Genomic DNA, 53,932 nt, shown 5'->3' on the forward strand with positions numbered 1-53,932 from the left:
TCACCGGGTTCTCAGGCCGGTTCAAAACGTCCTCGCTGTTCTATCCAACCGCCGAGGGATGGGAAAAAATTCCGCGCAGCTGGATGATGGCGTCGCTGCTGGTGGGGGTCGCCATGATGACCTCTGTCATGGTGGAGTTGATCGGGCGGCAGATCGCCGTCATGGCCGGGCGGCGCGACGATTTGATGGAAATCCCCGAAACGTCCACCGTGGGAGCCGAATAGATGCCTTTGCCGCAATGCTAGTCTGGTTCCTGCCGCTTTTCCTTGTCTTGTTGATGATCGGCCTGCCGGTGTTCTTCGCCCTGCTGGCGGCCCCTGGTTTCCTGTTGTGGGCCAACGGGCAGGAGAAGGACCTCGTCTTGCTCTATCGCAACACTTACAACGGGATGGACAGTTTTCCGCTGATGGCGATCCCGTTCTTCATGCTGGCCGGAGAGATGATGAATCGCGGCGGCATCACTATGCGGCTGGTCGAATTCAGTCAGGCACTCGTCGGGCACTTCCGGGCCGGGTTGGCCCAGGTCAACATCCTGTCGTCGATGCTGTTCGCCGGGCTGTCGGGGTCGGCCGTCGCCGACACCTCGGCGTTGGGGTCGATGCTGATCCCGGCGATGGAGAAGGAAGGCTACACCCGCAAGTTCGCCGCCGCCGTCACCGCCGCATCGAGTGTGATCGGGCCGATCATTCCGCCGTCGGGCATCATGATCATCTATGCCTATGTGATGGAGCAGTCGGTCGCCGCATTGTTCCTGGCGGGGATCGTGCCAGGCGTTCTGGTGGGCGCGGGGCTGATGACTGTGACGAATGTCATGGCGCGGCGCAATCCGGACGGCTTTCCGGGCCTGAAGCGGCGCGCGACATGGCCCGAAAAGGGGCGGGCATCGCTCAAGGCGTTTTTCCCGCTGCTCACGCCGGTCATCATTTTGGGCGGGATCCTGGGCGGGGTGTTCACCCCGACGGAAGCCAGCGCCGTGGCGGTGGCCTATGCCGCCGTCGTGTCGTTGTTCATTCTGCGGGAAATGTCGTGGCGCGACCTGCCGGACGTTCTGGGCAAGGCGGCGCTCATCTCCTCGGTCGTTCTGTTACTGGTGGGGGCGGCGCTGGCGTTCAAGACGGTCGTCGCCCTGTCCCACGCGCCCGAGGCGCTGGCAGAGCTGATCCTGTCGCTGTCGGCCAATCCGCTGGTGCTGCTGTTGCTGATCAACCTGTTGCTGTTCATCGTGGGCATGTTTCTGGACGCGGGCCCTGCGATCATCATTCTGGGTCCGATCCTGGGGCCGATCTTCACCTCGCTCGGTGTCGATCCGGTGCATTTCGCGATCATCATGTCCGTCAACCTGACCGTCGGGCTGGCGACGCCGCCCATGGGGCTTGTGCTGTTCGTGGCGTCGTCCGTTTCGGGCGAGCGGGTGGAGACGATCGCGCGTGCGATCCTGCCGTTCCTGGCGGTCGAAGTCTTCGTCATCGGCCTGATCACCTACATCCCGGCCATTTCGCTGGCCGTGCCGCGCTTCTTCGGCTTTTTATGATTTACCGGTCCAACAGGGAGAGAGACCAAATGAAACTGAGCAACATCCTCAAGGCGGGCGCATTGGCCGCGGTCACCGCGCTGCCGTCCATGGCAATGGCCGACGCCCATGCCATGAACATCCGCGCCACCGCCAATTCCAACGAAAACGATGAGGACTACGACGGTCTGGTCGTCTTCAAGAACTACGTCGAAGCCGCCAGCAACGGCGCGATCACGGTCGAGCTTTTCATCGGAACGCAGCTGTGCGGCGCGCCGGACGAATGTATTCAGGGGGTCGCCGACGGCACGATCGACGTTTATATTTCGACGTCTTCGGGTTTGGCGAACATCGTCCCGTCCGTCCAGATTTTCGATCTGCCCTATTTGATGTCCGATGACCGGATCGCGGAAGAAGTGTTGACCTCGACCGATCTGACCCAGGATCTGCGCAGCAAGATTCTTGCCGATACCGGGGACACGGTGCGTCTGATGACGATCGGCAACACCGGTGGCTGGCGGAACTTTGCCAACACGCAACGCCGCATCGCCGAGCCGGGCGACATGGAGGGCCTGAAGATCCGCACGGTGGTCGCCGACCTGCCCCAGGAACTGGTCCGCGCGCTGGGCGCGTCGCCGACGCCGATCCCGTGGCCCGAATTGTTCACCTCGCTCCAGACTGGCGTGGTCGAAGGGTCGAAGAACGGCATCACCGATATCATGGGCATGAAGTTCCCCGACGCGGGCCTGCAGTATATGACGCTGGATGGGCACGCCTATATGGCGGCGCTCTGGATCATGAACAACGAGAAGTTTCAGTCGATGGACGATGACATGAAACGCGTCATCGTGGACGGTTTTGCGGCGCTGCAGCAGGCGACCTTCGCCAGCCCCAAGCGCAAGTCCATCGCCGCCTACGAGGAATTCGTGTCCGGCGGCGGCGACCTTTACGTGCCCACGCCCGAGCAGAAGACGGCGTTCCAGGAAGCGGCGGCCCCAGTCTACGACTGGTTCGCGTCGAACGTGGACGGCGGTGAGGAAATGCTCGCCAATTTCCGCGCCGCCATTGCCTCGGCCGAGGAATCGGTGGGCGCGCGCCGCGACGCCGACCTGAACTGATGACAGGCGGGGGCATCCGATCGGGCGTCCCCGCCCTTACGACACCGGCAGCGTGGTTTCGTCCGTATCGGGCGGTCCGATGAAGCGCGCCGCCAGCAGCCAGGCCAGCGTGAGCGGGCCGATCCGACCGAGAAACATGAGCAAACACAGTATCGCCCGTTCCGTGCCCGACGCCGCCTGCGTGACCCCGGACGTCAGACCGACGGTGCCAAAGGCGGAGGATGCCTCGAACAGGGTGTCGGCAAAGGTATGATCGCCCAATCCCCAGATCACCAGTGTGGCCACGAAGACCAGGACCAGTGCCACGCCGACCAACTGCGCGATGCGCAGCAGGCTTTGTGCGGGAATGCGCCATTTGCCCGCGTGCAGCGGCCCGCCGCGCCGCGCCGAGATGCCGATTGCCACGATCAGCAGCAGGACGGTCCCGACCTTGAGCCCGCCCCCCGTGGACGTGGCCCCGGCCCCGATCAGCATCAGGACAATGGTCAGCGCCTGTCCGCCCCCGGTCAGCCCATCGACGCCGACACCGTCGAACCCGGCGGTGCGCGGCGTCAGCGCCTGGAACAAAGGCAGCCCTGCTCGCGCGCCCTCGCGGTGGGTGCCCAGCGTGCGGGGGTTGGACCACTCGATCAGGGCGAAGCCTGCCCAGCCCAGCACGATAAGCAGGGCCGTGCCGACCAGGACCACGCGGGTGTGAAGGTGCAGTGCATCGCGCCCCAGGATGCGGCCACGCAGGTTGGAAATCGCCGCAAAGCACAGGCCGCCGACCACGAACAGAGCCGCCGTGACGACAAGCAGCGCCGCCGGGGCCCCCGCGACACCGCCGATGATTGTAAAACCCGCATTGTTGAAGGCGGAACCGGACTGGAAAACCGCGTGCCACAGCCCGGCCCAGCCGCTGTCGCGCATCAGCCCCGGAGCGAGGGCCAGAACGCCGAGCGCCTGCACCGATCCGGCGAATGCCAAAACGCGCAGCGCGAGCGACAATGGCGTGTTGCCGGCCAAAACCGGCAGGTCGGCGCGAAACAAGCTGCTGTTTGCGCCGCCGTTGAGAAGGCCGAGCGCCAGAACACCGAAGGTGATCAAGCCCAGGTCATCCTAGCGGAATGGATACATCCAGACGCGGTAGTCGGCGATCAACTCGTGCGCCTTGGCGATCTGGTCGGACGACATCTTGCGGATCACCTCCTCCTGGCTGATCGCGGCGTCCGGGTCGCCGCCGATCGCGCTAAGCGCGTACCACATATAGGCGCGGATCAGGTCCGGGGCGGGCATGCCCAGGCCGACTTCGTAGTACCAGCCGACGCCGGACTGCGCGCCGGGGTGCCCCTTCATCGCGCTGCGCAGGTACCAGTCGAAGGCGCGCACGGGGTCACGCTCGACCCCCAGGCCAAGGGCGTACATCACACCGATCAATTCCTCGGCCTCGGCGTTGCCGGAGCGGGCGGCGGGGGCAAGGGCGGCGCGCGCGGCGACGTAATCGCCGGCGTCCATCAGGTCGCGCGCCTTTTCCAGATCGGCCGCGGCGGGCGTTGCAAGGCACAGCAGCAGGGCAAGGGTCTTCATCGCATTCTCCTTGCCGCCACCTTGGCCGTGGCGGCGGGTGCTGCCAAGGCACAAGAGGTGCCGTTCCACCCCTACGAGGAGGCCCGTGCAGCAGTTGGCCAACTGCTGTTCTATGACCCGATCCTGTCGGGCAACCGCAACATCAGCTGCGCGACCTGTCACCACCACGACACCTTTTCCGCCGATGGTGTGTCGCTGGGCATCGGCGAGGGGGGCGTGGGCATCGGGCCGAAACGGCGCGTGGTCGAGGGGGGCATCGTCAAGCGCGTGCCGCGCAACGCACAGGGTCTGTGGAATGTGGGGGCGGTCGAATTCACGACGTTCTTTCACGACGGGCGGGTGTCGTTGTCCGACGACTACGGCACCGGCTACGACAGTCCGGCGGAAGAATGGCTGCCAAAAGATCTGCCCAATCTGCTGGCGGTGCAGGCCCTTTTCCCGCTGACCGCGCAGTTCGAAATGGCGGGCAACGTGGGCGAGAACGAGGTCATTGGCGCGGTCAGCGACCGCATCGACCGGGGCTGGCCGATCCTGGCCAAACGGGTGCGGGGGGTGCCGGCCTATGCCGAGGCTTTGACGGCGGCCTTTGGATTGGAACATTCGGAAGACATCGGCATCGCGCATATTGCTATCGCGCTGGCCGATTTCATGAACTCCGAATGGCGCAGTCTGGATGCGCCCTACGACGCGTGGCGCGCCGGGACGGGCGATCTGACGCCTGCGCAACACCGTGGGCGCGACCTGTTCTTTGGCAAGGGCGATTGCGCCTCGTGCCATGCCGGCCCGCTGTTCACCGACCACGATTTCCATGCCATCGCCCTGCCGCCCTTCGGGCCGGGCCGCACCCGGCGGTGGGACCCTGTGCCGCGTGACGTGGGCCGCATGGCGGAAACGGACGATCTGGCCGATGCCTACCGCTTTCGTACGCCGTCTTTGCGCAATGTGACGCTGACCGCGCCCTACGGTCATAACGGGGCCTATCCCACGCTGGCGGGCATCATTCGGCACCACGCTGACCCGGCGCGCGGGTTGCGGGACTGGCAGCCGACCCTTGCGAACCTGCCCCACGCGCCCTGGCTGTCCGAGATCGACTTCGTGATCCGGTCGGACGCGCGGGAGATGGCGCGGGTTGCGATGCATTCGGACATTCAGCCCGTTGATCTTTCGGAAACGGAGATCGCCGATCTGGTCGCCTTTCTCGGGGCGTTGGAGGGGACGAAAAGCAAATACGGCCGTCTTGGCGTGCCGGATGCCGTTCCGTCGGGTTTGGCGGTAGATCGATGACGCGCCTTCTGGTCTGTGGCATCGCCGTGATGGATTACGTCCACCGGGTCGACGTGCTGCCGATGACCGAAGGGAAACACCGCAGTACATCGTTCGACCGGATCGGCGGCGGCTGCGCTGCGAATGCCGCCGTCGGGGCCGCGCGGCTGGGGGCGCATGTCACCCTGATGGCGCGTCTGGGGATGGATACGACGGGGGACGAACTGGCCGCGATGTTGGCCGGTCGAGGCATCGAGACCGCTCTGACGCGGGGCGGCCGCACGCCGTTGTCGTCGATTCTGATCGATGGACGCGGAGAGCGGATGATCGTCAATTTCCCCGGTGCGAACCTGCCGACCGATCCGCCGCCCGTGCCGAATACCGACGTCGTCCTGTCCGATTGTCGTTGGCCCGAAGCCGCCGAGGCCGTGCTGCATGCGGCCAAGACCAACGGCATCCCCAGCGTTCTGGACGGCGAGAAATACACGCCGGCCCCCCTTGCCGCGCTGGCCGATCACGTGGTGTTCAGCGCACCCGGTCTGCGCGATTTCTCCGGCATAGACCAGCTGGACAAGGCGCTGGCCGATGCGTCCGTCCGCTTGCCTGGCCATGTGGCCGTGACCGACGGGCCGGACGGGGTGCGTTGGGGCGACGGGCTGCACGTGCCGGCCCCGCGCATCACGCCGGTGGACACGCTGGGGGCCGGTGACCTGTGGCACGGGGCCTTCGCCCTTGCGCTGGGGCAGGGTCGCGACCGGGTCGCCGCAAGCCGGTTCGCCAACGCCGCCGCCGCGTTGAAATGCACGCGCGCGGGCGGCTGGGATCATTATCCGACACTTCACGAACTGGAAACCGCATGACGATCACCCTCACCCCCGGCAAACAGATGGGCTTTCGCCGCATGTCCGACGCCGCCGGGCGTTTCAAGATGACGGCCGTCGATCAACGTCCCCCCATCAAGACGGCGGTCGAGGCGCATCGCGGCGGTCCACATTGGGAAGATGTGGCGCGGGTGAAGACCGAATTGCTGCGCGCGTTGCAGCCGTCGTCCACGGCCATGCTGATGGATCCGCACTATGCCATCCCCCATGGCTGGCAGGTATTCGACCCCGCGAAAGGCCTGATCGTGACGCTGGAGGATTCGCAGTTTCGCGACACCGGGCAGGGTCGGTTCAGCGCGGAAATCGACGATTGGTCGGTGGGAAAGATCAAGCGGATGGGCGGCGATGCGGTCAAGGTGCTGGCCTGGTACCGGCCCGACATTTCGGACGAAGTGCGCGCGGCGCAGCATGATTTCGTCAAGCGCACCGGAGAGGCCTGCGCGCGCTTCGACATCCCGTTCTTGTTCGAGCTGCTGGTCCATCCGATCGAGAGCGACGCCGAGCAGACCAGCGAATACACCGAGATGGCGACCAAACACGCCGATCACGTTCTGCAATCCGTCGATGCGTTTGCCGGCGCGGATTACGGTGTGGATGTCTTCAAACTGGAAAGCCCGGTTCCGGCCAAGGGCATCACAGGGGGCGATGCGCAGGTGCAGGCCTTGTTCGACGAGATAGGCAAACTGGCGGCGCGGCCGTGGGTGATGCTGTCGGCGGGCGCGGGCAAGCCGGACTTCAAGACGGTCCTGGAATACGCCTATGCCGCTGGGGCGTCGGGGTATCTGGCGGGCCGCGCGATCTGGCTGGATGCCTTTGCCGCCTATCCGGACTGGGAGGCTATGGCGGCAGGCCTGAGGCGCGACTCGGTGCCCTACATGGAGGATCTGAACGCCCTGACCGATGCCCATGCGACGCCGTGGCACGAGCATGCCTGCTATGGCGGCAGGGGGCTCGATTTCATCGATCCGACCGCCGGCTTCCGGCAGGGTTACGGAGACATCTGATGCGGATCGGGATTCTACCGCTGGGGCGACCCACGTTCGATGTGCCGTTTGCCGAAGAGAAGCTGGCGGCGATGTTGGCCGTGCTGGATGCGTCGGACCATGAGATCGTCGGGCCGCGAACCTTGCTCATGGAGGCCGATGCCGCCGCGCAGGAGGCGACGCGCGATGTGGACGTCCTGTTGATATTGCAGGTGACCTTCACCGACGCCGCCTTCGCCACACGCGCCGCCGTCGCCCATCGGGGTCGCGTCGCGATCTGGGCCGTGCCGGAACCGCGGGTGGGCGGTCGGCTGCGGCTCAATGCGTTCTGCGGGCTGAACCTTCTGTCGCATGCGTTGGGTTTGAACGATCGTCGCTTCACTTGGGCGTACGGCGATCGGATCGACATCGACGCGCTGCTGACCGGGCCGGAGCTTACGCCCAAACGCGGCGCGCCGACCGACGCCGCGCCCCGAGCCATCAACCGCGATCTGAAGATCGGGCGCATCGGCGCGCACCCTGTGGGTTTCGACACCTGCGCTTATGACAAGGTCGACCTTGCGAGGCTGACCGGCGCGCAGGTGACCGAGCTGGAGCTGCCGGACCTGTTCGACCGCGCGCGCAGCTTGTCAGCCGAGGCCGTCGAACCCTATGCCGCCAAGGCTGCCGACCTGGGCGGGCTGGACACGCTCGACAAGGGGGAGTTGGACCGGTCCCTTCGATTGGCGGGCGCGCTGGATCAGTTGAAGTCCGAGTATCATTTCGATGCCATGGCAATCCGCTGCTGGCCCGAGACCTTCACCGAATACGGCGGCGCGGTCTGCGGACCCGTATCGATGCTGGGCGAGGCGCGCACCCCCTGCGCCTGCGAGGCGGATGTCTACGGCGCGGTGACCCAGGCGATCCTGCAGGATGTGACCGACGCGCCCGTTTTTCTGGCCGATCTGGTGGACATGGACGCACAGACGGGGGTCGTCTGGCACTGCGGTCAGGCCCCGGTGTCGATGGCGGCACGCGCGCCCGACGCGACCGTGCACACCAACCGCAAACAGGCTCTGTTGCTGGAATTTCCCCTAAAGGGAGGGCGTGTAACGCTGTTCCGGCTGAGCCAGGCCTACGGCGCGCCACAGGTCGTGATCGCGACCGGGCAGGTCATCGACGCGCCCATGGCCTACACCGGAACCAGCGGGACGGTGCGCTTCGACCGTGGTGCCGATGCCGTCTGCGCCGACGTGATGGCGTCGGGGTTGGAGCATCATATGGCGCTGGCCTACGGCGACCACGCCGATGCGCTGCGCGGCGTGGCCGCGGGCCTGGGCGTGCCGGTGCTGGAGCTGGGGGCATGATCCGTTACGGCCTGATCGGGGCGGGCATGATGGGGCAGGAGCATATCCGCAACATCGCCCTTCTGGACGGGGCGATGGTCGCCGCCGTGGCCGACCCGGACGAAGCTATGCGCGCATCGGCCATGGCGGTGTCCGGCGGGCAGGGTTTCGCGGATGCCGAGGCGCTGATCGCCGCGAACGTCGCGGATGTCTTCCTGATCGCGTCGCCCAACGACATGCACGCCGGCATGGTTCAGCGTCTGTTGGCGACGGACAAACCCATCCTGGTGGAGAAGCCGCTGGCGACGACGACCGCCGATTGCCGCGATCTGCTGACCCAAGCGCGGGGACGGGTGGCACCGGTCTGGGTGGCGATGGAATACCGGTACATGCCGCCCGTCCAACGGCTTATGCAGATGATAGATCAGGGCGCGGTGGGAACACCGCGCATGGTATCGATCCGGGAACACCGCTTTCCGTTCCTGCAGAAGGTCGACGATTGGAACCGGTTCAACGCGCGCACGGGCGGCACGCTGGTCGAGAAATGCTGCCATTTCTGGGATCTAATGCGCCTTATGCTGCGGGCCGATCCGGTGCGGGTCTATGCAAGCGCGGGGGTGGATGTGAACCACCGCGACGAACGCTATGCCGGGGGCATTCCGGACATCGTCGACAATGCCTATGTGGTCGTCGATTTCGCCAACGGAACCAGAGGAATGCTGGATCTGTGCATGTTTGGCGAAGGGTCGCATTGGCAGGAATCGATTGCCGTCACGGGCCCCCAAGCCCGGGTGGAGGCGTTCATTCCCGGTCCGGCCCGATTTGCGCCCGACGGCAAGCCGCGCGAGGCGGAAGTCGTCAGCAGCATCAGGGCATCGAAGGAGGAGGTGAGGGAGGTGGTGCACACACCGCCCGAACTTCTGATTGCCGGCGACCACCACGGCTCCACCTTCTATCAGCACCAGCGATTCACCAATCTGGTGCGCGCCGGAACAGGGGTGCCCGAAGTATCGCTTGAAGATGGCTATTGGTCCGTCCTTGTGGGCGAGGCGGCGGAGGAATCCGCGCGGTCAGGCCATGCGATCGACCTGACGGGACGGGGGGCCTAGGGGCTTCTTCTGGTGAAAAATACCTCGGGAGTGTGAGGGCGGTGCCCTCATGCCTGAATGGAGACGAGATGATACTGATAACCGAATTCATGGACGAGGCGTGGGTCGACTGGCTGCGGGACCGTTGCGAAATAGACTACCAACCCGACCTGCCCGACTTCCCCGAGGAGCTGGCCGAGAAGGCGCAGATGGCGCAGGCCCTGATCGTGCGCAACCGGACGCAGGTGCGCGGTGATCTGCTCTATGCCGGGTTTTCCTGTGTCGGACGGCTGGGTGTCGGCCTCGACAATATCGATATGGAGGGATGCGCGGAACGGGATATCGCGGTCTTTCCGGCCACGGGCGCGAACACGCTGTCGGTGGCGGAATACGTGGTGACGACGGCGGCGATGCTGTTGCGCGGCGCGTACGCGATGCGCCCGGCGATGGAGGCTGGCGACTGGCCCCGTGGACCGGCCGGACAGGGGCGGGAGATCGCGGGCAAGACGCTGGGTTTGATCGGATACGGTGAAATCGCGCGGGACGCGGCGCGGCTGGGCACGGCGCTGGGCATGAAGGTTCTCGCCTCTGACCCCTATGCCGACGACTTTCCCGGCGCGATGGAGGGGACCGAAGAAGAGGTGCTGACCACCGCGGACGTCATATCGCTTCATGTGCCGTTGACGGACGAAACGCGGGGCATGATCGACGCGGATGTCATCGCCGCCATGAAACCCGGTGCAGTGGTCATCAATGCGGCACGGGGCGGTGTGGTAGACGAGGCGGCGCTGTGCGACGCGCTGACGTCCGGCCATCTGGGCGGGGCCGCGCTGGATACTTTCGCGTCCGAGCCGCTGGGCACCGATCATCCGTTCGCGGGCGTGCCCAACCTGATCCTGACGCCGCATATCGGCGGCGTGACGGCGGAGGCGAATGCCCGCGTGTCGGAAATGACGGCACGCAAGGTGGCTGCGCACCTGGGACTGGCCTAGGTGCCGGGGTCGAGGATGCCATGGACCTGAACCGCTATATCATCACAGGGAATGGCCTGACGGCGACCTTCACCGAATGGGGGGCCGCGCTGGTCGATTTGCGTCTGGACGGGGTGGATCATCCGCTGGTCCTGGGCCTAGCCGATCTGGCCGATTATGCGGCCGGGCACTCGAACTACATGGGGGCGACAGCGGGGCGGTTTGCCAACCGGATCGGGGACGCGCGGTTCACGCTGGACGGGGTCGAGCATCGGCTGGATGCGAATTTCCAGGATCGCCACACGCTGCACGGCGGATCGAAGGGGACGGGCAAGCGCGTGTGGGACGTCGTGGACCACGGGGCGGATACCATCGCTTTCGCCATCGACCTGGCGGACGGCGAGATGGGGTTCCCCGGCGCGATGCGGATCGAGGCGCGGTTCACCTGTGCGCCGGGACCCTGCCTTCGGATCGCGTATTCCGCCACCTGCGCGGCCCCCACCATCGTCAATCTGGCGCATCACACCTATTGGAACCTGGACGGCAGCGACGATGTGTCGGGCCACGCCTTGACGGTGCAGGCGGATCGATACCTGCCACTGGACGACGGGATGATCCCGACCGGCGTGGCGGAGGTTGCGGGCACAGAATTCGATTTCCGGGCCGGGCGGATATTGCCCGGCGGCGACCTGCTGGACCATAACCTTTGCCTGTCGGATGGACAGGTGCCGCTGCGCGACGTCGCGGTGTTGCGCGTGCGTGGTCTGTCGATGGCGGTGGCGACGACGGAGCCGGGATTGCAGGTCTATGACGGGGCCAAGCTGCGCACGCCGGTGCCGGGAATCGGGGGGCGCACGTACCGCGCCCATGCCGGTGTCGCCCTTGAGCCGCAGAATTGGCCCGACGCACCCAACCATGACGATTTTCCGGCCTGCGTTCTGCGGCCTGGCGAGACATATGAACAGGTGAGCACCTTCACCTTTGCGAAAGGATAGCAGATGGCGTTTCAGGACTGGATGAAGCAGGCAAACCTGATCGGGGGGGAATGGGTCGGGGCCGACAGCGGCGAGACGATCGACGTGACCAATCCGGTGGACGGATCGGTAATCGGGACGATCCCCAAGGGCGGCAAGGCCGAGACCGAGCGCGCGATTTCGGCGGCGACCGAGGCGTTTCCGGGCTTCCGCGACATGTCGTTGATGGATCGGTGCAACCTTTTGTGGAGGCTGCACGATGCGCTGATGGACAACCAGAAGGAGCTCGCCGAACTGCTGACCGTCGAGATGGGCAAGCCGATGGCTGAGTCGATGGGCGAGATCGCGATCGGCGCGCAATACGTCCGCTGGTTCGCCGAAGAAGCGCGCCGCGCCAAGGGCGAGATCGTGCCGGCGGGCGTGAACGGGCGCCGCATTCTGGTGACAAAACATGCCATCGGGGTGGTCGGCATGATCACGCCCTGGAACTTTCCCAGCAGCATGTTGGCCCGCAAGGTGGCCCCCGCATTGGCCATGGGCTGCACCGTGGTGGCCAAACCCGCGACGGCGACGCCGTATTCCGGTCTGGCATGGGGCGCGCTGTGTGAAGAAGCGGGGTATCCCAAGGGCGTCATGAACGTCGTCACCGGATCGGCCAAGGACATCTCCAAGGCGATGATGGAGAGCTTTGCGGTCCGCAAGATCACCTTCACCGGGTCCACTGAGGTGGGCAAGGAGTTGATGCGCGGGGCCGCCGATACGGTCAAGAAGGTGTCGATGGAGTTGGGCGGCAATGCCCCCTTCGTGGTGTTCGACGACGCCGATATCGACAAGGCCATCGACGGCGCGATGGTGTCGAAGTTCCGCAACGCGGGCCAGACCTGCGTCTGCGCCAACCGCATCTATGTGCAGGCGGGGATCCATGACGCCTTCGTTGCGAAGCTGAAGGCCCGGACCGAGGCGATGAAGGTCGGCGACGGGCGCGAGGACGGGGTCGAGCAGGGTCCGATGATCGACATGGACGCCGTCGAGAAGGTCGAGGATTTCGTGGCCGACGCCAAGGCCAAGGGCGGCGAGATCGTCACCGGCGGGGATCGGCACGAGAAGGGTGGCACGTTCTTCCAGCCCACGATCATCACGGGGGCGACGCAGGACATGAAGTTCGCCCATGAGGAAATCTTCGGACCCATCGCCCCGGTGTTCAAGTTCGAGACCGAGGAGGAGGCGATCCGTCTGGCCAACGATACGGTCTATGGTCTGGCTTGCTATGCCTACACGTCGGATCTGGGGCGGGCGTTTCGCCTGAACGAAGGGCTGCAATACGGGATGATCGGCATCAATTCGGGCTTGATCACCACCGTGGAAGCCCCGTTCGGCGGGGTGAAGGAAAGCGGGCTTGGCAAGGAAGGCGGATCGCAGGGTCTGGAGGATTACGTCGAGACGAAATACGTCTGTATCGACGGGATCTGAGGTCGGTCGGGGGTGCTGCCCCCGGCCACACCGGCCCCCCGAGGTGTTTGCGGTCAGAAGGTCAGACCGGGTTCGGGGGGGTGCGACCTTCGGCGATGGCGACCGCGTTCTCCAGCGCCATCCGGCCCATGTCTTCGCGCACTTCCAATGCGGCGGTGCCCAGATGGGGCAGCAAGACGACGTTTTCGAGCGCCTTAAGCGCGTCGGGCACGGTGGGTTCGCGTTCGTAGACGTCAAGGCCCGCGCCACCGATCGCCCCGGATTGCAGCGCTTCGATCAATGCGGCTTCGTCCACCACATCGCCGCGTGCGATGTTCACCAGGATGGCGTGCGGCTGCATCGCGGACAGGGCTTCGGCATCGATGATGTGGCGCGTTTCGGCGGTGGCGGCGAGGGCGGTGACGACGACGTCGGCCTGCGTGCAGACGTCGGCGACGCTGGCCAGTTGATCGGCCCCGTCGATGCTTTTGTCAGAGCGGTTCCAGAAGACCACCTTCATCCCGAACCCGGCGGTGCAGCGTTTGGCGATGGCCTGCCCGATGCGACCCATGCCGATGATTCCGACCGTCTTGCCCGACACATGCATCCCCAGCATCTGCACCGGGTGCCAGCCGTGCCAGTCGCCCGCGCGGACCATCCGCTCCCCCTCGCCGGCGCGGCGGGCGGCCATCAGGATCAGGGTCATGGCGGTGTCCGCCGTGGCGTCGGTGACGGCACCGGGCGTGTTGGTGACGACCAGACCGACGGCGCGGGCGGCGTCCACGTCGATATGGTTGAAGCCGACACCGAAATTGGCAAGGCCTTTCGCGCGAATGTCGCCGGTGAAGGCATCGGCGGTGAAAGCGTCGCCCAACGTGGGCAGAACGACGTCATGATCCGCGAGGGCGGCGCGACATTCGTCGACGCCCATCGGTCGGGTGGCGTCGCGGCAGGTAACGTCGAAATGCTCGGCAAGGGCGGCCATCACGCTGTCAGGCAGGGCGCGGGACACGAAGAGTTTTTTCAATGCATCCGCCCTCCTTCGGACACGGTTTGATCGGGCGAAAGCAAGACGACTTCGCCGGTGGCATCGGGCAGGCCGAGGACGAGGACCTCGGACATGAAGGTGCCGATCTGGCGGGGCGGAAAGTTGACGACGGCAACGACCTGACGCCCCACGAGCGTCTCGGGCGTGTAATGCGCCGTCACCTGAGCGGAGGTCTTCCGCTCACCGATCTCGGCACCGAAATCGATCCACATCTTGATCGCAGGCTTACGCGCCTCGGGGTAGGGTTCGGCGCGAATGACGCGACCGACACGAATATCGACCTTCAGGAAGTCATCGAAATCGATCTCGCTCATGTTCGCAACTCCCGCGAGCGGTCGGCGGCCGCTTTGACGGTGCGCGCCATCAGGTCAGGCAGCTCCTTCATCAGCACCTCCAACCCCGCTTGGGTCGTGCCATTGGGCGAGGTGACGTTGACGCGCAACTGGCCGGGGTCTTCGCCCGTCATGGCCAATTCGCCCGACCCGGCCACGGTCGCGCGGGCCAGTTGCAGCGCCAGATCGTCCGGCAGGCCCTGTGCCACCCCGGCGTCGCGCAGCGCCTCGATCATGTGGAACACATAGGCGGGGCCGGAGCCCGACAGGCCCGTGACCGCGTCCATCTGGTCTTCGTGGTCCAGCCGAACGACTTCCCCCACGGCCGCCAGAAAGCCTTCGGCAAGGTCCAGATCCGCTGGGCCAGTCCGACTGTTCCCGACGATCGCCGTGATCCCACGCCCGACAGCGGCGGGGGTGTTGGGCATGGCGCGGATAATGCGGGCGTCCACGCCGAAGGCCGTTTCGAACGCCGCAATGGGCGTTCCGGCCGCGATTGAGACGAAAAGCGTGTCCGACAAACCGCGAAGCGCGGGCAGGGCGTCGCCCATCATCTGCGGTTTGACCGCAATCAGCGTGATGGCCGGGGTATCGGGAAGATCGGTATTCAAGGCGACGCCGGTGCCCCGCAACCAGTCCGATGGGTGGGGGTCGAGCACGGTTGCCGCCTGCGGCGTCAGGCCCCGGTCCAGCCAGCCCGCCAGCATCGCGCCGCCCATCTTGCCGCACCCCAGAAGAACGACGCCACGGGCATTGATGTCGGTGAAGTCCATGATCCCTCCGGTTTTCGCGACCCTAAGCGGCGTCCCTAAGCGTGCCAAGGCGTCAGGCGTGACCGTAAGCCCCGGCCATGGCGATCTGGATCGCGTCGGTCGGCGCACGCCCGCCCCAGCACACCAGTTGGAACGCGGGATAGTAGCGCTCTCCGGTCAAAATGGCTTCGGCCACGATGGCGTTGATCTGCTCGACTTGGGCGCAGGCCCCGCCGGCCAGCACCAGACCATAGCGCCAGACCATCATCTTCTGCGCGGTCCAATAGGAGAAGGACCCGGCCCAGCTTTCGTCGTTGGCAAGGTTCAGAACCTCGTAGAGCTTGGGCAGGCTGTCCTCGGGCGGCTCCATCTCGAAGCAGCAGACAAGGCGCAGCGTCTCGTCCACCTCGGACCAGGCAAGGGTGACGGAATAGCTGCGCCACTGGCCTTCGACCACCATGGAGATTTGATCCTCTCCGGTACGGTCGAAGTCCCAGTCGTGGGTCTCGGCGACGGTTTCCACCAAATCGATGGGGTGCAGATCGCCGGTGTCCGAGAATTGATCGCGCTGGTGCAGCATGTTCGGCCTTCCGATGTCGCCCATAGGGCTTGTGCGTTGCGCGATCCCTATGTTTTGGGCCGCGCTCGCCTACAATATATGGTGAAGGGCGGCGGAGTCCCTGTAAAGGGGCGGTTTTCCCTTCTCCACAGATTTCACGCGGGAAACGCGCTCCTCCACAGGCATGTGAATTCTTTGTCTTCCGGCGTCACGGCCATGTGAAACCTCGGCTATGACAACTGCGCTAGATGGTTGGACATGAAATTCATGATCCCGGCCTGCGCCTCCGCCTTCGCCCTGTCCTTCCTCCTTGCCACGCCCGGCCAGACCCAGCCTCTGTCGTTCGACGGCAGTTGGAAGGAGCAGGGATTCCTGCGCTTCACTTCCAACGACTACGGCCAGAACGGCGCGTCGTTGCAGGTGGTGTCGGACGGCACCGTGTCCTTGCTCTGGAAGGCGGTGCCAGACGCCCTTCGCGGCACCCGGTCCGCCACCTGGACCTGGGCGGTTGCCGAGGGTGTTCCGGCGACGGACCTGCGGCGCAAGGGCGGGGATGATCGCAATCTGGCCGTTTATTTCGCCTTCACCGATGCGGCGACGGCGGCCACCGCGAATCCGAACCGCGCGACGGCCCTGCTGCGCGACCCGAACACCCGGGTTCTGGTCTATGTCTGGGGAGACGACGACGGGCGCGGCACGATACAGGACAGCCCATATCTGCCAGGGTTGAAAACCGTGGTTCTGCGCCAGGCGGGCACGGGCCAGTTTGCCGAAAACGTGAATCTGGCGGCGGACTATGCACGCGCATTCGGCGGCGCGCCCGAGGTCCTGATGGGCGTCGGCATTTCGGCGGACAGCGACGACACCGACACCAAGATCCGCGCGTCGATCACGGCCCCCGACTTGCGCTGACGCGGCGGCCCGCTACCGTCGCGCCAACGAATGGAGGGTGCGATGGACTTGAATGGATGCGTGGCGGCAATCACTGGCGGGGCCGGCGGGCTGGGGGCGGCGACGGCGCGGCACATCGCGGCGGCGGGCGGCCAGGTCGCGATCCTTGATCTGAATGAGGCGGGGGCCGACCTGGCCGATGAGTTGAACGGCACGTTTCACAGACTGGACGTGACGGATGCGGCGGCCTGCGCTGCGACGCTGGGCGATGTTGCGGGGGACGGGCGGCTTGACCTGATGGTGAACTGCGCGGGCATCGCGCCTGCTGCCAAGACGGTGGGCCGCGACGGGGCCCATGACCCCGCGCTTTTCGCAAAGGTCATCCAGATCAATCTGATCGGGACCTTCAATTGTGCCTCCGCGGCCGCTGCCATCATGGCGGGTCAGGACGGCCGCGGCCCAGACGGGGAGCGGGGGGTCATCGTGAACACCGCCTCCGTCGCGGCGTATGAGGGACAGATCGGGCAAATCGCCTATGCCGCGTCCAAGGGGGCGGTCGCGGCGATGACCTTGCCAATGGCGCGGGACCTTGCGCGCAGCGGCATCCGCGTCGTTGCCGTCGCCCCCGGCCTGTTTCTGACCCCGATGCTGGAAGGTTTGCCGCAGGAGGTTCAGGACAGCCTGGGCGCACAAGTGCCCTATCCCTCGCGGCTGGGTCATCCGGCGGAATTTGCGTCGCTGGTCGGGCACATCGCGGCCAATCCCATGCTGAACGGGGAGGTCATCCGACTGGACGGAGCGATCCGCATGACGCCGAAATGACCGATCTTGCGGATTGGAGACCGTTGATTTGGACACCGCCCGCGTCGATGGCGGGGCGATACGCGCGGCTGGACCGGTTGAGCGTCGACGCGCATGCGCAGGCGTTGCATGCCGCCAATCCACCTGAAGCGTCGCATTGGGCCTATATGCCTTACGGCCCGTTTCCGGACCCACAGGTGTATCGCCTGTGGGCCGAAGGCGCGGCGGCCAGTGACGATCCAGTCTTCTACGCGATCAAGGGACCGTCGGGATGGGCCGGTGTCGCGTCGATGATGCGGATCGACCGCGCCAACGGCGTGATCGAGATCGGCAACATCGCCCTGTCGCCGGGATTGCAGCGCACGCCGGCGGCCACCGAGGCGATCCACCTGATGATCGACTGCGCCTTCGCGGCAGGATTTCGCCGTGTGGAATGGAAATGCAACGCCGAGAACGCACCCAGTCGGCGGGCAGCCGGGCGCTATGGCTTCACCTTCGAAGGGGTGTTCCGCCAGCACATGGTGGCGAAGGGCGTAAATCGCGACACGGCTTGGTTCGCGATCCTTGATGGCGACTGGCCCCGCCTGCGCGCGGCGCATCTGGCATGGCTGGCCCCGTCGAATTTCGATGCGCAGGGGGGTCAGCGGCAATCGCTGGCGACGCTGACGGGCTAGACGACCCGGCGTTCCTGCCGATGCTGCGAAATGAGAGCCTGCAATTGCGGGCGCAGATCGTCCACCGTGCGACCGGCAAGGCCCTGCGTCTGATCCAGAAGTTCGGCATCGTTGCCGGTCCGGGCAAGGCCGGTCAGAAAGTCGGCCACGAAGCTGGGCGCGACACGATTTTCGGTCAGCAGGCGTTCGGCATAGGCCAGGTCTTCGCTCAGGGCGAGGCGGTCCGGCTCTACCGTCTCGGACCCGACGACGCGCAAGCCCTTGGGCCAAAATTCGGGGGGGAGATGGCGCAGGATGGCTTGCTGGAAGGACGCCATGCTTTCGATCGGTTTGGCGAGGAAGCCGTCGGCCCCCGCATTGAGCGTTTCCCGCTCTACCTCTGTCGCGTCGCGGCCCGACGTGCCGATCAAGACGGTCGGGCGCTGCGCCGCGCGGTTCAGTCGGGCAATGAGGTCGAGCCCGCATCCATCGGGCAGGCCGAGGTCGATGATGGCGACTTCCGCCCGGTAGGTGTTCAAATGGCGTTCGGCGGAGGCGATGCAATCGGCCCGCCGAATACGTGCGCCCGATCGCAGCGCCAGCATGCGTACCGCTTCGGAGGCATAGCGGCTATCTTCGACCAGAAGGACGGTCTGACCCAACAAGGGGCGCTGCGGTGTCGGCACGGGGCGGATCATGAAGTCCGAATCGGACATAAGGTCTCTCCAGCAGGTTCAACATCAGCATTCGCCTAACAACCTTAACGAAAGTTGAACGCCGCGCGACAAATCGCGCCGCCGGCTTGCGACCCCCCCTGCCGGTCGCCTATGTCGCAGGCAGAAACGGGGGTCTGACATGATCGGCAATCTCAATCACGTGGCCATCGCCGTACCCGACCTTGAGGCGGCCGCCGCGCAGTACCGCGATACGCTGGGTGCGAAGGTGAATCCGCCGCAGGCGGAGCCGGACCACGGCGTCACCGTGGTGTTCATCGAGCTTCCCAACACGAAGATCGAACTGCTTCATCCACTTGGAAATGACAGCCCGATCCAAGGGTTCCTGGACAAGAACCCTTCGGGCGGCATTCATCACATCTGCTACGAAGTCGAAGACATCTTGGCGGCGCGCGACACGTTGATTGCGTCCGGGGCGCGGGTCCTTGGCACCGGCGAGCCGAAGATCGGCGCGCATGGAAAGCCGGTGCTGTTCCTGCATCCCAAAGATTTTACCGGCACCCTGGTCGAACTGGAGCAGGTCTGATGTCCGTCTTCTCGGCAATCGTCGTCTTCATGATGATCTGGGCCATGGTCTTCATGCTGGGGCTGCAGATTGGCCAGAACACGCAGGGCGATCAGGGTAAGGTTTCGATGGGCACCCATGCATCGACACCGGCGGACCCGATCCGCGTCTGGCGGCGCATCGCCTGGGCCACCGGGATCACATTGGTTCTCTGGATCCCGCTGATCTGGTTCATAACCAGCGGCAACCTGACGATCGACGATCTCCGCCGGTGGACCGGGCGCGAGGTTCTGGGCTAGCGCGTCAGGCGGTGGAACAGATGCGCGAAGCTGGCCGCGCCGATGACCGGGACCAGCAGGTTCAGGATCGGCACTGAAAGCGGAATGGCCATTAACACGCCCATCGCCCAGATCGCGCCGCGGTTGCGCGCGCGGAAGGCCTCGGCATCTGTCCGTGACATCCGACGCAGCGCGACCATCTGCGCATATTCCCGGCCTAGAAGGAATCCGTTGACCCCCCAGAAGATGAACAGGGCCAGGGGCGCCAGCACCAGATAGGCGATCAACGCCAGCAGGTTGACCCCGATGACCAGCCCGAGGAACCCCGCGCTTTCACGCAGCATTTCACCCCATCCCTGGGTCCGGGCGGGGGGCAGGCCGGGGTAATGGCGATCCTCGACCGCGTCCACGATCCGGTCCAGAAAGACCCCGGTGAAGGCCGACGCGACGGGCACCATCAGGAACACCGACGCAATCAGGGTGAAGGGCACGACGGCCCATCCCGCCACGTTGTCGAGCCATGTGACCTCCCCCAGCCAAGGCAAGGTGACGGACGGTCCGACAAAGGCGGCAGCGCCCCAGACCATCAACGCAGAGAAGGCGATCAGGAGCGACAGCGACAGCCCGACGCCAAGCAGCAGCACGCGGCGAAATCGGGGGTCGCCCAACTGCCCGATGGCGCGCAGCGCATCGTCTATCATGCTGAGATCCAGCTTGTGCGGGCGGCGACATCCGGACGGGGCCGGTCGGGTGGCACCGACGTCTCGGTGCCCAGAACGACGAAGCCCGCGACCCATTCGGTTGGCGCAAGCGACAGCCCGTCGTTCAGCCAGTCGCGGTCGTAGGCCATCCAGCCCGACAGCCAGTTCGCCCCCCAACCCGCCGCCAGGGCAGCCGTCACAAGGTTCAGGCAGACGCATCCGGCGGACAGCGTCTGCTCCACCTCCGGGATCTTGTCGGACGCGACAGGGCAGGCGACGACTGCGACCATCAGCGGCGCGTCCGCGAACATCGCGGCGTTCTTTGGCAGTTTGTCGGCGTCGCGCGCCTGAGCGGCACCCAGCCGCCGGGTGACATCGGCCAGCCGGTTCAGCGCGGCACCCTCCAACACGATCAGACGCCAGGGTTCCAGCTTGCCGTGGTCGGGCACGCGCAGCGCCGCGGTCAGCAACGGCTCCAGCGCGGCACGGTCGGGGGCTGGCGCACGCAGGGTCTTGGCGGGGCGTGACCGGCGCGCGCGCAGGAAATCGACGACATCGGGGCGCGGCGTCAGGGGGGCGATATCGGGCATTTTTATCCTTTTCCGGGCTGATCCCCATGTCGCGCGCGTGCGCCGGGGTTTCAAGACCGGGGCAGGTGCGCGAGGGCCCAGAAGGTTCGGCGGAAAACCGCCAGTCCCTTACGTAACGTCAATCGAATCCCGCGAAACGCGGGAACCGACGGAAGCTGAGGAGCGGTCCTTGCCGCACTTGGGAGGAAGACAATGACGAAGATGATACAGAGCCTGTCGCGCCGGCAGGCGCTTGGCGCATTGGGCGGCGGTGCCGTCGCATTGACGACGGTCGCGGCGCGCGCGCAATCGACTGCGGTGGAGCCGCTGACCACCATCACGACGCCACGCCGGACCTTCGGGCCGGACGCCCAGCCGAACGTTTATTTCTGGGATCCGGACTTGGTGTCGGTCGACGATAAACTCTGGGGCGTGATGCAGCCCAATGCGTCGATCGAACGACTTTGGACGGGTGCGCGCTGGGCCGAGGGACCTGCCTGGAACAGCGTGGGCAAATACCTGATCTGGTCGGACATTCCAGAGAACCGGCAGATGCGATGGCTGGACGACGATAACCACGTCAGCGAATTCCGGATGCCGTCGAACTATTCCAACGGCAACAGTTTCGATCGGCAGGGCCGACAATTGTCGGCGGAACATCTGACGCGGCGGGTCGTGCGCTATGAACACGATGGGTCGATCACCGTTCTGGCCGATATGTTCGAGGGCAAGCGCTTCAATTCGCCCAACGACGTGATTGAACACACCGACGGCAGCATCTGGTTCACCGATCCGCCGTACGGCGGTCAACTCTACGAAGGGGCACCTGACGCGGCGGGCGGGCCGTCGAACGCCGCGGGATTGCTGAACCCCCGGTTGGGTCAGCCGCCCGAGATCGGGGACTATATCCGCGAGATGGAGACCGCCACATACCGCATCGGGACCGACGGAGCGATCACCCGGGTCGCCACGGAGGAGGATGCGGCAGACCCGAACGGTCTGTGCTTTTCGCCCGATCACCGGGTCCTCTACATCGCATCGACGGGCAAGGGGCCGGGCGACACGGGGCCGGGCGGCAACGGCGAGGTCATCGCGATGGACGTGGGCGACGATGGCACGCTGTCGAACCGCCGCGTGTTTTCCGACTGCATGGTCGACGGCGTGAAATGCGGGCCCGACGGGTTGCGCACGGACGTGGCGGGAAACCTTTGGGCGTCGTCGAATGCGGGTCGCAACGTCGGGTATTCGGGCGTGACCGTCTGGGCACCGGACGGCACGTTGATGGGCCGCATCCGCCTGCCGGAGATTTGCGGCAACATCTGCTTTGGCGGACCCAAGCGGAACCGTCTGTTCATGGCCGCGTCGCAGTCGATCTATTCCGTCTATACCGGCACGCAGGGGTCGGGCCCGGCCTGACGTCAGGCGCCAATCGCATGCCTGAGTGCATGATGTTCGGCGGGGGCTTCGTCCCCGCCGGAAACGAAGGCGGCCGTGATCGGCGCGCCCGGCAGATCGGGGAACGCATAGGCGGCGCAGGCGGAAAATGGACCGCCCCCGGAATGGCCCAGCGCGCGGCCGGCGGATCCGACAGTGCCGATCATCAGCCCAAGGCCGTATCCCGTGCTTGTCCAAACGCGCGCCGGGTCGTGGAAGGGCAGGGATTTTGCGGCTTGCATCGGTGCCAGACCCGGATCCGTCAAAATGAGTTGCAACAGGCGCACCGCATCGCCGGGCGTGCCAATCACGCAACCGTGGGCAACCCAGCCGGGATGATAGTCGTCGGATCGGAAAGGCAGGTCGGCGAAATCCTCGGGCAGTGTAGCGAGGCGGACGGAATCGAGGCCGAACGGCACGGTCAGATCCGTCAGCAGGTCCGCGAACGTCCGTCCCGTCGCCGACTCCAGCGCCTGGCGTGCAAGCAGATAGCCGATGTTGGAATAGGAAAATCGCGTCTGCGGCGGCGCATCGGGGAAATCGGGCGGGACAGCGGCCAAGAAATCATTCGTCGACCAGACAGGTTTCCCGGCCGCCACCGCCGCGCGGTATGCGGGAAGAGGGCCGTAGTCGCCCAGACCCGCCCGATGCTCTAAAAGATCGCGCAGCGTCCAAGGGCGGCCTGCGCACGGCACGTCTAGATCCAGATCGCCCCGGACGTGGGCCTTGACGCACAGCGCGGCGAGCATGGTTTTCGATATGCTCCACCATGGCAGCGGCGGGGCGTCGTCAACGATCAAGCCATCGTCGGTGAGGTGGGCCGTAAAGATCATGGGTCAGTCTGGGCCCTGGATCACGTCGTCGGCAAGGGCTTCTGCGCGGGACCGGAGCGTTGCAGGATTGCGCGGACAAAGAGGCTTTGATGCCGATCACTGGCCTACACCATCCTGCTCCATCGATTTCCGATTTTGAAATCGCTGTCACTCGGTACGGAGAGAGACTCGGGTCTATCCTGACCGACGAATGGACGGCCGACGACGCTCGCATCGGTGTCGTCACGTGGGGCCCGGCGCGCCTCAGTCTTGTCTGCCGGTCCGGTGCCGCCTTTGGTCCGGACGAGGCACAGGGCATCGTGGAGAGTTTCGGCGCGCGGGGTTGGACGTATTTGGCGCTGGCGGCCGACGACATCCATCCCGCGCAGGCCATGTTGGAGGCGAAGGACGTGACCGTTCCTGCCTATGCGGGCCACGCGCAGCCGGGATCCACCTGCGCCTTCATGACCGACCGTGACGGCAATCGCCTCGAACTGGTGCAGCCGGACAAGCCGTGCCTCAGGTCTTGGGAACAGCCTTCTTAGCCGTAGCCTTCTTAGCTGCCGGCTTTTTCTTGGCGGCAGGTTTCTTCGCGGCGGCCTTCTTCTTGGGCGATTTGGCCGCCTTCGCAGCGATCAGTTCAACCGCCTGCGCGACCGTCAACTCTTCGGGCGAGACATCCTTGGGCAGGGTCGCGTTAACCTTCTCCCACTTGATGTAGGGGCCGAACCGTCCTTCCATGACGGCCATCGCGCCTCCGTTTTCGGGGTGTTCGCCCAGATCGCGCAGCGCTTTGGCCGCGGCACGTCCCGCACCGCGCGGATTGGCGCGTTTGTCGGCCAGAACCTCGACCGCGCGGTTCATCCCGATGGTAAAGACCTCTTCCTCGTCCGACAGGTTGGCATAGACCGGCTTGGCGTCCTCGGGCCGCTTGTGCATCACATACGGCCCATACCGACCAAGGTTGGTCGTGATCGGTTCGCCGTCCTCGGGGTGCGTGCCGACCTCGCGAGGGAGGGTCAGAAGCTGCATGCCCTTGTCGAAGTCGATGCTCTCGGGCGGCCATGTCTTGGGCAGGGAGGAGCGCTTGGGCTTCTTGTTCTCCTCGGTCGCTTCGCCGAGTTGCACATAGGGGCCAAAACGACCTGACTTCAGCCAGACTTCCATGCCGCTCTCGGGCTCCACACCCAGCATCCGCTCGTCGCCCTGGTTCTCGCCTTCCATGCCCGGCGGGCCGAAGGGACGGGTGTACCGGCATTCAGGATAATTGCCGCAGCCGATGAAGGCCCCGCCCGACCGTGCGGTGCGCATCGACAGACGACCCTCACCACACTTGGGGCACAGGCGTGGGTCGCTGCCGTCGCCTTTGTCGGGGAAGATATGGGGCGACAGGACTTCGTTGATCTTGTCTAGGACTTCGGTGATCCGCAGCTCGCTCGTCTCGCCGATGGCGGCCGAGAAATCGCGCCAGAACCGGTCGAGCACATCCTTGTAATTCTTGCCGCCGGCGGAGACCTCGTCCAGCTCTTCCTCCAACCCGGCGGTGAAATCGTAGCTGACGTAACGGCGGAAATAGTTCGACAGGAAAACAGTCACCAGTCGACCCTGATCCTCCGGGAAAAGACGGTTGCCCTCCTTGCGGGCATAGCCGCGGTCCACGATCGTCGACAGGATGCTGGCATAGGTCGACGGGCGACCGATGCCCAACTCCTCCATCTTCTTGACCAGCGTGGCTTCGGTGTAGCGCGGCGGCGGCTGGGTAAAGCTCTGCTGGCCCAGCACCGCGGCCGAGGGGGCAAGGCGGGCATTCGACGGCTGCGCATCGACCGCGTCGACCAATGCGTCCGATGTCTTGTCGTTCTCGACCAGCTTGGCGAAGTCGTCCTTGTAGGCGCCGGCGACCTTTTTGGCGATGTCGCCGTCGTGGATGGCGGGCAGACGCTTGTCGTCGTCACCGGTGGGCGCGTCGTCGTCGCGACCTTCGGTATAGACCTTCATGAAGCCGTCGAAGACCACGACCTGACCGGTGGCGCGCAATTCGACCTGACCGCCCGCATCGGCGATGGTCACGGTCGTCCGCTCCATCTTGGCGGCGGCCATCTGACTGGCGAGTGTGCGTTTCCAGATCAGGTCGTAGAGTTGCTTCTGGTCCTTTTCCAGCCGCAGATCGTCGGTGGCCTTGGACATGTCGGTGGGGCGGATGCACTCATGTGCTTCCTGGGCATTCTTGGCCTTGTTCTTATAGGTGCGCGGCTCGGCCGGGGTGTACGCCTTGCCATAGCGGTCCTGAATGGCGGCGCGCGCCTCGGCGACGGCTTCGGGGGCCATGTCGATGCCATCGGTCCGCATGTACGTGATGTGCCCGGCTTCATACAGGCGCTGCGCCGTGGACATGCAGGCCTTGGCCCCCATGCCGAACTTGCGGCTGGCTTCCTGTTGCAATGTCGACGTCATGAAGGGCGGGCTGGGGTTGCGGGTGGCCGGCTTCGCCTCCACGGAGGTGACGGTCAGGTCGCGGCTTTCGACGGCTTGCACGGCGAGTTCGGCCTGCGTCGCGTCGGCCAGATCGAACCGGTCGAGCTTCTTGCCGGCCAGCGCCACCAGCCGCGCCTCGAACTGTTGGCCGCGCGGCGTTTCCAGCATGGCGCGGACGGACCAATATTCGCGCGCATCGAACGCCTCGATCTCCATCTCGCGCTCGACCACGAGGCGCAGGCAAACCGATTGCACACGGCCCGCCGACTTGGAGCCGGGCAGCTTGCGCCAAAGCACGGGCGACAGGTTGAACCCCACCAGATAATCCAGCGCGCGGCGGGCCAGATAGGCGTGGACCAGCGGGGTATCGATGTCGCGCGGGTTGGCGATCGCCTCTTGCACGGCCTTCTTGGTGATCGCGTTGAAGGCCACCCGGCTGACCGGCATGTCCTTCTTGATGCCACGCCGCGCCAGCAACGCTTCCTGCAGGTGCCAGGAAATCGCCTCGCCCTCCCGGTCGGGGTCGGTCGCGAGGATCAAGTTCGGATCGTCGGCCAGCGCGTCCGCGATGTCCTTGATCCGTTTCTTGCTGTCGGCGGGCACCTCCCATGTCATGTCCCATGACCCGTCGGTATCGACCGAGCCGTCCTTGCCCACCAGATCGCGGACGTGACCGTAACTGGCGAGAACGGTGTAATCCTTGCCCAGATATCCGTTGATTGTCTTGGCCTTGGCCGGGGATTCGACGACGACGACGGGCATGGGCGGAGACCTCGGAAACTGTTCGATGCGGGGGATCTGGCGGCGACGCGGGTGGCCTGTCCCCTTGGGCCGCGGACCATGTGGGGCCTACCCGGGTATTGTCAATGCCGGGTCCGGTGACGCTTTCGGCACCGCAATACGGTGTCGATGGGCCGTCGCCGCCGATGGCCTAAGCTCACCTGTCTCGATGGATGTCAGAAACGGCGACGCGGGTCAGAGCCGGACAAGACCCCCGCCGGCACGGCGCGCGATCTGACCGGACAGTTCCATTTCCGACAGCTGTGCCGACAGAACCGGTGCGGCGATAGCGCCGCCCGACGCCAGATCGCGCAGCAGCTGATCCTCGGGGACGGGAACCGGAGAGAGAAGCGACAGGATGCGCGCCTCCAGGTCGTGTCCCGGTGGCGGGCTCGGGGTGGGCGACATGTCGGGTTGAGCAAGTGCCGCCGCAGGGACGGCGCGCAGCGTGTCGAGGTATTCGAGCACATCGGCCACACCGCGCACCAGCGTGGCCCCGTCGCGCAGCAGCAGATTGCAGCCCGATGCGCGCCCGTCGAACGGATGACCGGGCACGGCCATCACTTCGCGCCCCTGATCGAGGGCGTCGCGCGCGGTGATCATGGAGCCGGACTTGGCCGCCGCCTCCACCACCACGACGGCCTGCGCGACGCCGGCGACGATGCGGTTGCGGCGGGGAAAGTCGCGGGCCTGGGGGGCAAGGCCGAAGGGGCGTTCGGACAGGTTGCAGCCAGCCTCGGCGATTTTTGCCGCCAAATCGACGTTTTCGGCCGGATAGACGCAATCGAGCCCACCGGCGTGTACCGCGACCGTATGCCCGACTAGGGCCGCATCGTGGGCGACCGCGTCCACGCCCCGCGCAAGCCCCGAGGCCACGGTGACGCCGGCTTCGGCCAGATCGCGCCCCAGGGCGCGCGCCATGCGAAGCGCCAGAGACGAAGCATTGCGTGTGCCGACGATTGCGACCGTCGGGCGCGCCAGTACACCTGCGTCGCCCTGCGCCCAAAGCACCGCGGGCGCGGAGGAGACGTCAGCGAGCCGCGCAGGATATCCCGGCGCACCCAACGTCAGCAGCCGCGCGCCGTGTTTGCGCGCCGCGCGGACCTCTCGGCGCACCGATGCCTCATCCGCGACCGTGTAGTCCGACGCACCGGCGGCGCGGGCGATGCCCGGGAGCACGGCCAATGCGGTTTGGGCATCGCCATGTTCGGCAATAAGTCTGCGAAACGTGGCCGGCCCCACCCGGCGGGACCGGGCGAGGCGCAGACGCGCAAACAATTCCTCCTGCGACGGCGGGCCATCAAAGACCGGCAGAGGAGCTTCGGCGAAGTCGTCGGGGAAGCGGAGGAGGTCGGAGGGATTCGCGTAGTCCATGAGGCAGATTGGACCGATGGTCGTTTAAGAATGGTTAACTGAACGAGGGATGGCGTCGGGCTCCGTGGTCGTCGCGGCCCATCCTGAAAACCCCGGCGCGAAGCCAGCTTATCACGAGGACGTCGTTCGCATCCGCCTCGGCCCAGCGCAGCGCAGCGACCGGAAGCAGGGTCGCAAGTCCCATGACAGCACCCCACCCGCACGGTCCTGTTATAGCAGCGGGCGAGCGTCGCCCGCGCTGTGAGCGTTGCGACCATGGCCGAAAACGGTGCAACATGAGGAGCGAGCCGGTTTCGGCTAGTCACAATGTGACTTTGTCATCGCCGTCCACGCGTGGACGGCGAGACGATGAATACCAAACCGCGCCGACGAAAGCCGGGCCCAGGCAAAACTGGACTGCGAGAGAAAGCCAATTTGCCCGCGCTAACACTCCTTGGCCCTGGACATCCCCAAAGCCGGGGCGGAACCGGATCGCATCGGCTTCACGCCGCCGAGCCACCCACCGTCAGCCCGCCGATCAGCAGTGTTGGCTGGCCCACACCCACGGGCACCCATTGGCCGGCCTTGCCGCAGTTGCCCATGCCCGGATCCAGCGCCATGTCGTTGCCGATGGCGCGGATGTTGGTCAGGGCGGTGGCGCCGTCGCCGATCAGGGTCGCGCCCTTGACCGGGTCTCCGACGGCGCCGCCCCGAACGCGGTAGGCTTCGGTGCAGCTGAACACGAACTTGCCGTTGGTGATATCGACCTGGCCGCCACCGAAGCCGACGGCATAGATGCCATCCTTCACATCCGCCACGATATCGCCCGGGGCTATGTCCCCGCCCAGCATGTAGGTATTGGTCATGCGTGGCATGGGCGTGTGGGCATAGCTTTCGCGCCGGCCGTTCCCGGTTGGCGCGACGCCCATCAGGCGGGCGTTCTGGCGATCCTGCATATAGCCGACCAGGATGCCGTCCTCGATCAAGGTGTTCTTGGCGCTGGGCGTGCCTTCGTCGTCGACGGTGATCGACCCCCTGCGGTCGGGGATGGTGCCGTCGTCCAGAACGGTGACGCCGGGGCTGGCGATACGCTGACCCAGAAGCCCGGCGAAGGCGCTTTGATCCTTGCGGTTGAAGTCGCCCTCCAATCCATGTCCCACCGCCTCGTGCAGCAGGATGCCGGGCCAGCCCGCGCCCAGGGCCACGTCCATCACCCCGGCGGGGGCGGGCACGGCCGACAGGTTCACGACGGCGATGCGCAGCGCTTCTTTAGCGAGCGATTGGAAATGGTTGCGGTCCGTCAGGCCGGTCAGGCCGACACGTCCGCCGCCGCCGGCGGTACCGGATTCGCGGCGGCCCTGCTCCTCCACGATGATCGACACGTTCAGGCGCACCATGGGCCGCGCGTCCGAGACGGAGGCCCCTTCGGCGCGCAGGATCTCCACCTCCTGCAAGGACGCGGACATCGAGGCGCTGACCTGCACGACGCGGGGGTCGAGGGCGCGGGCGAAGGCGTCGATTTCGCGCAGGGTATCGAGCTTCACGTCGAAGGCGACGCCGGTGATCGGATTCTCGTCGGTATAGAGTTTGCGGTTCGTGCCGGCGGGCGCATCGGCCAGCGTGCCACCGCCGTCGCCCACGGCCAGGCGCGCCGTTTCCGCCGCGCGGCGCAGGGATTTCTCCGATATTTCAGTGGAATGGGCATAGCCCGCCGTCTCACCGCGCAGCGCGCGCAGGCCGAACCCTTCGGAGGCGTCATAGCTGGCGGTCTTCAGTCGACCATCGTCGAAGACCACCATTTCCGACCGCCGACGTTCCAGAAACAGTTCTCCGTCGTCGGCCCCCGACAGGGTGTCGCGCAGGACCGTCAGGGCCGCGTCGCGGTCCAGAAGGGTTTCGAAGGGGCGGAAGGGCGTGTCGGTCATGGGGCATCCTCGGGCATCGGTTCCCGTCGGATATAGGGCCGTTCCAGCCCGGACCCCAGAGCCGCGGCGCGGGAATCGCAGGTTAAGGAATGTTCACACAGATGAACGACAGGTTCGCGGAAATGCGAATTGCGGCGCGGATCCGGGATTTTCTCTGGCGCGTGATACCCCTGAAATCAGCCCGGATTCACGGGTGATCCACGGGTGATCTACGTCGGATATGGGGGTGACGGCCCCTCCGGCGGTCCCGGTGCGATTCGCATGGCCAAGGGGCAACAGACGCCGAAAATCGTCAGGTCGAACACGGAGCGTACGGTGCCCGCCGGGGCGCGTCGGGACCGGTCCGATCCGCCCACGACGCCGTGCGACATATGGCGCGGAGGCCTTGCGGAGTCGGGTCCAGATATGATTTTAGGCGTCCAAACGACAGGCGCGACTCCGACCGATCGCGCGACGCTTAAGGATAGACAGCATGAAGATGCCCTCGTTCAAGGCCGCCGGTCTGACCGCCGCGACGACGTTCGCCCCCCTTGCCGCCAGCGCGCAGTCGATGCTGGGCGAATTGCCGATCATCGGCCAGCCGCAGGCCGGCGGTATCGGGTTTCAGCCCGCCGCCACGTCGCTGGCCGCCGAGATCCACTGGCTCGACAGCTTCCTTCTGGTCATCATCACGGTCATCGCATTGTTCGTGACCGGCCTGCTGGCCTGGGTCGTGCTGCGGTTCAACGCCAAGTCGAACAAGGACCCGGCGACGTTCACCCACAATTCCCCGCTGGAGGTGGCCTGGACGATCGTGCCGATCCTGATCCTGGTGGGCATCGGCGCGTTTTCCCTGCCGGTCCTGTTCGATCAGCAGCGCATCCCAGAAGGCGAAGTGGTCGTGAAGGTCACCGGCTACCAATGGTACTGGGGCTATGAATATCCCGAGGAAGAGGGCGTCGAATTCTCGTCCTACATGATCGGGGCGGACGCCGGGAACATGATGACCGACGAAGTGGCCGAGCAGTTGGTGCAGGCGGGCTATGGTCCCGACCAGTTCCGTCTGGCCACCGACACCGCCGTCGTCGTGCCCGTGGGCAAGACGGTCGTGATGCAGGTGACGGGCGGCGATGTCATCCACTCCTGGACCATTCCCGCCTTCGGCGTGAAGCAGGATGGCATTCCCGGTCGTCTGGCGCAGCTGTGGTTTAAAGCCGAGGAAGAAGGCATCTACTTCGGCCAGTGTTCGGAGCTGTGCGGCATCGCCCACGCCTACATGCCGATCACGGTCAAGGTCGTGTCCGAGGAGAAATATGCCGAATGGCTGGACGCAGTGCGCGCCGGCGAGATCGAGACCTGGTAAGTCGCCTTGACGGACCTCTCCCTCCATATCGCAACGTCTGACGGACCCGCCGAGGAGGCGGGTCTGCGCGACTATTGGCAGCTGCTCAAGCCGCGGCTGATGTCGTTGTCGGTGTTCACCGCGCTGGTCGGGCTGTTGGTGGCACCGGGCGGGGTGCATCCGTTTTTGGGGGCCACGTCGATCCTGTGGATCGCGGTGGGGGCCGGGGCGTCGGCCGCGCTCAACATGTGGTTCGACGCCGACATCGACCGGGTGATGAAACGCACACGGAACCGCCCGATCCCGTCGGGCCGCGTGGCCCCGTCCGATGCGCTGGCGTTCGGGTTGTTCCTGACGGTGCTGTCGGTGACGATGCTGGGGTTGACGGCCAATTGGGTCGCGGCCGGATGGCTGTTCTTCACGATCTTCTTCTATGCCGTAATCTACTCGATGTGGCTCAAGCGCACGACGTCCTGGAATACGGTGATCGGCGGGCTGGCCGGGGCGTTCCCCCCGCTGATCGGCTATGCGGCCGTGACCGGCACGACGCCGGTGGAGGCCTGGTTGATGGTCGGCCTGATCTTCATGTGGACGCCGCCGCATTTCTGGGCGCTGGCCCTATTCGTCAAGCTGGATTACCACGCCGCGCGCATCCCGATGCTGACGGTCACCCATGGCCGGGACGAGACGCGCCGGCAGGCGTGGCTGTGGTCGCTGGGGTTGGTGGCCGTGTCGCTGGTGACGGCGTTCACCGCGATCGGCGGGCCGCTGACGCTGGCCGTGGCGCTGGTGCTGAATGCGGTCTGGTTGCAGCGCGCCTGGGCGATGTATCGGCGCACGGATGCCGAGGCCGAGGCCGACAAGCATCTGGCGGAGCGGCGGCTGTTCAAATGGTCGCTGATCTATCTGTTCGCGCATTTCGCGGTGTTCGTGGCCGAGGCTGCGCTGCCGTTTGGGGGTTGGTGATGCATCAGGACCATGAAATTCACGTGCGCCGCCGGGGCCGGAATTTCGGCCTGCTGGCCGTTCTTCTGGGGTTCATCGTGGTGATTTTCGGCCTGACGGTCGTGAAGGTCACGTCGGGCGGATTTTCGGAGGCATTCGACCATGTCGCGCGCCCCGCGCTGGTTCCCGACGCGTCGCTGAACGAAGTGCCCGCGACGTCTGCGCCGGAGGTGTCGCAATGATGCGCCGGTGGCGGGATCTGACGGACAACGCGCGGGTTCTGGCGATGACGCTGGGCACGGTGGTGGCGATGGGATCGCTGGGCTGGGCCGCGGTGCCGCTTTACGATCTGTTCTGCAAGGTGACGGGCTATGGCGGCACGACCGCGCGGGCCGAGGGCGAGGCGGGCGAAATCCTGGACCGCACGGTCCTGGTGCGGTTCGACGCCAGCCGCGAACGCGGCATGCCGTGGGAATTCAAACCGGTCCAGACGTCCATGACGGTGCGCATCGGTGAGACGAACCTGGCCTTCTACGAGGCGACGAATCCCACGGATGAACCGGTGGCAGGCACGGCCAGCTTCAACGTGGCCCCCTATGCCGCCGGACCGCATTTCGTGAAGATCGCCTGTTTCTGCTTCGAGGAGCAGATCCTGATGCCCGGCGAAACCGTGTCGATGCCCGTGACATTCTATGTCGACCCCGAACTGGTGGACGACCCCGAGGCGACCGGCATCCCCGAGATCACGCTGTCCTACACCTTCCACGTAACGGACTTGCCCGACGACTATGCCGCGCTTATCACCCCAGCGACGGCGACGCAGACCAACTGAGAGGCGACATCATGGCCGGTGCCAAGAACCACGACTACCACATCCTTCCGCCGTCGATCTGGCCGTTCCTGGGCTCGGTCTCGGGGTTCGTCATGCTGCTGGGGGCGGTCTTCTGGATGAAGGACCATTCCAACCCGTGGCTGTTTGCCGTGGGGTTCGTCGGTGTGCTTGGCGTCATGTTCGCCTGGTGGGCCGATGTGGTGAAGGAATCGAACGTGGGCGACCATACGCCCGTCGTGCGCATCGGCCTGCGCTATGGCTTCATCTTCTTCATAATGTCCGAAGTGATGTTCTTCGCGGCCTGGTTCTGGTCGTTCTTCAAACACGCGATCTATCCCATGGGGGCCGGATCGCCCACGGAGGACGGCGTCTGGCCGCCCGTGGGGATCGAGACGTTCGACCCCTGGCATCTGCCGCTGATCAACACGCTGATCCTGCTGTGTTCGGGGGCCGCGGCCACCTGGGCGCATCACGCGCTGGTCCATGAGAACAACCGGCAGGACATGAAGTGGGGCCTGATCCTCGCCATCGCGCTGGGCGCGCTGTTCACCGGATTTCAGATCTACGAATACAGCCACGCGGCCTTCGGATTTTCGGGCAACATCTATGGCGCGAACTTCTTCATGGCGACCGGCTTCCACGGTGTGCACGTCCTGATCGGGACAGTCTTTCTGGCTATCTGCCTGTTCCGCCTGCAGGCCGGGCATTTCACGCCGTCCAAGCACATCGGCTTCGAGGCGGCGGCATGGTATTGGCACTTTGTCGATGTGGTCTGGCTGTTCCTGTTTGCCTCGATCTACGTCTGGGGCGGCTGATCCGGCCACGTCACGACAGGTCGATGCGGCGCGGGGTTTTCCCGCGCCGTTTCCCATTTTGAAGGTCCGCGCATGCGTTTCATCATTCCCGCCCTGTTCGGTCTGATCGGCTTCGCCATGCTTGTCGCGCTGGGCGTCTGGCAGGTGCAGCGGATGGAGTGGAAGCAGGCGATGATCGCCGCGATCGAGGCGCGCATCGACGCGGAGCCTGTCGCCCTTCCGGCCCAGCCCGTCGCGGCGGCGGACAACTTCACCCCCGTCAGCCTGACCGGGACGGTCGACGGTGCGCCGCTGCGCGTGCTGGGGGCCTGGCGCGCGGGTGGCACCGGATATCGCATCATCGCGCCGGTGCGGACCGACGGGCGGCGGATCATGGTGGATCTGGGCATCGTGCCGTTGGACCAGGCCGATGATCTGGTCCTGCCGCGCACGGCGCTGCGCATCGCGGGCACGCTCAATTGGCCCGATGACCTGAACGACGGCACGCCGGAGCCGGACGGCCGCAATTGGTATGCGCGCGACGTGGAGCCGATGGCACGCGCCTTGAACACCGAGGCCGTCATGGTCGTCGCCAGCCAGGTGGAGCCGCCGCTGCCGATCCTGCAGGTGCCGGTCGGGGTGGAGGGCATCCCCGACAACCACCTGGGCTATGCGATCCAATGGTTCGGCCTGGCGGCCGTCTGGCTGGGGATGACACTCTTCCTGCTGTGGCGTATCAGGCGGCGCACCCTTTGAAGGCGGACGACATGCGATACATCTCCACCCGTGGTCAGGCCCCCGCCTTGGGGTTCGAGGATACGATGTTGACCGGCCTTGCGCGGGACGGCGGATTATACGTGCCCGAAGAGCTGCCGGTGATGAGCCGGGGCGATATCGCGGCGCTGGCGGGCCTGTCCTACGAGGAGGTGGCGGTGCGGGTCATGGCCCCCTTCGTGGCGGATGCTTTCGACGAGGCGACGTTCGCTGACATGGTGGCCCACGCCTATATGCCCTTTGGCCACGACGCCCGCGCGCCGCTGGTGCAGCTGGGCCCGAACCATCACCTGCTGGAGCTGTTCCACGGGCCGACCCTGGCGTTCAAGGATTTCGCAATGCAGCTGATCGGACAGATGTTCGAGCATACGCTGACCAAGCGCGGCGAACGGGTCACGATCATCGGGGCCACGTCGGGCGATACCGGGTCGGCGGCGATGGAAGCGTTTCGGGGGTTGGACGCGGTCGATCTGTTCGTCCTCTATCCCCACGGTCGCGTCTCCGAGGTGCAGCGCCGCCAGATGACCACCCCGTCAGAGGCAAACGTCCACGCGCTGGCCATCACCGGACATTTCGACGACGCGCAGGCCCGCGTGAAGGACATGTTCAACGACTTCGACTTCCGCGACCGGGTGCGTCTGGCGGGCATCAACTCGATCAACTTTGCGCGCGTGTTGGCGCAGGTGGTGTATTACTTCACCTCTGCCACGGCGTTGGGTGCGCCGCACCGGGAGATCAGCTATACCGTCCCCACGGGCAATTTCGGCGACATTTTCGCGGGGCATATCGCCAAGCGCATGGGCCTGCCGATCAGGCAGTTGGTCGTGGCGACCAACCAGAACGACATCCTGCACCGGTGCCTGACGACCGGCGAATACCGCCCCGGCACGGTCGAGCCGTCGATCTCGCCCTCGATGGACATTCAGGTATCGTCCAACTTCGAGCGGGCGCTGCATCTGGCTTACGGCGGCGATGGACGCGCGATCGCGCAGTTGATGGACGAGCTCAAGCACGGTGGGTTCACCGTCAGCCAGGGCGCGTTGCAGACGTTGCAGGACACCTATGTGTCTGGCCGCGCGACCGAGGAGGAGACGACGGCCGCGATCCGGTCGGCGTTGGACCGGACGGGCGAATTGCTTTGCCCGCACACGGCTGTCGGCACCCATGTCGCGGAGGCGCATCTGGGCCAGGGGCCGATGATCACGCTGGCCACGGCGCATCCCGCCAAGTTCCCCGACGCGGTCGAGGCGGCGACCGGCATCCGGCCCCCGTTGCCCGCCCGCATGGCCGACCTGTTCGACCGCGAGGAGCGGATCACGCGGGTCGACAACGACCTGTCGGCCATCGAGGCCATCATCGACGCCCGCATCTGAGAAAGTCGCATCTGAATGACCACGCAACTGCATCGTTTGTCCAACGGGTTCCGCATCGTAACGGAGCATATGCCGGGCCTGCAATCGGCCAGCGTCGGCATCTGGGTGGGCGCGGGCGGGCGCCACGAGGCGCCCGAGCAGAATGGCATCGCGCATTTCCTGGAGCACATGGCTTTCAAGGGCACGGCCCGGCGGTCGGCATTGCAGATCGCCGAGGAGATCGAGGACGTGGGCGGCTATATCAATGCCTATACGTCCCGCGAGGTGACGGCCTATTACGCCCGCGTCCTCAAGGACGATGTAGCGCTGGCGACCGACCTGATCGCGGATATCGTGCTCAACCCCACGTTCGACGCCCGAGAGATCGAGGTGGAGCGTGGCGTCATCTTGCAGGAAATCGGCCAGGCCCTGGATACGCCCGATGACATCATCTTCGACTGGCTGCAGGAAGCGGCCTATCCCGAGCAGCCCATCGGTCGCACGATCCTTGGCCCAAGCGAGCGGGTGCAGGCCTTCGACCGGGCGGATCTGGAGCATTTCACGGCGCAGCATTACGGCCCCGAGCAGATGATCCTGGCCGCCGCCGGTGCCGTGGACCACGATGAATTGGTGCGCCTGGCCGAGGAATTGTTCGGGCATCTGCCCCGCACGCCGCTACTGCTGCCCGAGCCGGGATTGTTCCGGGGTGGCGAGATCCGCAACGCGAAGGTGCTGGAACAGGCGCATTTCGCGCTGGGCTTCGATCAGCCGGGATACCGCGACGACGGCATCTATGCCGCGCAGATCTTTGCGGGGGCGATGGGCGGGGGCATGTCGTCGCGCCTGTTCCAAGAAGCGCGTGAAAAGCGGGGGCTGTGCTATACCATCTTCGCCAGCGTGGGGGCCCATTCGGACGGCGGGATGTTGACGGTCTATGCGGGGACCGGGGCCGAAGATGTGGCCGACCTGGCGAATCTGACCATCGACGAGTTGAAACGGGCCGCCGATGACATGACCGACGCGGAGGTCGCGCGGGCGCGCGCGCAGATGAAGTCGGGCATGCTGATGGGGCTGGAGTCGCCCTCGTCACGGGCCGAACGGCTGGCCCGCGTCGTTGCCGTCTGGGACCGGGTGCCGCCCCTGTCGGAGGCCATCGAGAAGATCGACGCCGTCGACGTCGCCGCCGTGCGCGCCCACGCCGAGGCGCTGTGCCGGACGGAACCGGCCCTGGCGCTTTACGGTCCGGTGGAGGGCGCGCCGGATGTCGCCACGTTGCGCGACCGGCTGGCCGCATGATCTTCGCCGGGTTGCGCAAGCCCAGGATCCAGACGGAGCGGATGATCCTGCGCCTGCCGCAGCATGGCGATTACCGTGCCTGGGCCGCGCTGCGCGAATCGTCGGCCACCTTCCTGCAACCCTGGGAGCCGGAGTGGGCGGCCGACCACCTGAGCCGCAAGAGCTTTACCAATCGGGTGTACTGGGCCAGTCGCAGCCACGGACAGGGCAGTGCGCTTGCCCTGTTCCTGACGCGGAAATCCGATGACACGATCATGGGGGCGATCACGCTGGACAACGTGCGCCGCGGGCCGGCGCAATCGGGGACGCTGGGGTATTGGATCGGGCAGAGCCACGCGCGGCAAGGCTACATGCGCGAGGCGATCCTGGCCGTCAGCCACCACGCCTTCGCCCGGCTGGACCTGAGCCGTCTGGAGGCCGCCTGCCTGGAGGAAAACAGCGCCTCGCGTGGCCTGCTGGAGCGGTCGGGGTTCAAGTACGAGGGGGTTGCGCAAAGCTATCTGCAAATCAGCGGGCGCTGGCGCAATCACGTCCTTTACGCGATGCTGCGATCCGACCGGCGCGGGCGGACCGAAGCGGGATGAAACCGGGACACGGTGCGCGGCGTTGAAGGCATATTCCTTCAAGGAGCCTAAGCCATGACCTCTTCCACGATCCGCCGCGTGGCGACGACGAACCCCCAAGTCTATGCCTTCGAGATCGACGGCAAAGTCACATCCGACGACATGGAGGATATGGCGAACGTCATGAATGCGGCGTTCGATGCGCATGACAGCGTCGACATGCTGCTGATCTTCCGGCACTTCGACGGGAGCGAGGTGGGCGCGGGCTTCGATTGGGCCTCCATCAAGTCGCGGTTCCGGTCGCTGACCAATGTCGGGCAATACGTCGTCGTCGGCGCGCCCGATTCGGCCGCCGATATGATCGAGCTTATGGGCAAGATCATCCCGGTCGAGGCGAAGACCTTCGAGATGGCCGAGTTGGACAAGGCCTGGACGGCCGTGGACGCGCGCCCGGTCTGAGGGGTCATTCCGCGGGCAGGTTGGGATCGGCCCGGCATCGGGAAAGGCGCAGCGTCTCCATCGCGGAGGCACTCAGCACATGTCCCGTTGCCGCATCGAACGTCCCGGTGACGCAGGCGCAGCCGTACCCGTAGGAGCTGCGGCCCGGTTCTCCGTTCGACGACACCCATTCGTCGACGAGGGCCGGGTCCCCGGGCGGTAGGTCGTAGAAGCCATCGGCCACCCAGCCGCCCTGCACGCTCAGCGTCCAGACCCCGTCCGCGTCGTCCAGAAACCAGTTCGCCGGTGTCGGATTGCCCAGCCACCCGCATCGTGTTTGCTCGGCCGCAGTCGCGGGCACGGCTGCGACGGCCAAGACCAGGCCCGCGGCGACATGGCGAGTTGCGCGTATCGGTTTTCCTTGCTTCACTGTAACCCATCCTTACACGGGCCAGATCGGCTGCCCAGCCTGCGCCGTGTCCGCCCAGAAGACAGGAGGGTGACCCTGTGATCCGACGTCTGCTCAGCCTAGTCGTCCTGTCCGCCCTGCTGCCCGGCCCGGCCACGGCACAGGATCGTCGGCCCAGCCATTGCATCGCCATCGCGCAGGCCCCGGGCGTCGAATATCTGCACCACGCCAGCTTTGCCGCGCCGCTGGATGATTACAATGTTCGGCTGAACTATATCGACCATTCGATGTTCATGATCGAGACGCAGGGCGGGCTGCGCGCCGTGACGGATTACGCGGGATTCATCGGGGCCACGCGCCTGCCGGACGTCGTGACGATGAACCGGGCGCATATTTCCCATTGGACGCCGCTGCCGGACCCGGACATCCCCCACGTCTTGCCCGGATGGTCCGACCGCGTGGGCGACCCTGCGGATCACCATCTGGACCTGGGCGAGATGCTGGTGCGGTCGGTGTCCACCGACATCCGGTCGCGCGCGGGCGACGGGGTGGACGAGAACGGCAATTCGATCTTCGTGTTCGAGGTGGCGGGCCTGTGCATCGGGCACCTGGGCCATCTGCACCATGAACCCGACGATGCGCAATTCGCCGCCCTGGGCCGTCTGGACGTGGTGATGGCGCCGGTCGACGGGGGGCTGACGCTGTCGCTGCCGGAGATGATCTCGACGCTGCAACGGCTGCGGTCGTCGGTGATCTTACCGATGCATTGGTTCGGCCCCGCCTCGCTGGACCGCTTTCTGGACGGCATGGAGGGCGACTTCGCAATCGATCGCCGGGCCGAGAGTTTTCTCGAAGTCTCCCTCAACACCTTGCCATCGCGCCCGACGGTGATCGTCCTGCGCCCCTCCTATCTGACGGACCCCCAGTGACACTTGACCATGTGACCGACTTCGCCCCCGCGACGGGGGCCTTTGCCGACGATCTGCGCGCGCGCCTGCCCGCCGCCACCTTCCGCGACATCGAAGCGCGATATCTGGAGGAGCCGCGCGGCCGCTGGGCCGGGGCCGACGGTCTGTTGCTGGCCCCCGAAACCGTGCAGGAGGTGTCGGTGATCGTGACCGCGGCCGCCGCCGCCCGAGTGCCGATCATTCCCTATGGCGGCGGAACGGGGTTGGTCGGCGGACAGGTCGCCGGCGATCTGGCGACGCCGATCATCCTGTCGTTGGAACGGATGACAAAGGTGCGCCGCGCGGATGCGACCGAGAACGCCCTGACGGTCGAGGCGGGCGTGATCCTGCAGCACGTGCAGGAGGCGGCGGAGGCCGTGGACCGGCTGTTCCCCCTGACGATCGCGGCGCAGGGGTCTGCGCGGATCGGTGGGATCCTGTCGACGAATGCGGGCGGCGTGAACGTCCTGCGGTACGGCAATGCGCGCGATTTGTGCCTGGGGTTGGAGGCGGTGATGCCGGACGGCAGCATCCTGAACGGGCTGTCGCCGCTGCGCAAGAACAACACCGGATACGACCTGCGCCACCTTTTGATCGGGGCCGAAGGGACGCTGGGCATTATCACTGCGGCGACGCTGAAGCTGTTGCCGCGCCCCGCGCATACCGGGGCGGCGATGATGGCGGTGCGCGACCCTGCGGCCGCGCTGAACCTGCTGAACATGGCGCGCGACCGGATCGGGGAGGGGGTGTCGGCGTTCGAGCTGATCGGGAAGACCGGCCTCGAATTCCTGGCCGAAACGATGCCGGAGGTGCGTCTGCCGCTGGGAACCCCCGACTGGTCGGTGCTGATCGATCTGGGGCTTTCGGTCAACGGCGATCCGGCTGCCGCGCTGGAAGACCTGTTTGCCGCCGCGTCCGAAGCGGGCCTGGTTGCCGATGGCGTTATCGCGCAGTCCGAGCAACAGCGGCGCGATTTCTGGCAGGTGCGGGAATCGATCCCGGAGGGCAATCGCCGGATCGGATCCGTCAGCAGCCATGACATATCCGTGCCGACCGCCGCGATTCCGGATTTCATTGCGGAAGGCCCCGGCGTGGTTGCGAAGATCGGGGATTTCCGCATCAATTGCTTTGGGCATGTCGGCGATGGCAACCTGCATTACAACGTCTTCCCGATGCCGGGGCGCACGCGGGACGATCACGACGATCAGCGGGGCGCGGTAAAGACGGCCGTGCACGACCTGGTTCATGCGCACGGTGGATCGGTCAGTGCCGAGCACGGCGTGGGCCGGCTGAAGGTGGGCGATCTGGAACGTTATGTCGATCCGACGAAACTGGCGGCGATGCGGGCGATCAAGGCAGGGTTGGACCCCGCGGGCATCATGAACCCCGGTGCCGTCCTGCGCCGCGGCACCTGACCCCTGAAAAGGGTGCGCCCCGCCGGGGGAGGCAGGGCGCTGGGGGGAATGGGTGGGATCCGGAAGGACACCACCCGTCCTTCATCGCCCAAGAAGATTACCAAAGGCTTAATTTTCAGCCGGACCTGCGGGTTTCTTCACGCGCCTTCGAAATCGCACAGCGTGTGGATCTGCATCTGCATCTCCTCCAGCGCGCGGCGACCGCCCAGTTCGGGCAGGTCGACGACGAAGGCGCAGCCGACGACCTCCGCGCCCAGACGCTCCAGCAGGGAAATACCGGCCTTGGCCGTGCCGCCCGTCGCCAGCAGGTCGTCGACCAGCAGCACGCGCGCGCCGGCGGGCAGGGCGTCGCGGTGCACCTCCACGGTCGCGGTGCCGTATTCGAGGACGTATTCCTGCTCGAACGTCGCGCCCGGCAGCTTGCCCTTCTTGCGGATCGGCACGAAGCCGCAGCCCAGCTGATGCGCGACGGCCCCGCCCAGGATGAAGCCCCGCGCCTCCAGCCCAGCGACGGCGTCGATTTCCTCTCCGGCCCAGGGGGCCAGAAGCTGATCGACGCAAAGCCGCATTCCCCGGGCATCCGCAAACAGGGTCGTCACGTCGCGGAACATGATCCCCTTGTGCGGGAAGTCGGGGATGGTGCGGATGTAGTCCTGAACGGTCTTTTTCTGCATGGCGTCAGCTTTCCTCGGGCTCGGGGCCGGTTGAGATGTCGGTTGTTGGTGCCGAAGGTTCGGTGCGGTCCACGGGGTCGGGCGCATAATGGCGGCGCAGGGCCATGGCGTCCTGGCCTTCCAGCCGGACGACGGAATTGCCGTCTTCGGAAAACAGGCTGCGGCGATACGCAGGGCCGCGCACGTCTGTCATCAGGCCAAGGCTCTGCACGATTTCCTCCAGCAGGATCGACGCGATCTCCCGGCGTCGGGCCTGTGCCGACACGGCGATCAGCGCCTCGCGGATTTCGCCGTCGCGGGCGCGCAAGGCCACGCGGCCCAGCGACAGCAACGCGCCGTCCAGATCGGGCACGCCGGTGTCGCGCATCACGTGGCCGGGCGGGGTCGCGACGATGTGGACTTCGATATCGCCGGCCCCGTCGCCGCGCGATAGACGAATGCCCGCATCCAGCGCATTGATCTGCGCGACCGCATTGCTCAGCCCCCGCTCATAGAGGTCGCGCTGCCACGGCTCCAGCGTGTCGGTGACGGAGGCGAGGGCCACGCTCAGATCGCGGCGACGATCGTCGGACCAGCGCAGGAACGGCTTGCGGCATCTGCCGCCGGGGGCGGCGGCGCAGGCGACGGCGCGGTAGAACGCTTCGTCGTCGAGCGAGCCGGCCACCGGCACGAATTCCTGTGCAAAGGCACCGCCGGGCACAAGCAGCAGGACGGCGAGCGCCTTCAAAGAACCCGGCCCGCGATGGTCCGAAGTCGGGCAACCAGATCGGGGTCACGTGCGTCCGGCGCGGTCATGACCGCATGGTCCAGCGCGTGATCGCAGCCTTCGGCGCAGGGGCCGTCGGCCACCAGACCGGGCAGCGCGGCGACCATGGCGGCGGCGCGGCCGATATTGCCGTGCAGCGTTTCGAGGATGTCGGTGATCTGCACCTGCCCGTGGTCGGGGTGCCAGCTGTCGTAGTCGGTGACCATCGCGACGGAGGCGTAATGCAGCTCCGCCTCCCGCGCCAGTTTCGCCTCGGGCATGTTCGTCATGCCGATCACGTCGCAGCCCCAGCTGCGGTAGAGCCTCGATTCCGCAAGGGTCGAGAACTGCGGGCCTTCCATCGCCAGATAGGTGCCGCCGTCGTGAACCGTCGCGCCGGCGGCGCGGGCCGCCCGCACGCAGGCCGCCGACAGGTCAGGACAGGTGGGATGGGCCACGGACACATGCGCGACGAGGCCCGTGTCGAAGAACGTCTTGGGCCGCAGATGGGTGCGGTCGATGAATTGATCCACGATGACGAAATCGCCTGGGGCCATGGCGTCGCGGAAACTGCCCGTCGCCGAGACCGACACCAGATGGGTGACGCCAGCCGCCTTCATCGCGGCGACATTCGCGCGGTACGGCACCGATGACGGCGTGTGGATGTGGCCCCGCCCGTGACGCGGCAGGAAGACCATGTCGACACCGTCCAGCGTGCCGTGCAGCAGATCGTCCGACGGCGCGCCCCAGGGGGTGTCATGGGCCTGCCACGTCGCCCCCTGCAACCCGTCGACGGCATAGAGCCCCGACCCCCCGATGATCCCGATGACCGGCATCTTCTCTCCCCGTGTTGTGGGGGCGAGTCTAGCAGGCCCGCAGGCGGGGGGGAGGGGGCTACCGCCGCGCGGGATTCCCTGCTATCCGCGCTGCAAATCCAGACACGACCGAAAGTATTCCCCTTGAGCAGCGAATCCCTGCTGGCAAGATTTGCCAACCGTTTCGACACCCCCGACCTGCGGGTCGCCCCCACCTCCACGCTTTCGGCATCCGTCCTGCGGGTCGAGGTGCTGGCCGGTCTGACGGTGGCGCTGGCGCTGGTGCCCGAAGCGGTGGCCTTTGCCTTCGTCGCGGGCGTCGGGCCGCTGGTGGGGCTTTATGCTGCGTTCATCGTGGGCCTGGTGACGGCGCTGATCGGTGGGCGTCCGGGCATGATTTCGGGGGCGACGGGGGCCTTGGCCGTGGTCATGGTCAGCCTTGTGGCGGCGCATCCGCCCGGCGTGGGGTTGCAGTATCTGCTGCTGACGGTGGTTCTGATGGGTCTGATCCAGATCTTCGTGGGCATCATGCGCTGGGGCAAGTTCATCCGGCTGGTGCCACACCCGGTGATGCTGGGCTTCGTCAACGGCCTGGCCATCGTCATCGGAAAGAGCCAGATCGACTTCTTCAAGACGGCCGAGGGGGCGTGGATGGCACCGGGGCAACTGGTGCTGGTGCTGGCACTTGTGGCGCTGACGATGGTGGTGATCTGGGGTATGCCCAAGTTGACCATGGCGATCCCGGCCCCGCTGGCCGGCATCGGGGTGACGGCGGCCGTGGTCCTGATTTTCGGGCTGCCGGTGCCCAATGTGGGCGATCTGGCCTCTATCTCCGGCGGTCTGCCGCAGTTCGCGCTGCCCGATGTGCCGCTGAACCTGGAAACCCTGCAGATCATCGCGCCCTATGCCCTGATCCTGGCGGCGATCGGCCTGATCGAAAGCCTGCTGACGTTGAACCTGGTGGGCGAAATCACCGGTCAGCGGGGCGGCGCCAGCCAGGAATGCATCGCGCAGGGCGCGGCCAACACCGTGACCGGCTTCTTCGGCGGCATGGGGGGCTGCGCGATGATCGGTCAGTCGATGATCAACGTGAAATCCGGCGGACGCACCCGCATCTCGGGCATCGCGGCGGCGCTGTTCCTGCTGCTGTTCATCCTCGTGGCCTCGCCGCTGATCGAACAGATCCCGCTGGCCGCCTTGGTGGGTGTGATGTTCATGGTGGTGATCGGGACCTTCGCCTGGAACTCGCTCAAGATCCTGCTCAAGGTGCCCAAGATCGACGCGGCCGTCATCATTCTGGTGACGATCGTGACGGTGCTGACCGACCTTGCCATCGCGGTGGTCGTCGGCGTGATCGTCAGCGCGCTGGCCTATGCCTGGCAGAACGCGACGCGCATCCACGCCAAGTCGCATGTCACGCCTGAAGGGGCCAAGGTCTATGCCATTCAGGGGCCGCTGTTCTTCGGATCGGCCACCGGTTTCGTGGAGATGTTCGATCCCGAAAACGACCCCGCACTGGTGATCGTGGACTTCGCCGACAGTCGCGTCGCCGACCAATCGGCGTTGCAGGCGATCGAGGCGGTCGCCGCCAAATACGAGGCGGCGGGCAAGTCCATTCAACTGCGCCACCTGACGCGCGACTGTCACAAGCTGCTGACCAAGGCCGGGCACCTGATGGTCGACAGCGACGATGACCCCGATTACGCGGTCGCCGCGAATTACGGCGTGCGCACGGGCATCCTGGGCGGACACTGATGCTGCGGCTCCGGCGGGCTTCGACCCGCCGGCCCCATCATTCGCCCGGACGCGCGAGCGAGAAGAGGTTTTCGACCCGCGTGTAATCCTTGTAGCCCAGCCGGGCCATGGGTCCGAAGGACATCACGTCGAAGATGCCGTCGCGCAGCGCGTCGTCGCGGATGTGCACGCCCGTGACCTCCCCGAAGACGGCGACGTTCGCGTCGCCCGGCAGGGTCACGATCTGGGTCACACGGCATTCCAGCGATGCGGGGGCATTCGCGACGCGGGGGCAGTCGATGGTCTCGCAGTCCAGCTTCTCAACGCCTGCGACGGCGAATTCATCCTCCCCTGCGGCCAGCGGGGCCGACGAGGCGTTCATCGCATCTCGCATGGCGTATTCGACGACGTTGACGCAGAACACGCCGCTTTCGCGCAGTTGCGCCATGCTGTCCTTGGTGCCGTCGCGGTCGGGTTTGGCCGTCGTGGAGGCGAACATGACCTGCGGCGGCACATAGGCGACCGCGTTGAAGAAGCTGTAGGGGGCGAGGTTGTCGCCCAGGCCGCCGCGCGTGCTGATCCACCCGATGGGACGGGGCGAGACGATGGCGTTGAACGGATTGTGGGGCAGGCCGTGGCCATCCTCGGGGCGGTAGAACATGCGGGTCCTTTCTTGTGTCGCTGCGGAGCCTAGGCTGCCGCCCAGAAGTGCGAAAGGCCCAATCCCCGCGCGGCCAGACGCGCGTCGCGGGGCGTGTCTTCGCCCCGGCGTCCCGAGCCGAGAGCAAGGCGCGTCCAGGCGCGCTCCATCCGCTCCACGGCGTCGAGATCGAGAGCGGTGCCCTGCAGCTGGAGCGTCGAGACCTTCGTCGCCTCCAGCCCGTCGATGCGGGCCAGCGCCTTGCAGTTGATCAGGCGCAGGCTCTCCAGGTTCGGCGCGCCGATCAGGTCCAGCCGCTCGAGGCGGATCTGATCCTCGATGGTCAGATGGCGCAGCTTCGGGAAGCGTGACAGGTCGCCCATGTCGTCCACGCCGCGGCAGCGGATCACCGACAGGTCCGTGAGCGTGTCGCTGCGCACCTCGTCCATGTCGGGCGCCCCGCCGAGGAAGAACGACAGGCTTTGCAAGGCGGGGCAGTCGGCCAGGAAGGCATAGCTGTCCTTGGGGCGTGCGCGCATCTGGAGGTGGCGCAGCGCAGGCAGGCCGCGAAGACCGTCGTGCGACTTGACCGAGTTGCTCAGGAAGACCGTCTCCAGGGCACGGAACCGTGACAGGGCCGTCCCGTCGATGGCCTTCGTCTTCATGTCGCCAACCCGCAGGCTGCTGAGGGACGTCGGATCGATGCGGTGCAGGATGTCCTTGTCCGAGAGTTCGTAGATTTCCAGCGACAGGTGTGTCGAGGCCGTCAGGTCTGCCAGCGCGTCGATGTTCCCTGCGGTATCGAGGCAGTCGAGGTCGAAGCGCCTAACATGGCGCAGGTCGCGCTGGAGTGCGAGGTCGAAGGGTGTCTTCCCGTGGAAGCCGTAGAACCGCAGCGTCACGCGGTCGGGGTTCGTTTGGGCCAGCGCCTCGACATGGGCGAGGGCGGCGTCGGTCGGCGGGCGCGAGAACTGCACGACAAGGTCGTGCCCGGCGGCCAGTGCCGTCTCGACCTCGGCCCGGTCGGCGTCGGTCTGCCATTGGATTCGGGTCTGGAGGCGGGTCTGAGAGAAATTCATGTCCCGAGGCTAGCCACCCCGCGCGGAACGGGCAACAACACCCTCGATGGAGTTGCACCGCGAAACCGACGCCGACACCTGGGAGGTGGAGGCCCTGCTGGACACCTGCTTCGCGCCTGGCCGCACGGCGCTGTCGTCGTACCGTTTGCGCGAAGACGTGGCGCCCGCGCGGGAGTTGTGTCTGGTCGCACGCGGCACGGCCGGCGAGGTGGCGGGCGCGATCCGGTTCTGGCCGGTCCGGGTCGGGGCGCAGGACGCGATGCTGCTGGGGCCGATCGCCGTCCACCCCACGCGACAGGGCGAAGGATTGGGCGCGTTTCTGTTGCAATCGGGTCTGGACCGCGCCGCCGTGGGCGGGGTGGAGCGGGTGCTTCTGGTCGGCGACGCGCCGTATTACGGACGGTTCGGGTTCAGACGGCTGGCGAACGTGACGATGCCGCCGCCGACCAATCCCGACCGTGTCCTGGGCATCTGGGACTGGGCGGGCGTGACCGGTCAGGTGGTGCGCGCCAAGCCACGGTGATCTTGCCTTGCAGGCAGACCCGCCCCATCTGTCGGGTATGACACCGACATTGAGCCCCCCCGCCGAGCCCCAGATCTTTCCGCCCCTCGACCGGGAGGCGGAGCTGGATCGGCTGGCCGATCGGATGCGCACCGCCTCGGGTGTGGGGATGCAATTGCTGGGTCTGATCGGCACGCAGGCCGAAAGCCTGATCGACATGCTGCCGGGGTCCGCGCGGGCGGGTCTGGAAAAGGCGACCGCCGTCGCGTTGGAACAATCGTTCAACGCCGCGCATGCCACGCGCAAGGGCCGCATCGCGGATGCGCCCGACTGGCTGACCCGCGCGATTTCGGTCGGCACGGGGGCGGCCGGCGGGTTCGGCGGGCTGCCGTCCGCCTTGGCGGAATTGCCAGTGACGACCACGATCATCCTGCGCGCGATCCAGACGATCGCCGACGAACACGGGCTGGATCCGGCCCTGCCCGAAGTGCGCGCCGCCTGTCTGCGGGTCTTCGCCGCCGCCGGGCCGCTGGATGATGACGATGGCACGGATCTGAGCTTTCTGACGCTGCGCCTGACCGTCACCGGCAGCGCCGTGCACGGATTGATCGCCAAGGTGGCACCGCGCCTTGCCGTGCCGCTGGGCCAGAAACTGGCCGCGCAGGCGGTGCCGTTCATCGGCGCGGCGGCGGGGGCCGCGACGAACTACGTCTATACCTCCTATTATCAGGACATGGCCCGCGTTCAGTTCGGCCTGATGCGTCTGGGCGCGCAAACGGGTGAGGATATGGAGACACTGTCGGCGGCGTTGAAGACCCGTCTGAGCTGACGGCCCTTCCGCAGCCCCCTTGGGCGTGGTCAAACCGCGGGCGATGACCGCGCCCCGCACACCCCGCGTCCTGTTGATCGCGCCCTACCTGTCGGGCGACGCGACCGGAGAGCCATTCGTCGCCTTTCGCTGGGCGCAGGCGTTGACGCCGCTGGTCGATCTGACGGTGGCCTGTTTCCAGTCGCCCGCCCATTCGCCCATCGCCGCCCAGCTTCCCGGCGCACGCATCGTGACCTGGCCCTCGCCACGGTTCATCCCGCGCGGCGGCCGCTTTGCGGCGATGCTCAAGCCCGAATGGCCGATCTTTGCGGCCCGCGTCCGCGCCCATCTGCGCAACCATTCCACCGATTACGATATCGCGCATCAGATCATGCCGCAGGCGATGCGCTATGCCTCGCCCCTCCGCGGTCATAGCCTTCCTTATGTCATCGGCCCACTGGGCGGTGCGCTGCCCACGCCGCCCGCCTTCGCCTACGAGATCGCGCCCGCCGGATGGTTCACCCGGCTGCGCGCGCTGGACGGGCCCCGTCTGCGCCACGATCCCTGGTTGCGGCGCAGCTATGCCCACGCGGCGCTGGTGCTGGGCGTGGCCCCTTACGTGGGCCGGACGTTGGCGGCGGCGGGCATCGACCTGCGCGCCTATGCTGATGTTCTAGAGTTGGGGATCGAGGATCTGGCCCCGCCGCGCCCCGCGCGCGCCGACGACCGCGTGCGCCTGCTGCACGTCGGGCGCGGTGTGCGCACCAAGGGGCTGCGCGATGCGATCCGGGCGATGGCGCAGGTCGACGATCCGCGTCTGCATCTGACCAGCGCGGGCGACGGCCCCGAAATCGCTGCCTGCCGGGCCGAAGCGGCGCGGCTGGGGGTGGCGGATCGGGTCACGTTCCTTGGCCGGATCCCACGGGCGGAGGTGGAGGCGCTGTATCGCACGTCCGACATCTACGTCTTTCCCAGTTTCCGCGAACCCGCTGGCAATGTCGTGTACGAGGCGATGCGCTGGGGCCTGCCGATCATCGCGGCGGCGGCGGGGGGGCCGGACGCGATCCTGGACGAAAGCTGCGCGATCAAGGTTCCGGTCACCGATCCCGAGACCTTCGCCACCGACATTGCCGCCGCCCTGCGCCGCCTGATCGGTGATCCGGCATTGGCCGACCGGCTGGGACAGGGCGCGCGCGCCAAGGTCGCCGCCGAGGGGCTTTGGCCCAACAAGGCGGCGGGTCTGGTCGGGTTTTACCGTTCCGTCCTCGATTGACGCGGCGGCGGCGATGCAACCGCATCGCCGGGATCGGTGTTGGCTTGCAACGATAGCAAACACGGAGAGATCTCATGGCCGACGGCAAGACCCTGTTCATCACCGGCGCGTCCTCCGGCATCGGGGCGCAGACGGCGCGCCAAGCCGTCGACGCGGGTTGGAACGTCGGGCTGTTCGCACGCTCCGAAGGCAAGATCACCGATCTGGCCAAAGACCTGGGTCCACGGGCCATCGCCCTTCCCGGCGACGTGGCGGACCGCGATGCGCAGGCCGCGGCCCTGGACAAACTGGCCGAGACATTCGGCGGAATCGATGCGGTCTTTGCCAATGCGGGCACAGGGGTTGAAACGCCCGGCACCCAGAACGGCGACCCGGCGGAATGGCACGACATGATCCATGCCAACGTCATGGGCGTGCTTTACACGGCCCATGCCGCGCTGCCCCACCTTCGCAAGACCAAGGGCCATTACATCGTCACCGGATCGGCGGCGGGGCGCACGCACATCAAGGGCTCGATCTACGGCGCGACCAAGTGGTTCGTCCACGGCTTCGCCGGCAACCTGGCCGAAGAAATGACCGAATGGGGCGGGCGCTGCACCGTAATCTCGCCGGGGATGGTCGATACGGAGTTCTTCGACGAGGCGGATGCATCGCGTCTGCACCCGTCGGACGTGGCCGATGCGGTGCTGCACGCATTGACCGCCCCCGCGCGGGCCGACGTGCGTGAAATACACCTGATGCCGAACCGAAACGCCTGACGCGCGGGGGTCTTACCCGGCGTCGCGTCTCTCCTGCAGGGCCAAAAGCGACTCCAACGCGTCGAGGTCCAGGCCGTCGAATTGCCCGAAGCCCTGCATCCAGACGCTGACGCCGCGCAGCGCGTCAGGATCCAGCTTGCACCAGACGACGCGGCCGCGCTTCTCCTGTTGGATCAAACCGGCGCGGGCCAGCACGCCCAGATGCTTGGACACCGCGGCCAGTGACACGGGCAGGGGCGCGGCCACATCCGTGACCGCCATGTCATCCTCCAGCAGCATCGCGAGGATGGTGCGGCGGGTCGGATCGGCCAAGGCCGAGAAGACGGAGGACAGCGGGTCGGACATGGCCCCGCGATGCACTGACGACGTCCGGGGGTCAACGACGTTCAACCGATGCGTTGAATGTCACTGTGCTGCGTCAGGCCGCCGCAGGCATCGTTTCACACATTATAAGTCACGGAATTTACTAGATATCAGGTGTCGTTGACTCGGGTCGCGCCGCCGCCTAGACCATGCCCGACTTGCCATGGGTGCTCCATGTCCGACGAACCCGACGCTGACCGCCTTGCCGCCCTTGAGGCCAAGCTTGCCGCGAAGCGTCCGACGGACGAAAAGCACCACATGGAGGAGCATTATTCCCAGGCGCAGCTTGCCTGGCGGATGGTGATCGAACTCGTCGCGGGACTCGGGATCGGGTTCGGCATCGGGTACGGGCTGGACTATCTGTTGGGGACAAGCCCCTGGCTGATGGTCGTGTTCGTTCTTCTGGGCTTCGTGGCCGGTGTGAAGACGATGATCGCCTCCGCAAGAGAGATACAGGGGCGCCTCGATCCGAGCGTCGCCTTGAAGGAACCGGGCGCAGGCGCGCCGAAAGATGGGGACCACGATGGCTGAACCGAGTGCCGAAGGCGGGCTGAGCTTCCACCCGATGGATCAGTTCATGATCAAGCCGCTGTTCGGCGAATACGGCGATCCGGTTTCCTGGTACACCGTCACCAACCTGACGTTGTGGATGGGTCTGGCCGTTGTCTGCGTCGCCGGCCTGTTCGTCTTCGCCACACGGGGCCGCGCCATCATTCCAGACCGCGGGCAATCGGTGGCCGAGCTGGCCTACGGCTTCGTCTACAAGATGGTCGAGGATGTGACCGGCAAGGACGCGGTGAAGTACTTCCCCTATATCTTCACGCTCTTCTTGTTCATCCTGTTCGCCAATTTCCTGGCGCTGATCCCGTCGTCGTTCTCCCCCACCAGCCACATCGGCGTGACCGCCGTTCTTGCCTTTGCGGTGTTCTTTGCGGTCACGATCCTGGGTTTCGTCAAGAACGGTGCCTCGTTTCTGGGGTTGTTCTGGGTCACGTCCGCCCCGCTGGCGATCCGCCCGGTATTGGCGGTGATCGAGTTGATCTCGTACTTCGTGCGTCCGGTCAGCCACTCCATTCGGCTCGCGGGCAACCTGACGGCCGGTCACGCCGTGCTCAAGGTGTTCGCCGGCTTCGCCCAGGTCGCCGCGATCTCTCCCTTCGCCATCCTTGGCGTCGCTGCGATCTACGGCCTGGAAGTCCTCGTGGGCTTCATTCAGGCCTACGTCTTCACCATCCTCACCTGCGTGTATCTCAAAGACGCACTGCACCCGAACCACTGACGGTTTGGCGCAGGACGCGCCTCTCCCGACCTTAACGAACCATTCCATATCAAGGAGACTCCCCATGGAAGGCGATATCGCAAACCTCGGTCAATTCCTCGGCGCTGGCCTCGCGGCCATGGGCTCGGGCATCGCGGCCCTCGGTGTCGGCAACGTTGCCGGCAACTTCCTGGCGGGTGCTCTGCGCAACCCGTCCGCCGCAAACTCGCAGACGGCGACGCTCTTCATCGGCATCGCCTTCGCGGAAGCTCTGGGCATCTTCTCGTTCCTGGTGGCGCTGCTGCTGATGTTCGCCGTCTAAGATAGCGACCGAAGATATCACGACCGGCGGGGGGCCATGGCTCCCCGCGGGATCCCAATCGACCTGACGGGACGGAACAATGGCCACCGAACCATATCAACAAGATATTGCCGGCGAATGTGTCAACACTCTGGGCAATGCCATCGGCATGCCGCAGCTGTGCGATGCCTGGTTCGGGAACCAGATCTTCTGGCTGCTCGTCACGTTGGTCGCCATCTACCTGATCCTGACCAAGATCGCCCTGCCGCGTGTCAGCGCCGTGCTGGCCGAACGATCAGGCACCATTTCAAACGATCTGGCCGCCGCCGAAGACCTCAAGCGGCAAGCCGTCGAAGCCGAGACCGCCTATGAGAAGGCGCTGGCCGACGCCCGCGCCGAAGCGCAGCGCATATCGGACGAGGCGCGCGCCGCCATCAAGGCCGACCTCGACGCCGCGATCGCCCAGGCGGACGAAAAGATCGCCGCAAAATCCGCCGAGAGCCAGAAGGCCATCGACGAAATCCGCGCCGGTGCCCCCGCCTCCGTGGCGGAGGTCGCCCGCGACGTCGCCGCCGAGATCGTGAAGGCCCTGGGCGGCAAGGCCGACGCCGCCACGGTAAACGCCGCCGTCGATGCCCGCGTGAAGGGAAACTGATCCGATGCGCCTAATTCTGCCCGCATTCTTGTTGACCGCCACGCCAGCTCTGGCCGCGACCGGTCCGTTCTTCAGCCTGTCGAACACCGATTTCGTCGTCACGCTCGGCTTCCTCGTCTTCATCGGCATCCTTCTCTACTTCAAGGTGCCGACGCTGCTGACGAAGCAGCTTGATGCCCGCGCCGAGGGGATTCAGAGCGATCTGAACGAAGCCAAGGCCCTGCGCGACGAAGCCCAGGCTCTCTTTGCCTCCTACGAGCGTAAGACCCGCGAAGCACAGGCACAGGCGGATGACATCGTCGCCGCCGCCAAGTCGGACGCGACTGCGGCCGCCGATCAGGCCCGCGCCGACCTGGAAGTCTCGGTCACGCGCCGTCTGGCCGCCGCTGAAGATCAGATCGGCAGCGCGCAGAACGCCGCCGTTCGGGAAGTGCGCGACACTGCGATCACCGTCGCAATCGCGGCCGCCGGCGAAGTCGTCGCCAAGCAGATGACAGCGGACGAGGCGAACGCCATGATCGATGCATCGATCGAGCAGGTCGCGGCCAAGCTGCACTGACCCGGCCGTATCGGGTGAAATTCCGGGGCACCCTTCAGGGGTGCCCTTTGTCGTGAGGGGGACGGCGATGCAGGGTTGGCAGACGATGGATCGGGCCACGCTCGACGATGCCTATGCGAACGCCGATCATATCGACGGCGCGGTGGACTATCCGCCCCGGTGGGCGACCGATGCCGCCACGTTTCGGGACCGGACCCCCGCGACCCTTGATATACCTTACGACGACGTCCCCGGTGCGGCCTTCGATCTGTTCCACCCCGACGGCGCGCCCGAAGGGCTGGTGGTGTTTGTCCATGGTGGCTACTGGCTTCGCTTCGGTCGGTCCGACTGGTCCCATTTCGCATCCGGTGCGTTGGCCCGTGGCCACGCCGTCGCCGTCGTCGGCTATCCCCTTGCCCCGGCCGTGCGCATCCGCGACATCACCCGACTGATCGCGCGGGCTGTCGATGCCGCCGCGGCGCGTGTCCCCGGCCCGATCCATCTGACGGGGCACAGTGCGGGCGGTCATCTTGTGGCGCGCATGGTCATGGCCAATGCCGCCCCCGCCTGCATCGACCGCATCGTGACCTGCGTGCCCATCAGCCCGGTCACCGACCTGCGTCCCTTCGTGGCGCTGTCGATGAATGCTGACCTGCACCTCGACGGGGCGGAGGCTGCTGCCGAAAGCCCCGTTTTGGGCCTTTCCGTGCCCGGACCCCGCATCGCCGTTCACGTCGGCGAAAAGGAACGGCCGAGTTTCCTGCAGATGGCCGATGCACTGGGCGACGCATGGGATATTCCGGTCCATTGCACGCCGAACCGGCACCATTTCGACGTGATCGACGCGTTGCGTGATCCGGCCTCCCCGTTGATGCGTGACCTGCTGGGCTGAGCCGTCGTTCAGGTCCCGCGGGGTTTCGCGCGCGTCGTGGGGGCAGCGGCGGTCGGGTCTTCGGGCCAGGGATGGCGCGGA

General features: G+C 66.1%; 61 protein-coding genes and 1 pseudogene (1 of these 62 cut by a window edge). 41 read left to right on the forward strand and 21 right to left on the reverse strand.

Annotated features, from left to right (window positions below; translation table 11 throughout):
- From JDO7802_RS18125 to JDO7802_RS01105, 3 genes and pseudogenes are all read left to right on the forward strand, one after another.
- Positions 1–224 (forward strand): annotated as a pseudogene (locus JDO7802_RS18125) (TRAP transporter small permease); the annotation flags it as partial.
- A 14-nt stretch (positions 225–238) separates the two neighbouring features.
- Entirely contained in the window at positions 239–1,531 is a 1,293-nt protein-coding gene (locus JDO7802_RS01100; protein WP_055081850.1) for a TRAP transporter large permease, read from the forward strand.
- A gap of 29 nt (positions 1,532–1,560) precedes the next feature.
- Positions 1,561–2,628 carry a TRAP transporter substrate-binding protein gene (locus JDO7802_RS01105; RefSeq protein WP_055081851.1) on the forward strand — a complete coding sequence of 356 codons (1,068 nt, stop codon included), beginning with the start codon at positions 1,561–1,563 and terminating at the stop codon, positions 2,626–2,628.
- A gap of 36 nt (positions 2,629–2,664) precedes the next feature.
- Here JDO7802_RS01105 and JDO7802_RS01110 read toward each other — a convergent pair whose 3' ends face one another.
- Together JDO7802_RS01110 and JDO7802_RS01115 are read right to left on the reverse strand one after the other, a co-directional pair.
- A complete protein-coding gene (locus tag JDO7802_RS01110) occupies positions 2,665–3,714 on the reverse strand; it encodes a potassium transporter TrkG (protein WP_055081852.1) in 1,050 nt (349 codons plus the stop codon).
- Between the two features lie 12 nt (positions 3,715–3,726).
- The gene (locus tag JDO7802_RS01115) at positions 3,727–4,194 is read right to left on the reverse strand and encodes a tetratricopeptide repeat protein (protein ID WP_055081853.1); all 468 of its coding nucleotides are present in this window, start codon (positions 4,192–4,194) and stop codon (positions 3,727–3,729) included.
- Between the two features lie 27 nt (positions 4,195–4,221).
- Here JDO7802_RS01115 and JDO7802_RS01120 point away from each other — a divergent pair, with 27 nt between their 5' ends.
- The 8 genes from JDO7802_RS01120 (at position 4,222) to JDO7802_RS01155 (ending at position 13,149) form a co-directional block, all read left to right on the forward strand.
- A complete protein-coding gene (locus JDO7802_RS01120; RefSeq protein ID WP_245624077.1) occupies positions 4,222–5,478 on the forward strand; it encodes a cytochrome-c peroxidase in 1,257 nt (418 codons plus the stop codon).
- Positions 5,475–6,317: a PfkB family carbohydrate kinase gene (locus tag JDO7802_RS01125; protein ID WP_055081855.1), complete on the forward strand. Its 843-nt coding sequence runs from the start codon at positions 5,475–5,477 to the stop codon at positions 6,315–6,317. The genes JDO7802_RS01120 and JDO7802_RS01125 overlap by 4 nt, the downstream gene beginning before the upstream one ends.
- Entirely contained in the window at positions 6,314–7,342 is a 1,029-nt protein-coding gene (locus JDO7802_RS01130) for a tagatose 1,6-diphosphate aldolase (RefSeq protein ID WP_055081856.1), read from the forward strand. Before JDO7802_RS01125 ends, JDO7802_RS01130 begins: the two co-directional genes overlap by 4 nt.
- Positions 7,342–8,667 (forward strand): L-fucose/L-arabinose isomerase family protein, encoded by a 1,326-nt coding sequence (locus JDO7802_RS01135; RefSeq protein WP_055081857.1) that lies wholly within the window; start codon positions 7,342–7,344, stop codon positions 8,665–8,667. The genes JDO7802_RS01130 and JDO7802_RS01135 overlap by 1 nt, the downstream gene beginning before the upstream one ends.
- Positions 8,664–9,755, forward strand: coding sequence for a Gfo/Idh/MocA family protein (locus tag JDO7802_RS01140; protein ID WP_055081858.1), 1,092 nt, complete (start codon positions 8,664–8,666; stop codon positions 9,753–9,755). Before JDO7802_RS01135 ends, JDO7802_RS01140 begins: the two co-directional genes overlap by 4 nt.
- Positions 9,756–9,823: 68 nt before the next feature.
- Positions 9,824–10,726, forward strand: coding sequence for a hydroxyacid dehydrogenase (locus tag JDO7802_RS01145; RefSeq protein WP_055081859.1), 903 nt, complete (start codon positions 9,824–9,826; stop codon positions 10,724–10,726).
- A 20-nt stretch (positions 10,727–10,746) separates the two neighbouring features.
- Complete coding sequence (locus tag JDO7802_RS01150) at positions 10,747–11,700, forward strand: aldose epimerase family protein (RefSeq protein WP_055081860.1); 954 nt, start codon at positions 10,747–10,749, stop codon at positions 11,698–11,700.
- A gap of 21 nt (positions 11,701–11,721) precedes the next feature.
- Positions 11,722–13,149 carry an NAD-dependent succinate-semialdehyde dehydrogenase gene (locus JDO7802_RS01155; RefSeq protein WP_245624078.1) on the forward strand — a complete coding sequence of 476 codons (1,428 nt, stop codon included), beginning with the start codon at positions 11,722–11,724 and terminating at the stop codon, positions 13,147–13,149.
- A 61-nt stretch (positions 13,150–13,210) separates the two neighbouring features.
- On the opposite strand, the gene JDO7802_RS01160 is transcribed toward JDO7802_RS01155, so the two are convergent.
- Genes JDO7802_RS01160 through JDO7802_RS01175 form a run of 4 tightly spaced genes read right to left on the reverse strand, consistent with a single transcriptional unit; the run spans position 13,211 to position 15,840 of the window.
- Positions 13,211–14,155, reverse strand: coding sequence for a 2-hydroxyacid dehydrogenase (locus JDO7802_RS01160; protein ID WP_083480957.1), 945 nt, complete (start codon positions 14,153–14,155; stop codon positions 13,211–13,213).
- Complete coding sequence (locus JDO7802_RS01165) at positions 14,152–14,490, reverse strand: tRNA-binding protein (protein WP_055081862.1); 339 nt, start codon at positions 14,488–14,490, stop codon at positions 14,152–14,154. The genes JDO7802_RS01160 and JDO7802_RS01165 overlap by 4 nt, the downstream gene beginning before the upstream one ends.
- Positions 14,487–15,281, reverse strand: coding sequence for a pyrroline-5-carboxylate reductase (proC, locus tag JDO7802_RS01170; protein WP_055081863.1), 795 nt, complete (start codon positions 15,279–15,281; stop codon positions 14,487–14,489). The genes JDO7802_RS01165 and proC overlap by 4 nt, the downstream gene beginning before the upstream one ends.
- Before the next feature lie 52 nt (positions 15,282–15,333).
- Entirely contained in the window at positions 15,334–15,840 is a 507-nt protein-coding gene (locus JDO7802_RS01175) for a type III secretion system chaperone family protein (protein WP_055081864.1), read from the reverse strand.
- 237 nt (positions 15,841–16,077) lie between these two features.
- Here JDO7802_RS01175 and JDO7802_RS01180 point away from each other — a divergent pair, with 237 nt between their 5' ends.
- From JDO7802_RS01180 to JDO7802_RS01190, 3 genes are read left to right on the forward strand one after another with little or no spacing between them, the layout of a single operon-like run.
- Positions 16,078–16,731: a DUF3047 domain-containing protein gene (locus JDO7802_RS01180; RefSeq protein ID WP_245624079.1), complete on the forward strand. Its 654-nt coding sequence runs from the start codon at positions 16,078–16,080 to the stop codon at positions 16,729–16,731.
- 42 nt (positions 16,732–16,773) lie between these two features.
- Positions 16,774–17,532, forward strand: a complete 759-nt coding sequence (locus tag JDO7802_RS01185; protein ID WP_055081865.1) for an SDR family NAD(P)-dependent oxidoreductase — start codon at positions 16,774–16,776, stop codon at positions 17,530–17,532.
- Positions 17,529–18,185, forward strand: coding sequence for a GNAT family N-acetyltransferase (locus JDO7802_RS01190; RefSeq protein ID WP_055081866.1), 657 nt, complete (start codon positions 17,529–17,531; stop codon positions 18,183–18,185). Before JDO7802_RS01185 ends, JDO7802_RS01190 begins: the two co-directional genes overlap by 4 nt.
- Here the strand turns inward: JDO7802_RS01190 and JDO7802_RS01195 are convergent.
- The gene (locus tag JDO7802_RS01195; RefSeq protein WP_055081867.1) at positions 18,182–18,880 is read right to left on the reverse strand and encodes a response regulator; all 699 of its coding nucleotides are present in this window, start codon (positions 18,878–18,880) and stop codon (positions 18,182–18,184) included. The two genes, JDO7802_RS01190 and JDO7802_RS01195, sit on opposite strands and share 4 nt — an antisense overlap.
- Positions 18,881–19,019: 139 nt before the next feature.
- On the opposite strand from JDO7802_RS01195, the gene mce reads away from it, so the two are divergent.
- Together mce and JDO7802_RS01205 are read left to right on the forward strand one after the other, a co-directional pair.
- Entirely contained in the window at positions 19,020–19,424 is a 405-nt protein-coding gene (gene mce, locus JDO7802_RS01200) for a methylmalonyl-CoA epimerase (protein WP_055081868.1), read from the forward strand.
- Complete coding sequence (locus tag JDO7802_RS01205; RefSeq protein WP_055081869.1) at positions 19,424–19,702, forward strand: DUF1467 family protein; 279 nt, start codon at positions 19,424–19,426, stop codon at positions 19,700–19,702. The genes mce and JDO7802_RS01205 overlap by 1 nt, the downstream gene beginning before the upstream one ends.
- On the opposite strand, the gene JDO7802_RS01210 is transcribed toward JDO7802_RS01205, so the two are convergent.
- Together JDO7802_RS01210 and JDO7802_RS01215 are read right to left on the reverse strand one after the other, a co-directional pair.
- On the reverse strand, positions 19,699–20,382 hold the full coding sequence (locus tag JDO7802_RS01210) for an EI24 domain-containing protein (RefSeq protein WP_055081870.1): 684 nt from the start codon (positions 20,380–20,382) through the stop codon (positions 19,699–19,701). The two genes, JDO7802_RS01205 and JDO7802_RS01210, sit on opposite strands and share 4 nt — an antisense overlap.
- Positions 20,379–20,972 carry a nitroreductase family protein gene (locus JDO7802_RS01215; protein WP_055081871.1) on the reverse strand — a complete coding sequence of 198 codons (594 nt, stop codon included), beginning with the start codon at positions 20,970–20,972 and terminating at the stop codon, positions 20,379–20,381. Before JDO7802_RS01215 ends, JDO7802_RS01210 begins: the two co-directional genes overlap by 4 nt.
- A 192-nt stretch (positions 20,973–21,164) precedes the next feature.
- Between JDO7802_RS01215 and JDO7802_RS01220 the strand changes: the two genes are divergently transcribed.
- Entirely contained in the window at positions 21,165–22,367 is a 1,203-nt protein-coding gene (locus JDO7802_RS01220; RefSeq protein WP_055081872.1) for an SMP-30/gluconolactonase/LRE family protein, read from the forward strand.
- A gap of 2 nt (positions 22,368–22,369) precedes the next feature.
- On the opposite strand, the gene JDO7802_RS01225 is transcribed toward JDO7802_RS01220, so the two are convergent.
- A complete protein-coding gene (locus JDO7802_RS01225; protein WP_055081873.1) occupies positions 22,370–23,218 on the reverse strand; it encodes a serine hydrolase domain-containing protein in 849 nt (282 codons plus the stop codon).
- An 89-nt stretch (positions 23,219–23,307) separates the two neighbouring features.
- Here JDO7802_RS01225 and JDO7802_RS01230 point away from each other — a divergent pair, with 89 nt between their 5' ends.
- On the forward strand, positions 23,308–23,742 hold the full coding sequence (locus tag JDO7802_RS01230) for a VOC family protein (protein ID WP_055081874.1): 435 nt from the start codon (positions 23,308–23,310) through the stop codon (positions 23,740–23,742).
- Here the strand turns inward: JDO7802_RS01230 and topA are convergent.
- The 3 genes from topA to tldD form a co-directional block, all read right to left on the reverse strand.
- On the reverse strand, positions 23,717–26,434 hold the full coding sequence (gene topA, locus JDO7802_RS01235) for a type I DNA topoisomerase (protein WP_055081875.1): 2,718 nt from the start codon (positions 26,432–26,434) through the stop codon (positions 23,717–23,719). The two genes, JDO7802_RS01230 and topA, sit on opposite strands and share 26 nt — an antisense overlap.
- Before the next feature lie 213 nt (positions 26,435–26,647).
- Positions 26,648–27,826 carry a DNA-processing protein DprA gene (gene dprA, locus JDO7802_RS01240; protein ID WP_083480958.1) on the reverse strand — a complete coding sequence of 393 codons (1,179 nt, stop codon included), beginning with the start codon at positions 27,824–27,826 and terminating at the stop codon, positions 26,648–26,650.
- A 482-nt stretch (positions 27,827–28,308) separates the two neighbouring features.
- Positions 28,309–29,730, reverse strand: a complete 1,422-nt coding sequence (gene tldD / locus JDO7802_RS01245) for a metalloprotease TldD (RefSeq protein ID WP_055081876.1) — start codon at positions 29,728–29,730, stop codon at positions 28,309–28,311.
- Positions 29,731–30,202: 472 nt separating this feature from the next.
- On the opposite strand from tldD, the gene coxB reads away from it, so the two are divergent.
- From coxB to JDO7802_RS01295, 10 genes are all read left to right on the forward strand, one after another.
- The gene (coxB, locus tag JDO7802_RS01250) at positions 30,203–31,072 is read left to right on the forward strand and encodes a cytochrome c oxidase subunit II (protein ID WP_055081877.1); all 870 of its coding nucleotides are present in this window, start codon (positions 30,203–30,205) and stop codon (positions 31,070–31,072) included.
- 6 nt (positions 31,073–31,078) lie between these two features.
- Positions 31,079–32,017 (forward strand): heme o synthase, encoded by a 939-nt coding sequence (cyoE, locus tag JDO7802_RS01255; protein ID WP_055081878.1) that lies wholly within the window; start codon positions 31,079–31,081, stop codon positions 32,015–32,017.
- Positions 32,017–32,238 carry a cytochrome c oxidase system small membrane protein gene (locus JDO7802_RS01260; protein ID WP_245624080.1) on the forward strand — a complete coding sequence of 74 codons (222 nt, stop codon included), beginning with the start codon at positions 32,017–32,019 and terminating at the stop codon, positions 32,236–32,238. The genes cyoE and JDO7802_RS01260 overlap by 1 nt, the downstream gene beginning before the upstream one ends.
- Complete coding sequence (locus tag JDO7802_RS01265) at positions 32,238–32,828, forward strand: cytochrome c oxidase assembly protein (protein ID WP_055082940.1); 591 nt, start codon at positions 32,238–32,240, stop codon at positions 32,826–32,828. The genes JDO7802_RS01260 and JDO7802_RS01265 overlap by 1 nt, the downstream gene beginning before the upstream one ends.
- A gap of 11 nt (positions 32,829–32,839) precedes the next feature.
- Entirely contained in the window at positions 32,840–33,643 is an 804-nt protein-coding gene (locus JDO7802_RS01270) for a cytochrome c oxidase subunit 3 (RefSeq protein WP_055081880.1), read from the forward strand.
- A gap of 72 nt (positions 33,644–33,715) precedes the next feature.
- Complete coding sequence (locus JDO7802_RS01275) at positions 33,716–34,378, forward strand: SURF1 family protein (protein WP_055081881.1); 663 nt, start codon at positions 33,716–33,718, stop codon at positions 34,376–34,378.
- An 11-nt stretch (positions 34,379–34,389) separates the two neighbouring features.
- On the forward strand, positions 34,390–35,769 hold the full coding sequence (thrC, locus tag JDO7802_RS01280; protein WP_055081882.1) for a threonine synthase: 1,380 nt from the start codon (positions 34,390–34,392) through the stop codon (positions 35,767–35,769).
- A 15-nt stretch (positions 35,770–35,784) separates the two neighbouring features.
- Positions 35,785–37,044 (forward strand): M16 family metallopeptidase, encoded by a 1,260-nt coding sequence (locus JDO7802_RS01285; protein ID WP_055081883.1) that lies wholly within the window; start codon positions 35,785–35,787, stop codon positions 37,042–37,044.
- A complete protein-coding gene (locus tag JDO7802_RS01290; RefSeq protein WP_055081884.1) occupies positions 37,041–37,628 on the forward strand; it encodes a GNAT family N-acetyltransferase in 588 nt (195 codons plus the stop codon). The genes JDO7802_RS01285 and JDO7802_RS01290 overlap by 4 nt, the downstream gene beginning before the upstream one ends.
- Before the next feature lie 54 nt (positions 37,629–37,682).
- A complete protein-coding gene (locus JDO7802_RS01295; protein ID WP_055081885.1) occupies positions 37,683–38,066 on the forward strand; it encodes a SpoIIAA family protein in 384 nt (127 codons plus the stop codon).
- A 4-nt stretch (positions 38,067–38,070) separates the two neighbouring features.
- On the opposite strand, the gene JDO7802_RS01300 is transcribed toward JDO7802_RS01295, so the two are convergent.
- Positions 38,071–38,406: a DUF4087 domain-containing protein gene (locus JDO7802_RS01300; RefSeq protein WP_222836379.1), complete on the reverse strand. Its 336-nt coding sequence runs from the start codon at positions 38,404–38,406 to the stop codon at positions 38,071–38,073.
- Positions 38,407–38,552: 146 nt separating this feature from the next.
- Here JDO7802_RS01300 and JDO7802_RS01305 point away from each other — a divergent pair, with 146 nt between their 5' ends.
- The gene (locus JDO7802_RS01305) at positions 38,553–39,383 is read left to right on the forward strand and encodes an MBL fold metallo-hydrolase (protein ID WP_245624081.1); all 831 of its coding nucleotides are present in this window, start codon (positions 38,553–38,555) and stop codon (positions 39,381–39,383) included.
- On the forward strand, positions 39,380–40,816 hold the full coding sequence (locus JDO7802_RS01310) for an FAD-binding oxidoreductase (RefSeq protein WP_245624082.1): 1,437 nt from the start codon (positions 39,380–39,382) through the stop codon (positions 40,814–40,816). Before JDO7802_RS01305 ends, JDO7802_RS01310 begins: the two co-directional genes overlap by 4 nt.
- 137 nt (positions 40,817–40,953) lie before the next feature.
- Here the strand turns inward: JDO7802_RS01310 and JDO7802_RS01315 are convergent, their stop codons facing one another.
- Genes JDO7802_RS01315 through JDO7802_RS01325 form a run of 3 tightly spaced genes read right to left on the reverse strand, consistent with a single transcriptional unit; the run spans position 40,954 to position 43,071 of the window.
- Complete coding sequence (locus JDO7802_RS01315) at positions 40,954–41,490, reverse strand: adenine phosphoribosyltransferase (protein WP_055081887.1); 537 nt, start codon at positions 41,488–41,490, stop codon at positions 40,954–40,956.
- 4 nt (positions 41,491–41,494) lie between these two features.
- Positions 41,495–42,217, reverse strand: coding sequence for a DUF2927 domain-containing protein (locus JDO7802_RS01320; RefSeq protein WP_055081888.1), 723 nt, complete (start codon positions 42,215–42,217; stop codon positions 41,495–41,497).
- Complete coding sequence (locus JDO7802_RS01325; protein WP_055081889.1) at positions 42,214–43,071, reverse strand: S-methyl-5'-thioadenosine phosphorylase; 858 nt, start codon at positions 43,069–43,071, stop codon at positions 42,214–42,216. Before JDO7802_RS01325 ends, JDO7802_RS01320 begins: the two co-directional genes overlap by 4 nt.
- Positions 43,072–43,194: 123 nt before the next feature.
- Between JDO7802_RS01325 and JDO7802_RS01330 the strand changes: the two genes are divergently transcribed.
- Entirely contained in the window at positions 43,195–44,805 is a 1,611-nt protein-coding gene (locus JDO7802_RS01330) for a SulP family inorganic anion transporter (RefSeq protein WP_055081890.1), read from the forward strand.
- Positions 44,806–44,842: 37 nt separating this feature from the next.
- Here the strand turns inward: JDO7802_RS01330 and JDO7802_RS01335 are convergent, their stop codons facing one another.
- Entirely contained in the window at positions 44,843–45,445 is a 603-nt protein-coding gene (locus JDO7802_RS01335) for a flavin reductase family protein (RefSeq protein ID WP_055081891.1), read from the reverse strand.
- Positions 45,446–45,474: 29 nt separating this feature from the next.
- Entirely contained in the window at positions 45,475–46,503 is a 1,029-nt protein-coding gene (locus JDO7802_RS01340) for a leucine-rich repeat domain-containing protein (protein ID WP_055081892.1), read from the reverse strand.
- Positions 46,504–46,549: 46 nt separating this feature from the next.
- Between JDO7802_RS01340 and JDO7802_RS01345 the strand changes: the two genes are divergently transcribed.
- From JDO7802_RS01345 to JDO7802_RS01360, 4 genes are all read left to right on the forward strand, one after another.
- A complete protein-coding gene (locus tag JDO7802_RS01345) occupies positions 46,550–47,026 on the forward strand; it encodes a GNAT family N-acetyltransferase (protein WP_055081893.1) in 477 nt (158 codons plus the stop codon).
- A gap of 37 nt (positions 47,027–47,063) precedes the next feature.
- On the forward strand, positions 47,064–47,834 hold the full coding sequence (locus JDO7802_RS01350) for an EcsC family protein (RefSeq protein ID WP_055081894.1): 771 nt from the start codon (positions 47,064–47,066) through the stop codon (positions 47,832–47,834).
- A 43-nt stretch (positions 47,835–47,877) separates the two neighbouring features.
- Positions 47,878–49,086, forward strand: a complete 1,209-nt coding sequence (locus tag JDO7802_RS01355; RefSeq protein ID WP_144430475.1) for a glycosyltransferase family 4 protein — start codon at positions 47,878–47,880, stop codon at positions 49,084–49,086.
- A 74-nt stretch (positions 49,087–49,160) separates the two neighbouring features.
- Entirely contained in the window at positions 49,161–49,844 is a 684-nt protein-coding gene (locus JDO7802_RS01360; protein ID WP_055081896.1) for an SDR family oxidoreductase, read from the forward strand.
- Between the two features lie 12 nt (positions 49,845–49,856).
- On the opposite strand, the gene JDO7802_RS01365 is transcribed toward JDO7802_RS01360, so the two are convergent.
- Positions 49,857–50,189, reverse strand: coding sequence for an ArsR/SmtB family transcription factor (locus JDO7802_RS01365; RefSeq protein WP_055081897.1), 333 nt, complete (start codon positions 50,187–50,189; stop codon positions 49,857–49,859).
- A gap of 192 nt (positions 50,190–50,381) precedes the next feature.
- On the opposite strand from JDO7802_RS01365, the gene JDO7802_RS01370 reads away from it, so the two are divergent.
- From JDO7802_RS01370 to JDO7802_RS01395, 6 genes are all read left to right on the forward strand, one after another.
- Positions 50,382–50,738 carry an AtpZ/AtpI family protein gene (locus tag JDO7802_RS01370; protein WP_055081898.1) on the forward strand — a complete coding sequence of 119 codons (357 nt, stop codon included), beginning with the start codon at positions 50,382–50,384 and terminating at the stop codon, positions 50,736–50,738.
- Positions 50,731–51,486 (forward strand): F0F1 ATP synthase subunit A, encoded by a 756-nt coding sequence (locus tag JDO7802_RS01375; RefSeq protein ID WP_055082946.1) that lies wholly within the window; start codon positions 50,731–50,733, stop codon positions 51,484–51,486. The genes JDO7802_RS01370 and JDO7802_RS01375 overlap by 8 nt, the downstream gene beginning before the upstream one ends.
- 64 nt (positions 51,487–51,550) lie before the next feature.
- A complete protein-coding gene (locus tag JDO7802_RS01380; protein ID WP_055081899.1) occupies positions 51,551–51,787 on the forward strand; it encodes a F0F1 ATP synthase subunit C in 237 nt (78 codons plus the stop codon).
- A gap of 79 nt (positions 51,788–51,866) precedes the next feature.
- Positions 51,867–52,421 carry a F0F1 ATP synthase subunit B' gene (locus JDO7802_RS01385; RefSeq protein ID WP_055081900.1) on the forward strand — a complete coding sequence of 185 codons (555 nt, stop codon included), beginning with the start codon at positions 51,867–51,869 and terminating at the stop codon, positions 52,419–52,421.
- Positions 52,422–52,425: 4 nt separating this feature from the next.
- The gene (locus JDO7802_RS01390) at positions 52,426–52,980 is read left to right on the forward strand and encodes a F0F1 ATP synthase subunit B (RefSeq protein ID WP_055081901.1); all 555 of its coding nucleotides are present in this window, start codon (positions 52,426–52,428) and stop codon (positions 52,978–52,980) included.
- Positions 52,981–53,047: 67 nt separating this feature from the next.
- Positions 53,048–53,851 carry a hormone-sensitive lipase gene (locus JDO7802_RS01395; protein ID WP_245624083.1) on the forward strand — a complete coding sequence of 268 codons (804 nt, stop codon included), beginning with the start codon at positions 53,048–53,050 and terminating at the stop codon, positions 53,849–53,851.
- A gap of 8 nt (positions 53,852–53,859) precedes the next feature.
- Here JDO7802_RS01395 and hrpB read toward each other — a convergent pair whose 3' ends face one another.
- On the reverse strand, positions 53,860–53,932 hold the 3' portion of the coding sequence (gene hrpB / locus JDO7802_RS01400) for an ATP-dependent helicase HrpB (protein WP_055081902.1). Its footprint extends 2,303 nt past the window's final position; 73 of the gene's 2,376 nt are visible here — the last part of the coding sequence; its start codon lies beyond the right edge, outside the window — the gene reads right to left on this strand; it ends in the stop codon at positions 53,860–53,862.

The organism is Jannaschia donghaensis (assembly GCF_001403795.1).
Lineage (GTDB): Bacteria > Pseudomonadota > Alphaproteobacteria > Rhodobacterales > Rhodobacteraceae > Jannaschia > Jannaschia donghaensis.

What these genes read in the sequence shown, in the direction of transcription:
- JDO7802_RS01100 (WP_055081850.1), top strand. Translation starts at nt 239, where the DNA reads ATGCTAGTCTGGTTCCTGCCGCTTTTCCTTGTCTTGTTGATGATCGGC.
- JDO7802_RS01285 (WP_055081883.1), top strand. Translation starts at nt 35,785, where the DNA reads ATGACCACGCAACTGCATCGTTTGTCCAACGGGTTCCGCATCGTAACG.
- JDO7802_RS01350 (WP_055081894.1), top strand. Translation starts at nt 47,064, where the DNA reads ATGACACCGACATTGAGCCCCCCCGCCGAGCCCCAGATCTTTCCGCCC.
- JDO7802_RS01365 (WP_055081897.1), bottom strand. Translation starts at nt 50,189, where the DNA reads ATGTCCGACCCGCTGTCCTCCGTCTTCTCGGCCTTGGCCGATCCGACC.
- JDO7802_RS01145 (WP_055081859.1), top strand. Translation starts at nt 9,824, where the DNA reads ATGATACTGATAACCGAATTCATGGACGAGGCGTGGGTCGACTGGCTG.
- JDO7802_RS01260 (WP_245624080.1), top strand. Translation starts at nt 32,017, where the DNA reads ATGCATCAGGACCATGAAATTCACGTGCGCCGCCGGGGCCGGAATTTC.
- proC (WP_055081863.1), bottom strand. Translation starts at nt 15,281, where the DNA reads ATGGACTTCACCGACATCAATGCCCGTGGCGTCGTTCTTCTGGGGTGC.
- JDO7802_RS01125 (WP_055081855.1), top strand. Translation starts at nt 5,475, where the DNA reads ATGACGCGCCTTCTGGTCTGTGGCATCGCCGTGATGGATTACGTCCAC.
- JDO7802_RS01270 (WP_055081880.1), top strand. Translation starts at nt 32,840, where the DNA reads ATGGCCGGTGCCAAGAACCACGACTACCACATCCTTCCGCCGTCGATC.
- mce (WP_055081868.1), top strand. Translation starts at nt 19,020, where the DNA reads ATGATCGGCAATCTCAATCACGTGGCCATCGCCGTACCCGACCTTGAG.
- JDO7802_RS01290 (WP_055081884.1), top strand. Translation starts at nt 37,041, where the DNA reads ATGATCTTCGCCGGGTTGCGCAAGCCCAGGATCCAGACGGAGCGGATG.
- JDO7802_RS01115 (WP_055081853.1), bottom strand. Translation starts at nt 4,194, where the DNA reads ATGAAGACCCTTGCCCTGCTGCTGTGCCTTGCAACGCCCGCCGCGGCC.
- JDO7802_RS01205 (WP_055081869.1), top strand. Translation starts at nt 19,424, where the DNA reads ATGTCCGTCTTCTCGGCAATCGTCGTCTTCATGATGATCTGGGCCATG.
- JDO7802_RS01140 (WP_055081858.1), top strand. Translation starts at nt 8,664, where the DNA reads ATGATCCGTTACGGCCTGATCGGGGCGGGCATGATGGGGCAGGAGCAT.
- JDO7802_RS01335 (WP_055081891.1), bottom strand. Translation starts at nt 45,445, where the DNA reads ATGTTCTACCGCCCCGAGGATGGCCACGGCCTGCCCCACAATCCGTTC.
- JDO7802_RS01155 (WP_245624078.1), top strand. Translation starts at nt 11,722, where the DNA reads ATGAAGCAGGCAAACCTGATCGGGGGGGAATGGGTCGGGGCCGACAGC.
- JDO7802_RS01175 (WP_055081864.1), bottom strand. Translation starts at nt 15,840, where the DNA reads ATGCTGCACCAGCGCGATCAATTCTCGGACACCGGCGATCTGCACCCC.
- JDO7802_RS01265 (WP_055082940.1), top strand. Translation starts at nt 32,238, where the DNA reads ATGCGCCGGTGGCGGGATCTGACGGACAACGCGCGGGTTCTGGCGATG.
- JDO7802_RS01325 (WP_055081889.1), bottom strand. Translation starts at nt 43,071, where the DNA reads ATGCCGGTCATCGGGATCATCGGGGGGTCGGGGCTCTATGCCGTCGAC.
- JDO7802_RS01345 (WP_055081893.1), top strand. Translation starts at nt 46,550, where the DNA reads ATGGAGTTGCACCGCGAAACCGACGCCGACACCTGGGAGGTGGAGGCC.
- JDO7802_RS01225 (WP_055081873.1), bottom strand. Translation starts at nt 23,218, where the DNA reads ATGATCTTTACGGCCCACCTCACCGACGATGGCTTGATCGTTGACGAC.
- JDO7802_RS01275 (WP_055081881.1), top strand. Translation starts at nt 33,716, where the DNA reads ATGCGTTTCATCATTCCCGCCCTGTTCGGTCTGATCGGCTTCGCCATG.
- dprA (WP_083480958.1), bottom strand. Translation starts at nt 27,826, where the DNA reads ATGGACTACGCGAATCCCTCCGACCTCCTCCGCTTCCCCGACGACTTC.
- JDO7802_RS01295 (WP_055081885.1), top strand. Translation starts at nt 37,683, where the DNA reads ATGACCTCTTCCACGATCCGCCGCGTGGCGACGACGAACCCCCAAGTC.
- thrC (WP_055081882.1), top strand. Translation starts at nt 34,390, where the DNA reads ATGCGATACATCTCCACCCGTGGTCAGGCCCCCGCCTTGGGGTTCGAG.
- JDO7802_RS01165 (WP_055081862.1), bottom strand. Translation starts at nt 14,490, where the DNA reads ATGAGCGAGATCGATTTCGATGACTTCCTGAAGGTCGATATTCGTGTC.
- JDO7802_RS01150 (WP_055081860.1), top strand. Translation starts at nt 10,747, where the DNA reads ATGGACCTGAACCGCTATATCATCACAGGGAATGGCCTGACGGCGACC.
- JDO7802_RS01190 (WP_055081866.1), top strand. Translation starts at nt 17,529, where the DNA reads ATGACCGATCTTGCGGATTGGAGACCGTTGATTTGGACACCGCCCGCG.
- tldD (WP_055081876.1), bottom strand. Translation starts at nt 29,730, where the DNA reads ATGACCGACACGCCCTTCCGCCCCTTCGAAACCCTTCTGGACCGCGAC.
- JDO7802_RS01370 (WP_055081898.1), top strand. Translation starts at nt 50,382, where the DNA reads ATGTCCGACGAACCCGACGCTGACCGCCTTGCCGCCCTTGAGGCCAAG.
- JDO7802_RS01230 (WP_055081874.1), top strand. Translation starts at nt 23,308, where the DNA reads ATGCCGATCACTGGCCTACACCATCCTGCTCCATCGATTTCCGATTTT.
- JDO7802_RS01360 (WP_055081896.1), top strand. Translation starts at nt 49,161, where the DNA reads ATGGCCGACGGCAAGACCCTGTTCATCACCGGCGCGTCCTCCGGCATC.
- JDO7802_RS01390 (WP_055081901.1), top strand. Translation starts at nt 52,426, where the DNA reads ATGCGCCTAATTCTGCCCGCATTCTTGTTGACCGCCACGCCAGCTCTG.
- JDO7802_RS01105 (WP_055081851.1), top strand. Translation starts at nt 1,561, where the DNA reads ATGAAACTGAGCAACATCCTCAAGGCGGGCGCATTGGCCGCGGTCACC.
- JDO7802_RS01375 (WP_055082946.1), top strand. Translation starts at nt 50,731, where the DNA reads ATGGCTGAACCGAGTGCCGAAGGCGGGCTGAGCTTCCACCCGATGGAT.
- JDO7802_RS01180 (WP_245624079.1), top strand. Translation starts at nt 16,078, where the DNA reads ATGAAATTCATGATCCCGGCCTGCGCCTCCGCCTTCGCCCTGTCCTTC.
- JDO7802_RS01395 (WP_245624083.1), top strand. Translation starts at nt 53,048, where the DNA reads ATGCAGGGTTGGCAGACGATGGATCGGGCCACGCTCGACGATGCCTAT.
- JDO7802_RS01315 (WP_055081887.1), bottom strand. Translation starts at nt 41,490, where the DNA reads ATGCAGAAAAAGACCGTTCAGGACTACATCCGCACCATCCCCGACTTC.
- JDO7802_RS01210 (WP_055081870.1), bottom strand. Translation starts at nt 20,382, where the DNA reads ATGATAGACGATGCGCTGCGCGCCATCGGGCAGTTGGGCGACCCCCGA.
- JDO7802_RS01220 (WP_055081872.1), top strand. Translation starts at nt 21,165, where the DNA reads ATGACGAAGATGATACAGAGCCTGTCGCGCCGGCAGGCGCTTGGCGCA.
- coxB (WP_055081877.1), top strand. Translation starts at nt 30,203, where the DNA reads ATGAAGATGCCCTCGTTCAAGGCCGCCGGTCTGACCGCCGCGACGACG.
- JDO7802_RS01340 (WP_055081892.1), bottom strand. Translation starts at nt 46,503, where the DNA reads ATGAATTTCTCTCAGACCCGCCTCCAGACCCGAATCCAATGGCAGACC.
- JDO7802_RS01355 (WP_144430475.1), top strand. Translation starts at nt 47,878, where the DNA reads ATGACCGCGCCCCGCACACCCCGCGTCCTGTTGATCGCGCCCTACCTG.
- JDO7802_RS01135 (WP_055081857.1), top strand. Translation starts at nt 7,342, where the DNA reads ATGCGGATCGGGATTCTACCGCTGGGGCGACCCACGTTCGATGTGCCG.
- topA (WP_055081875.1), bottom strand. Translation starts at nt 26,434, where the DNA reads ATGCCCGTCGTCGTCGTCGAATCCCCGGCCAAGGCCAAGACAATCAAC.
- JDO7802_RS01130 (WP_055081856.1), top strand. Translation starts at nt 6,314, where the DNA reads ATGACGATCACCCTCACCCCCGGCAAACAGATGGGCTTTCGCCGCATG.
- JDO7802_RS01385 (WP_055081900.1), top strand. Translation starts at nt 51,867, where the DNA reads ATGGCCACCGAACCATATCAACAAGATATTGCCGGCGAATGTGTCAAC.
- JDO7802_RS01380 (WP_055081899.1), top strand. Translation starts at nt 51,551, where the DNA reads ATGGAAGGCGATATCGCAAACCTCGGTCAATTCCTCGGCGCTGGCCTC.
- JDO7802_RS01215 (WP_055081871.1), bottom strand. Translation starts at nt 20,972, where the DNA reads ATGCCCGATATCGCCCCCCTGACGCCGCGCCCCGATGTCGTCGATTTC.
- JDO7802_RS01195 (WP_055081867.1), bottom strand. Translation starts at nt 18,880, where the DNA reads ATGTCCGATTCGGACTTCATGATCCGCCCCGTGCCGACACCGCAGCGC.
- JDO7802_RS01185 (WP_055081865.1), top strand. Translation starts at nt 16,774, where the DNA reads ATGGACTTGAATGGATGCGTGGCGGCAATCACTGGCGGGGCCGGCGGG.